The following is a 55,621-nucleotide window of genomic DNA, read 5'->3' as shown; positions in this document are numbered from 1 at the left end:
CGACGGCGTGCGGCCGGTGAGCGACGCATCCGCGCACGCGCACCGCTTCACCGGCCCGCGATCGCACCGCATCGTGCCCGGCGTCGGCCACAACATGCCGCAGGAAGTGCCGCGCGTCTTCGCCGACGCGGTGCTCGAACTCCTTTCCGCATCGAATCCATGACCGACAGCCCCAAGACCCTTTCCGAACACCGCTGCTTTGGCGGCACGCTCCGCTTTCTCGAACACGACGCGCGCACGATCGGGCTGCCGATGCGCTTCTCGGTCTTCCTGCCGCCGCAGGCCGCCAACGGGCCGGTGCCGGCCGTGATGTACCTCGCCGGCCTGACCTGCAACGAGGAGACCTTCATGGTCAAGGCCGGCGCCCAGCGGCTGGCGGCCGAACTCGGCCTGGCCTTGATCGCGCCGGACACCAGCCCGCGCGGACCGGCGGTCGAGGAAATCGAAGGCGCGACCGCCAGTTGGGATTTCGGCGTCGGCGCCGGCTTCTATCTCGACGCCACCGAGGCGCCGTGGTCCCGGCACTGGCGCATGGAAAGCTGGATCGTCGACGAACTGCTGCCGCTGGTGGCACGGCAGCTGCCGATCGACGGCGAACGCATCGGGGTCTTCGGCCATTCGATGGGCGGCCACGGCGCCCTGACCCTGGCCCTGCGCCATCCGGGCCGCTTCCGGTCGCTGTCGGCGCTGGCGCCGATCTGCGCACCAACCCGCTGTCCGTGGGGCGAGAAGGCCTTCGGCGGCTATCTCGGCACGGATCGCGCGCAGTGGCTGGCGCACGACGCCAGCGCATTGATGCAGGCGCAGGCGAAGGCGCCCTATCCGCGCGGGATCCTGATCGACCAGGGGCTGGCCGACAAATTCCTCGCCGACCAGCTGCATCCGCAGCACTTCGAGGCCGCCTGCGCGCAGGCGGGCCAGCCGCTCACCTTGCGCCGGCACGCCGGCTACGACCACGGCTACTACTTCGTCCAGAGCTTCGTGGCCGACCATCTGGAGCACCACGGCAACGTGCTGCAGGGCTGAGCACATGTCGCCGCCACCGCTGCCCGAACGCGAGGACATCGCCCTGCTCGAACCCTTCGAGGGCCTGGGGCTGAAGGACATCCGCGTGGTGGCCAGCGCCGAAGACGCGGCGAGCGCCGCCGCGGCCCTGCGCGCCAGCCGGGTGGTGGGCTTCGACACCGAGTCGAAGCCGACCTTCGCCAAGAACGAGGTCTCGGGCGGGCCGCACGTGATCCAGTTCGCCACCCGCGAGCAGGCCTGGCTGTTCCAGCTGCACCGCAGCGAGTTCCACGACACGCTGGCGACGCTGCTCGGTGACCCAGGCCTGACCAAGGCCGGCTTCGGGTTGTCGAGCGACCTGAGCCTGATCCGCCAGCGCTTCGGCGTCGAGCCGCAAGGCGTGCTCGACCTCGACAGCGAATTCCGCCGCCGCGGCTACCGGCGCTCGGTCGGCGTCAAGACCGCCGTGGCGCTGGTGTTCGAGCGCCGCTTCGTCAAGTCGCGCAAGGCCACGACCTCGAACTGGGCCAACCGGCAGCTGACCGACGCCCAGCTGCGCTACGCGGCCAACGACGCCTACGCCGCGATCCGGGTCTTCGACGCATTGGGCCTGCGCGCCTGATTCAGGGCCCGGCCCACCACGCCCGCACCTGCGCCACCAGTTCCGGCAGCGGCGCGGTGGCGTCGACCGCCAGCACGCCCGGCTCGCCGACCGGGGACTCCAGCGTGGCGAACTGGTTGGCGACCAGGCTGGCCGGGAACATGTGGGCGCCGGCCCGCGCCGCCACCCGGCGCTCGGCCTCCGCCGGCGTCAAGGCCAGGAAGACGAAGCGCAGTCCGGGCGCGGCCGCGCGCAGCCGCTCGCGGTAGTCGCGCTTCAGGGCCGAGCAGGTCAGTACCGCGCCTTCGGGCCGGCGCGCCAGCTCGGCGCCGAGGGTCGCGAGCCAGCCGGCGCGGTCGGCATCCGTGAGCGCGATCCCGGCGCGCATCTTGCTGACGTTCTCGGCCGAGTGGAAGTCGTCGCCTTCGATCAGCGGCAGCCCGGCTTCCAGCGCGAGCGCCGCGCCGAGGCTGGACTTGCCGCAACCGGAGACGCCCATCACGACGGTCGAGGTCTGTTTGGGAACGTAAAGCTTAGGCATTCACTCAATTGTGTGTCCATCTCTACTTATGATGGCGGCCTTCTTCCAGAAGTAACAAGTCGTGTCCATGGTACAGCTCGCCCTGCGTCGTCCGTACACCTTCATCGTGATGGCGATGCTGATCGTGCTGGCCACGCCCTTCGTGCTGCTGCGGATGGCGACCGACATCTTCCCGGAGATCAACATTCCGGTGATCAGCATCATCTGGAACTACGGCGGGCTGCCGGCGCAGGAGATGGGCCAGCGCATCGCCGGCCAGACCGAGCGCAGCCTGACGACGACGGTGAGCGACATCGAGCACATCGAGTCGCAGTCGCTGGCCGGCGTGACCGTGATCAAGGTCTTCTTCCAGCCGACCGCCAACATCGAGACCGCCATCGCGCAGGTCGTGGCCTCGATGCAGACCCAGGTGCGGCAGCTGCCGCCGGGCATCACGCCGCCGCTGGTGATCAAGTACTCGGCCTCCAGCATCCCGGTGATCCAGCTCGCGCTGTCGAGCCCGACCCGGCCGGAAAACGCCCTGTTCGATGCCGCCGTCAACCAGTTGCGGCCCCAGCTCATCACGATTCCGGGCGTGGCCGTGCCCTTCCCCTACGGCGGCAAGAACCGGCTGATCTCGGTCGACCTCGACACCCAGGCGCTGCAGGCGCGCGGCCTGTCGCCGGCCGACGTGGTCAACGCGGTCAATGCGCAGAACCTGATCCTGCCCTCTGGCACGGCCAAGTTCGGCGCCACCGAATACAGCGTGCGCCTGAACGGCTCGCCGGAGGTCCTGGCCGGACTCAACGACCTGCCGGTGCGCACCGCGGCCGGCGCCACCACCTACCTGCGCGACGTCGCCAACGTGCGCGACGGCTTCTCGCCGCAGACCAACGCGGTGCGCCAGGACGGCGTGCGCGGCGTGCTGCTGTCGGTGCTCAAGAACGGCGGCGCCTCGACCCTGGACATCGTCGCCAACCTGCGCGCCCTGCTGCCGGTGGCGGCCCAGGGCATGCCGGCGGACATCAAGGTCACGCCGCTGTTCGACCAGTCGGTTTTCGTCAAGGCCGCGGTGCAGGGCGTGGTCGCCGAGGCCGTGATCGCCGCCGCGCTGACCGCCGCGATGGTGCTGCTGTTCCTCGGCAACTGGCGCAGCACGCTGATCATCGCGCTGACGATCCCGCTTTCGATCCTGGCCTCGATCCTGGCGCTCTACGCGCTCGGACAGACGCTCAACCTGATGACCTTGGGCGGTCTCGCGCTCTCGGTCGGCATCCTGGTCGACCAGGCGATCGTGACGATCGAGAACATCGAGCGCCACCTGCACATGGGCACCGAGCTGAACCAGGCGATCCTGGTCGGTGCCGGCGAGATCGGCCCGGCCGCGTTCGTCTCCACGCTGTGCATCTGCATCGTCTTCGTGCCGATGTTCTTTCTCTCGGGCGTGGCCAAGTTCCTGTTCGTGCCGCTGGCGATGGCCGTGGTGTTCGCGATGCTGGCCTCCTACCTGCTGTCGCGCACGCTGGTGCCCACCCTGGTGATGCTGCTGATGGGCAAGCAGACCCACGGCGCCACCGAAGGCAAGGCCAGCCTGCTGCAGCGCGTCTACCGCAGCTTCGACCGCCGCTTCGAACGGGTGCGGCGCGCCTACACGCTGGTGCTGTCGGCGCTGCTGGCGCGGCGCGGCCGCTTCATCGTGCTGTTCCTGGGCTTCTGCCTGCTGTCCTGCCTGCTGTACCCGGTGCTGGGCCGCGATTTCTTCCCGAGCGTGGATGCCGGCCAGATCCGGCTGCACATGCGCGCACCGACCGGCACCCGCATCGAGGAGACCGCGCGCCTGGCCGACGAGGTCGAGGCGGCGATCCGCGAACTGGTGCCGAAGGACCAGCTCGAGACCATTCTCGACAACCTGGGCGTGCCCAACAGCGGCATCAATCTGTCGTACAGCAACGCCGGCACCATCGGCACGCTGGACGGCGAGATCCTGCTGTCGCTGCGCGACGGCCACCGGCCGACCGAGGAGTTCGTCTCGCTGCTGCGCGCCGAGCTGCCCAAGCGCTTCCCGGGCACCGAGTTCTTTTTCCAGCCGGCCGACATCGTCACCCAGATCCTCAATTTCGGCCTGCCGGCCGCGATCGACGTCCAGTTCAGCGGCAACGACGTCGCCGGCAATGCGGCCCGCGCGGCCGAGCTGGTGAAGGCGATCCGCAAGATCCCGGGCGCGGTCGACGCCCACGTCCACCAGCGGCTCGACGGCCCCGGCCTCAACCTGCAGATGGACCGCAGCCGCCTGCAGCAGTTCGGCCTGACAGCGCAGAACGTCGGCCAGAACGTGCTGATCGCGCTGTCGGGCAGTTCGCAGACCCAGCCGGCGTTCTGGCTCAACCCGCAGAACGGCGTGGTCTACAACATCGCGGTGCAGACGCCGCAGTACGCGGTCGACTCGCTCGACTCGCTGCTCAATCTGCCCATCGGCGGCGGCGGCGCGGCCGGCAGCGCACCGCCGCAACTGCTGGGCAACCTGGTGGAGGCGCAGCAGGGGCGGCAGCCGGCCGTGGTGTCGCGCTACAACATCCAGCCGGTGGTCGATGTCTATGTCAGCGTGCAGGGCGCCGACCTCGCGAGCGTGGCGACCAAGGTGCAGGCGCTGGTCGACGAGCTGCGGCCGCGGCTCGCGCGCGGCAGCCAGGTGGCGGTGCGCGGCCAGGTCCAGACCATGCAGTCGTCGTTCATCGGGCTCGGGGTCGGGCTGGCGATGGCGATCGTGCTGGTCTACCTGCTGATCGTGGTCACCTTCCAGTCCTGGCTCGACGCCGCGATCATCATCACCGCCCTGCCCGCGGCGCTGGCCGGCATCGCCTGGATGCTGTTCATCACCGGCACCACGCTCAGCGTGCCGGCGCTGACCGGGGCCATCATGACCATGGGCGTGGCCACCGCCAACAGCATCCTGCTGGTGGCCTTCGCGCGCGAGCGCCTGGCCGCCGGCATCCCGCCGCTGTCGGCGGCGCTGGAAGCGGGCGCCACCCGGATCCGGCCGGTGCTGATGACCGCGCTGGCGATGATCATCGGCATGATCCCGATGGCACTCGGCCTCGGCGAAGGCGCCGAGCAGAATGCCCCGCTGGGCCGCGCCGTGATCGGCGGCCTGCTGTTCGCGACCGTCTCGACCTTGTTCTTCGTGCCCGCCGTCTATGCCGAGATCCACAGCCGCCGGGCCCACCGCCAGGCCGCTCGCGACGCGGCCGCCGCACCTCATTCGCTCGGGGCCGCGCCCCAGGAGACCTGAATCAATGACCGACCAACGCCATGCGGCCTTGGGCATCCACCCGATCGCCGCCGACGAGGACGGGGGCCACGACAACCTGCCCCGCCGGCGCCAGATCGTGCGCAGCACCCGCATCGCCGTGCTGCTCGTGCTGGCGCTGCTGGCGATCGGCGCCGCGCGCACCGTCTATCTGCGCGTCGCCAACGCCCGCGCCCTGGAGGCCGGCACCGCCGAGCGCGCCACCCAGTACGTGAAGACCGCCCTGCCCCAGACCGCGGGCAGCGGCCAGACGCTGGCGCTGCCCGGCACGCTGCAGGGCTTCACGCAGTCGCCGATCTCGGCCCGCGCCAGCGGCTATCTCAAGCGCTGGACCCGGGACATCGGCAGCCGGGTCGAGAAGGGCGAGCTGCTGGCCGAGATCGAGACGCCCGAGATCGACCAGCAGCTGTCGCAGGCGATCGCGGCCCGCCAGCAGGCGGCCGCTGCGCTCGAGCTCGCGAAAAGCACGGTGGCCCGCTGGGAGGGGCTGCGCAAGAAGGACGTGGTCTCGCAGCAGGACCTCGACGAACGCCGCGGCGCCCTGGCCCAAGCCAGCGCCAACCTGGCGGCGGCCGACGCCAACGTGCAGCGGCTGCGCCAGACCGAGGGATTCAAGCGCGTGCTGGCGCCCTTCGCGGGCGTGATCACGCGGCGCAACGTCGACGTCGGCGACCTGATCGATGCCGGCGCGGGCAACGGCGGCCGGGCGCTGTTCCAGCTCGCCCAGACCGATCCGCTGAGGGTCTACATCAATGTGCCGCAGGCCTACGCCCAGCTCGTGAAGGAAGGCCAGCCGGTCGTCGTCACCCAGACCGAACTGCGCGGCCAGAGCTTCAAGGGCCAGGTGGCGCGGACCTCGGGCGCGATCGATTCGACCACCCGCATGATGCAGGTCGAGGTCGCGCTGCCGAACAAGGAAGGCATCCTGCTGCCGGGCGCCTACGTGCAGGTCTCGCTGCCGCTGACGCCCAGCCGCGCGCTGAGCATTCCCGCCAATGCGCTGCTGTTCCGCGCCGAAGGCACGCGGGTTGCGGTGGTCGACGCCGAGGGCAAGGTGCGGCTGCGCGGTGTCAGCATCGGGCGCAACTACGGTGACACGGTGGAAGTGATCGATGGCATCTCGGGCAGCGACAGGTTGGTGCTGAACCCCTCGGATTCGCTGGCCGAAGGCGACCTGGTCACGGTCGCGAAGGAGCCGGCGTGAGTCTTCGCCGGTTGTCGTCGGTGGCCGCCGCCGTATTGCTCGCCGGCTGCGTCGCCGGGCCCGACTACCGCAAGCCGGAGGTCGAGGTGCCGGTCAGCTGGCAGCTCGAGCAGCCCTGGCGCCAGGCGTCGCCCGGCGATGCCGAGGCCAAGGGCCCGTGGTGGCGGCGCTTCGACGACCCGACGCTCGATGCGCTGCAGGAGAAGGCGCTTGCCAACAGCCCGACGCTCGACCTGGCAAGCGCCCGGCTGGCGCAGGCGCGGGCCACGCTGGCGGGCGCCGAATCGGGCCGCTCGCCGCAGCTGGGCCTGGGTTCGCGCGCCTCGCGGCTCAAGATCTCGGCCAACCGGCCGCTCACCAACTACGCCACCAACAACTATTCGACGGTCCAGAACGACTTCGCGCTGACCCTGGTCGCCAGCTACGAACTCGACCTCGCGGGCCGGGTGCAGCGCACGGTCGAGGGCGCCACCGCCTCGGCCGCGCAATCGGCCGCCGACCTCGAGAACACCCGGCTCCTGCTGACCGCCGACCTGGCCTCGGCCTACTTCAGCCTGCGCGCCACCGACCTGGAGCTCGACGTGGTCGCTCGCTCGATCGAGGTCCAGCGTCGGGCCCTCCAGTTCGTGACCGACCGCCACGAAGGCGGCGCGGTGTCGGGCCTCGACGTGGCGCAGCAGCAGGCGCTGCTGGACAACACGCTGACCCAGGTCGACCTGCTGAAGCGGCTGCGGTCGCAGTTCGAGCATGCGATCGCGACCCTGACCGGCACACCGGCGCCGAACTTCGCGCTGGCACCGGACATCCAGCCGCTGCGGCCGCCGGCGATCCCGCTCGGCGTTCCGTCGGACGCGCTGGAGCGCCGGCCCGATGTCGCCGCCGCCGAGCGCGCGATGGCCGCGGCCAACGCGCAGATCGGCGTCGCCACCGCGGCCTTCTACCCGAGCGTGAACCTGCTGCCCACGGGCGGCGTCGACAGCCGCAGCCTGTCGACCCTGTTCGATGCCCAGAGCGTGCTGTGGTCGATCGGCGTCTCGGCGACCCAGACGATCTTCGACGGCGGCCGCATCCGCGCCAACGTCGACTTCACCAAGGCCGGCTACGACGCCACCGTCGCCAGCTACCGCCGGGTGGTGCTGACCGCGATGCAGGAGGCCGAGGACGGCATCACCGGCCTGGCGTCGCTCGAACGCGCCGCGGCGCAGTCGCAGACGGCGGTGGCCAGCGCGCGCCGGGTGCTCGACATGTCGGCCAGCCGCTACGAGGGCGGCGCCACCACCTTCCTCGACGTCATCACGGCCCAGCAGGCGCTGTTGAACATCGAGCGCCAGGCGGCCCAACTTTCCGGGCAGCGCATGCTGGGCACGGTGTTCCTGGTGAAGGCGCTGGGCGGCGACTGGTGCGGCGTCGAAGCGCGCGGGGCCGGCGGCGGGGGCACCAGCGCTAGAACAGACTGCCCTGCCCCGCTGCGCCAGGTGGTCGGAACGCGCTGAGGTCGAGCCCGATGCGCTGGCGGTTGAAGCCGATGCGGTTCGTCGCCTTCTCGAAGCGCTGGCGGATCAGGTCGGCCCACAGGCCGCTGCCCTTCATGCGGGTCGCGAAGTCGGCGTCGTAGTCCTTGCCGCCGCGCATCTCGCGGATGCGCGCCATGATGCGATCGGCCCGCTGCGGGTAGTGCAGTTCGAGCCACTGCTTGAACAGCGGCGCGACCTCCCAGGGCAGCCGGACCACGGTGTAGAAGGCGCAGCGCGCGCCGGCCTCCCAGGCGGCTTCGAGCACCTGCTCCATGTCCTCGGTGACGAAGGGAATCTGCGGCGCCACGCTGACGCCCACCGGCACGCCGGCGTCGGCCAAGGTGCGCAGGGTGCGCAGCCGGCGGTGCGGCGCGGCGGCCCGCGGCTCGAGCTTTCGCGCCAGTTCGGCGTCGAGCGTGGTGATCGTGACGTAGACCGCGGCCAGCCGGTCGGCCGCCATCGGTGCGATCAGGTCGAGGTCGCGCTCGACTGCGCTGGACTTGGTGACGAGGCCGAAGGGATGGCGGGACTCCTTCAGCACTTCGATCACCGAACGCGTGAGCCGCAGCTCGCGTTCGATCGGCTGGTAGCAATCGGTCGCGGTGCCGATCGCGATCTGGCTCGGCCGGTAGGCCTTGCGGCCCAGTTCGGCGCGCAGCACCTCGGCGACGTTGCGCTTCGCGATCAGCTTGGTCTCGAAGTCCAGGCCGGGCGAGAGGTTGAGGTAGCTGTGGGTGGGCCGGGCGAAGCAATAGATGCAGCCGTGCTCGCAGCCCCGGTAGGGGTTGAGCGAGCGGTCGAACGGAATGTCAGGCGAGTCGTTCTCGCTCAAGACCGATTTCACGTCCTCGAAGCGGACCTCGGTCTGCACCGGCTGGAGGCCCGCGGCTTCGGCCTCGCCCTCTTCCAGCGTGCCCCAGCCGTCGTCGAAGGCGTCGCGCACGTCGCGCTCGAAACGATGCGGCAGGCGCGTCGCGGCGCCGCGGCCCTTGAGGGCGTGGACGGGGATGAAGCTGTCGCCCATGGCGCCTCCGAATACTGTATGAAATTACAGTATTCCATGTTTTGGCGGCAGGCGCAGCAACGAACTGCAACGAGCCGGGCTGCGCTAAGCTGCAAGTCCCACCGATCGTTCCCCATGCCCCGCCGTCCCGAAAACCTCTACCCCCAGTACCACGCCCACCTCTACTTCGGCCCTGAGACGGTCGCCCAGGCGCGCCGGATCGCCGAGCAGGCGGGGCGCGAGTTGCTGGTGGTGGTCGGCCGCGTGCACGAAAAACTCGTCGGCCCGCATCCGCACTGGAGCTGCCAGATCGCCTTCGACGCCGCCGAGTTCGATGAAGTGATTGCCTGGCTGGAGGCCCACCGCGAGGGACTCGACGTCTTCGTGCACGGCCTCACCGGCGACGACTACCAGGACCACACGGCGCATGCGATGTGGCTCGGCAACGAATCCACGCTGGACCTCCGCATGTTCAGCCGCCCGCCCGGCTGACACGCCGGCGACCCCTCAGAACTCCGCATCCAGCTCGTCGATTTCCTCCGGCTCCTGCTTCGCCGCCTTGATCCATTCCTGCATCGCCGGCAGTTCGATGATCCGCTTGCAGTAGCCGGCGCAAACCGTGTCCAGGGTCACGTCGTAGGTCATGAAGCGCGTCACCACGGGCGCATACATCGCGTCGGCGATGCAGGGCTGCTTGCCGAACAGGTACGGGCCGCCGTAGGCTTTCAGGCACTCGCGCCAGATCGCGACCACGCGGTCGATGTCGGCCTGCGCGCGCGACCAGATCTTGAAGTTCGGGAACCTGGCCTTGACGTTCATCGGCAGCGAGCTGCGCATCGCGCTGAAGCCCGAATGCATCTCGCCGCAGATCGCCCGGCAATGGGCTCGGGCCTTGGCATCGGCCGGCAGCAGTCCGGCCTTGGGCTTGATCTCGTTGAGGTATTCGCCGATCGCCAGCGTGTCCCAGACCTTGATGCCGGCATGCTCGAGCGACGGCACCAGCATCGACGACGACAGCAGCAGCATCTCGGCCTTCATCGCCGGGTCGTCGGGCGGAATCACCTTCTCGCTGAAATCCAGGCCCGCGAGCCGGCACATCAACCAGCCGCGCAACGACCACGCGCCGTAGTTCTTGCTGCTGATGGTGAGGACGGGTTTGGCCATGGAGACTCCTGGGCTGCCGGATCGGCTCTTCACCAGTGCAAGCCCTGTGCCAGAACAGTGCACCGCCTCGCCTTGGCCCGCAACTTGCCTGCAGCCCCCCCATGCTGTACCGGGCCTACCAAACTCACACCGACCTGCTCTCGCCGTCCCGGCTCGCAGCCCAGTACTTCGGCAGCAGCGTGTGGAAGTCCCGGCCGGACCGCAGCGCCGCCCGCCGGATCGCCGCGGCGATGGACGTCTACGCCCACCTGCGGCTGACCCACACGCGGCCCGACTACGGCATCAAGAGCGTTTTGTCCGAAGGGGAGGAAACCGCGGTCACCGAAGAGCTCGCGCTGGTCGCGCCCTTCGGCACCCTGCTGCACTTCCGCAAGGACACCAAGGCGGTGCAGCCGAAGGTGCTGCTGGCCGCACCACTGTCGGGCCATTTCGCGACCTTGCTGCGCGAAACGGTGCGCACCCTGCTGCGCGACCACGACGTCTACCTGACCGACTGGCACAACGCCCGCGACGTGCCGCTGTGGAACGGCGGCTTCGGCCTCGACGACTACACGCTGCAGATCGTGAGCTTCCTCGAGGCCATCGGCCCCGGCGCCCACATGATGGCGGTCTGCCAGCCCTGCGTCGCGGCGCTGGCGGCGACCGCGCTGATGGCCGAGGACGACCATCCCGCCGCGCCGCTGAGCCTGACCCTGATGGCCGGCCCGGTCGACTGCCGCATCAATCCGACCATGGTGAACAAGCTGGCGACCGATCGCCCGATCGGCTGGTTCGAGCGCAACCTGATCAGCCGGGTGCCATGGCCGCACGCGGGGATGATGCGGCGCGTGTACCCGGGCTTCCTGCAGCTCAGCGCCTTCATGAGCATGAATCCCGACCGGCACAAGGAACAGTTCAAGAAGCTCTATCACCACCTGGTCGAAGGCGAGCTCGAGCAGGCCGCCACGATCCGGAACTTCTACGACGAATACCTGGCGGTCAACGACCTGCCGGCCGAGTTCTATCTCGAGACGGTCGAGCGGGTGTTCCAGACCTACGACCTGCCGCGCGGCGAGCTCACCGTCGGCGAGCGCAAGGTGGACCCCGCGGCCATCCGCCGGACCGCACTGATGACGGTCGAAGGCGAGCGCGACGACATCTGCGCGGTCGGCCAGACCGTGGCGGCGCAGGACCTGTGCCCCAGCATCCGCCCCTACCTCAAGACCCATCACCTGCAGGCCGGCGTCGGCCACTACGGCGTCTTCAGCGGCAGCAAATGGAACACGCAGATCTATCCGCGGGTGCGGGAGATGATCCACACGGCGCAGGAACTGCACTAGGACACGGTCGTCGCTACCAGGGCCTGCCGCAGGTGCGCGATCAGCGCCTGCGACGCGACGTTGCGCATCGGGCCAGGCAGGTAGACGAGCACGATGCGGCGCTCGATGTCAGGCCGGCTCAGCGGCAGCACCACCAGTTCATCGTCGCGCAGCGAGGACGTGTAGAGCCTCGGCATCAACCCGAGCGCAAGCCCGCCGCGCACCAGGGCGTAGAGCGTCTCCGAATAGCCCACCCGGTAGGGCTCCGAGCCCTGCGCGAACTGGGCCCGGGCCGGATCGCCGAGGGCCGGCATGCTGCCGCTCTCGAACAGCACCAGGCGCTCGCCGCCGATCGCCTCCCAGTCGGCGCCGCCGGCAGCGGCCAGCGGGTGATCGCGCCGCACCACCAGCACCAGCGGATCGCGGAACAGGTCGATGCAGACCAGCCCGCCCGGCGGTTCGGTGATGGCGGCCACCGCGAGGTCGAGCTGGCCGCTGCGCACTTCGGCCAGCAGCGCATTCGACGGCGCGTCGCGCCAGGCGAACTCGACGCCGTGCGGCGCGGCGCCGCCGACGAATGCCGCCACCGCCGCCGCGACCCGGGCGCTCGCCGAAGGGATCACGCCGATGCGCACGAAGGCGCGGCCGCGCCGCACCGTGCTCTCGATGTCGCGCAGCGCGACCTCGAAGGTGTTGACCAGGTAGTCGGTGCGCGCCAGCACCTCGGCGCCGACCGGCGTCAGCGCCAGCCGATGGGTCGAGCGGGTCAGCAGTTCGGCGCCGAGCAGCTTCTCCATCTGCTTGATCGCATTGCTCAGCGCCGGCTGGGTGATCGACAGGCGGCGCGCGGCGCGGCCGAACTGGCCCTCTTCCACCAGCACCGAGAAGCACTGGAGCTGGCGCAAGGTGAGCGCACGCAATGGCAAGGTGGAAGCCATGGACCTCGGTTATGGATTCAGTGAATGAAATTATAGGAATTCAAAATTTTCCTTATTTCAGCGCCCTGCCTAGACTGGGCGGCATGCGCACTGACACGGCCCTCCCCGACCCCCTCGATGCCTTCCTGCGGGCGATCCCGAAGGTCGAACTGCACTGCCACCTGTTCGGGACGGTCCGCCATGACACCTTCGCGGACCTCAACCGCCGCGCCGGTGCGCCGCTGGCCGACGACGAGATCGAGGGCTTCTACACCCGGGGCGAAAAGCCGGTCGGCGTGCTGCGGGTGCTGCGGGCGCTCGATGCCCAGCTGGTGCGCAGCGCCGACGACCTGCACCGGCTCACTTTCGAATACCTGCAGGACGCGGCGGCGCACCAGGTGCGCTACAGCGAATTCTTCTGGAACCCGACCGGCACCGTGCATGCCTCCGGCATCGGCTACCGCCAGGCCCAGGATGCGATCGTCCGCGCGATCCACGATGCCGAGCGGTCGTTCGGCATCGTCGGCCGGCTGATCGCGGCGATCGACCGCGAGGCCAGCCCCGAGGCTGCGGTCGAGATGGTGCAGTGGGTCACCGCCAACCGATGCGACGAAGTGATCGGCATCGGCATCGACTACCGCGAGAACGACCGGCCGCCCGAGCTGTTCGCCGAGGCCTACCGCGACGCCCGGCGCGCCGGCCTCAAGACCACCGCGCACGCCGGCGAGTTCGGCATGCCCTGGACCAACGTGTGCACGGCGCTCGACCTGCTGCAGGTGGACCGCATCGACCATGGCTACACGGTGGTCGACCGGCCGGAATTCGCACGCGAATGCGCCGAGCGCGGCGTGCTGTTCACGGTCGTGCCGACCAACTCCTACTACCTGCGCACGCTGCCGCCGGAGCGCTGGGCGCTCGACCATCCGATCCGCCGCATGCCGGGCCTGGGCCTGCGCATCCACCCGAACACCGACGATCCGACCCTGCACAAGGTCACGCCCACCGGGGCCTGGCGGATGATGGTGCGCGACTTCGGCTTCGGGGTCGACGAGCTGCGCGGCTTCATGCACAACGGCCTGGACGGCGCCTGGATCGACGATGCGCAGCGTCGCCGGTGGCGTGCCGACTGGAGCGCCGAATTCGACCAGCTCCGTGCCAGCCTCTCCCCGGACTCCTTCCTGCCGACCCCATGAAAAAACCCATCGCCAAACCCCTGCTCCTCGCCGCCGCCCTGCTGGGCACCCTGGCCGGCGTGGCCTCGGCCCAGCCGTCGTGGCCCGGTGCCAAGCCGATCACGCTGATCGTCCCCTACTCGGCCGGCGGCAGCGTCGATTTCACGGCCCGCCTGGTCGCGACCAAGCTCGGCGAACGGCTCAAGCAATCGGTGGTGATCGAGAACGTGACCGGCGCCGGCGGCGCCATCGGCGTGGCCAAGGCGGTCAACGCGGCGCCCGACGGCTACACGCTGGTGGCCGGGCCGGACAGCGCGATCGCGATCGGCCGCCTGATCAACCCGGCCGCCTTCAAGTTCGATCCCCTGAAGGACCTGGCGCCGGTCGGCATGCTGAACACGGCGCCGATGGTGCTGGTCGCCCGTCCCGGTTTGCCGGTGAAGGATTTCGCCGATTTCGTGAAGCTCGCCAAGGCCTCGCCCGGCAAGTTCAACTACGCCACCTCGGGCGTCGGCACCGTGCTCCAGCTGGCGATGGAACTGCTGAAGGAGCGCACCGGGATCTTCGTCACCCACGTGCCGTACCGCGGCGGCGCCCAGATCGCAACCGACGTGATCGGCAACCAGGTCGACCTGGCGATGCTGGTCAGCACCAGCGCGATCCCGCACGTGACGGGCAACCGGCTGAAGGCGCTCGGCGTCACCGGCAGCCAGCGGCTGGAGGCCCTGCCCCAAGTGCCGGCCTTCGGCGAGATGCCGGGCCTGAAGGGCTTCGACATGGTGAGCTGGACCGGCATCTTCGCGCCGGCCAACACGCCGGCGCCGATCGTGAGCCGCCTGAACCAGGAGCTCAACGCGGTGCTGAAGGACCCCGAAGTGCGCGCCAAGCTGCAGGAGCAGGGCGCGCTGCCCGGCACCGGCTCGCCGGAGGACCTGGGTCGGTTCGTGAAATCGGAATACGCCCGCAACCAGAAGATCGTGCAGGCGGCCAACATCAAGGAGTGAGCCGCGGGCTCAGGACGACTCGTCCTCCGCCGGCCAGTCGCGGATGTACGCCTTCAGCATCTTGTTCTCGAAGTTCTGGCTGTCGACCACCGCCTTGGCGACGTCGTAGAAGCTGATCACGCCCATCAGCATGCGCTTGTCCATGACCGGCATGTAGCGGGCGTGGCGCTCCAGCATGATGCGGCGGATCTCGTCGAGGTCGGTTTCGAGGGTGCAGGTTACGGGATGGTCGTCCATCGCCTTGCGCACCAGGGTGCCGCCGACCTGGCCGCCGTTGGCGACGATGGCGACGATCACTTCGCGGAAGGTCAGCATGCCGACCAGGTCGCCGTGCTCCATGACCACCAGGGAGCCGATGTCCTTGTCGGCCATGACGTTGACCGCGCTGGCCAGGGGTTCGTCGGGCGTGACCGTGAAGAGCGTGTTGCCCTTGACGCGCAGGATATCGCTGACTTTCATGTAATTTGCTCCTCGCTTGCTCGGCGGCGTGCCGATTTGAATATAGCCCACAATGGCCGCCCGTCCACCGACCCGTGATCGACGCGCCGACGCGCGCGTAACCGGGCATTGCAGAAACGATTCTCGAAAGGCGCTCATGTCCGGCTACTCAGACCCCGGCTTCGACACGCTGGCATTGCATGCCGGCGCCGCACCCGACCCCGCCACCGGCGCGCGGGCGGTGCCGATCCACCTCACGACCTCCTTCGTCTTCGAATCCAGCGACCATGCCGCGGCGCTGTTCAATCTGGAGCGCGCGGGCCATGTCTACTCGCGCATCAGCAACCCGACCAACGCGGTGCTCGAGCAGCGCGTGGCGGCTCTCGAAGGCGGCATCGGGGCGATCGCCACCGCCAGCGGCCAGGCAGCGCTGCACCTGTCGATCGCGACCCTCATGGGCGCCGGCTCGCACATCGTCGCCAGCACCGCGCTGTACGGCGGCTCGCAGAACCTGCTGCACTACACGATGCGCCGCTTCGGCATCGAGACCACCTTCGTCAAGCCCGGCGACCTCGACGGCTGGCGCGCCGCGATCCGGCCCGAGACCAAGCTGCTGTTCGGCGAGACCGTGGGCAACCCGGGGCTCGACGTGCTCGACATCCCGGCCGTCAGCGAGATCGCGCACGCCGCCCGCGTGCCGCTGCTGGTCGACTCCACCCTGACCTCGCCCTACCTGATCAAGCCCTTCGACTGGGGCGCCGACCTGGTCTACCACTCGGCCACCAAGTTCCTGTCCGGTCACGGCACCGTGATCGGCGGCGTGGTGGTCGACGGCGGCAGCTTCGACTGGGAGCGATCGGGCAAGTTCGCCGAGCTCACGCAAGCCTACGACGGCTTCCACAACATGGTCTTCAGCGAGGAGAGCACGGTCGGCGCCTTCCTGCTGCGGGCCCGCCGCGAAGGCCTGCGCGACTTCGGCGCCTCGATGAGCCCGCACACCGCCTGGCTGATCCTGCAGGGGATCGAGACGCTGCCGCTGCGCATGGCGCGCCACATCGACAACACGCAGAAGGTGGTCGAGTTCCTGGCCGCGCATCCGTTCGTGGCGCGGGTGGGCCATCCGCTGCTCGAATTGCATCCCAGCCACGCGCTGGCCAACAAGCTGCTGCGCCACGGCGCCAAGGGCGCGGGCGCGGTGTTCAGCTTCGACCTCAAGGGCAACCGCGAGCAGGGCAAGAAGTTCATCGAGGCGCTCAAGCTCTTCAGCCACCTGGCGAACGTGGGCGACTGCCGCAGCCTGGTGATCCATCCGGCGAGCACCACGCACTTCCGCATGACCGACGAGGCACTGGCCGGCGCCGGGATCTCGCAGGGCACGATTCGCCTGTCGATCGGGCTGGAAGACCCGGCCGACCTGATCGACGACCTCAAGCGCGCCCTGAAGGCGGCGGAAAAGGCGGGTGCGTGATGCAGTTCGACGTCCAAGGCCACGCCACCTACTGCTACACCGGCGGCAAGCCGCTCGACCCCGCCAAGCCGACGGTGGTCTTCATCCATGGCGTGCTCAACGACCACAGCGTCTGGATCCTGCAGAGCCGCTGGTTCGCCAACCACGGCTGGAACGTGCTCGCGGTCGACCTGCCGGGACACTGCAGGAGCGCGGGCCCGCCGCCCGCGAGCGTCGAAGACGCCGCCGCCTTCATCGTCGCGCTGCTCGATGCCGCGGGTGTCGCGAAGGCCGCGCTGGTCGGCCACAGCTTCGGCTCGCTGATCGCACTGGAGACCGCGGCGCGCGCGCCGGAGCGGGTCACGCACCTGGCGCTGGTCGGCACGGCCTACCCGATGACCGTGTCGCCGGCGCTGCTCGATGGCGCGCTCGACGACCCGCAGCGCACGATCGCGATGGTCAGCACCTTCTCGCATTCGATGCTGGCGCCGCCGCTCGGTCCGGGGGTCTGGCTCGCCGGCAGTTCGCGGGCGCTGATGCGCCGCGTGCTCGCGAGCAACACCGACGCCAATGTCTTCCACATCGGCTTCAAGGCCTGCAATGACTACGCCAACGGCGAACAGGCGTTGGCAAAGGTGCGATGCCCGGTGCTGTTCCTGCTCGGCGAGGCCGACCAGATGACGCCGCCGCGGGCCGCCCGCTCGCTGGCGCAGAAGGCGCCGGGCGCCAAGGTCGTCACCGTCAAGGCCGGCCACGCGCTCATGAGCGAGGCACCCGACGCGGTGCTGTTCGCACTGCGCGACTTCCTGGAATGAGCGGCGTCAACGCAACGCGTTGATGTCCGCCATCTCGACCAGCGGATTCGGCGCGCCGCGCTTGGCGACGACCAGCATGGCGCGCCCGACCTGCTCGCTGGTCGTGACCGCGTCGGGCCGCCAGCGGCGCACCAGCCCGAAGACCGGGTTGGCGACCACGTAGGCCCACCGGTACAGCGCCGTCTTCGATCGCACGCCATGCATCGGCTGGATCATGCCGGGGCGGAACATGTAGGCGGCCTTGAAGGGCAGCCGCATCAGCGCGTTCTCGGTCGCGCCCTTGACGCGCGCCCACATGCGGGGGCCGCGCTCGGTGCTGTCGGTGCCGGCGCCCGTCACGTAGACGAAGGTCATCTGCGGGTTGAGCCGCACGAGCCTGCGCGCCACCCCCAGAGTGAGGTCGAAGGTCACGCGCTTGTATTCCTCCTCGCTCATGCCGACCGAGGAGACGCCGAGGCAGAAGAAGCAGGCGTCGAAGCCGGCCAGTTCGGCCTCGACCGCCGCGAGCTGTCCCGGGTCGGGCACGACCAGGTCGCGCAGCTTCGGATGCGTCTCGCCGCTCGGCCGGCGGCCGACGCAGAGCACCGCGGTCACGTCGGCATCGTGCAGGCATTCGCGCAGCACGCCCTGCCCCACCATGCCGGTGGCGCCGAAGAGAAGGATCTTCATCGGCCGCCGACCGAAAACGCCTCGGGCTCGCGCTGGAGCGCGCCGAGCAGGGTCGACACCTCGGGCACCAGGGCCTGGGCCGGCTGGAGTGCGCCCAGCAGCCGCGCCAGCGTTTCGGCATGGGGCAGCAGCGGGCCGAGGAAGCGGGTGCCGGCCTCGCTGGCGATCAGGAGCGTCGGAAAGGTCTCGACGTCGAAGTCGTCCGAGATGTCCGCGTGGTCCTCGATGTCGACCCAGGCGAAACGGAACTGCGGGTGGTCGCGCGCCACCGACTCGAACAGCGGCCGGTACTCGCGACAGGCGCCGCACCATTCGGCGCACAGGCAGACGACCCAGAGGCGATCGTCGGCGGCGGTGGTTGAGAAATCGGTCAAGGCAGTGTCGAAGGAACGAAGGGCTGAGGAGGAGTTCGGCGCCATTATCGATTCGCCAGCAAATCCTGCAGCCGCAGGCTCTCGAGAGGGCCTTGGCACCAGAGGCTGCGCAACGGCGGTGTGTGCGGCATCAGCAGCTCCCGCAGCAGCGGCTCCAGCGGCGTCGCAGGGCCCGCCAGCAGCACGAAGCGGGGATCGTCGTTGTCGCGCTCCTCGGCCAGCGGCGCGATCCAGTCGAGCGCGACCAGCGTTTCGAGCACCGGCGCGAGCTGCAGCGCGTCGACCCTCATGCGTCCCACCAGCTCGGCTGCGCCCAGGCCGCTGGCCGGTGTCGACCTGGCGGCATGCAGGTCCTGGAGCACCTCGACCGCCAGCTGCAGCGGCCAGCCGGCCGCGCCGCCGCGCCGCGCCACCCCGGCCAGCAGGCTGGGCAGGTAGGCCGCGATCACGGCGCCCAGCAGCACGATGACCCAGGCCACGTAGATCCAGACCAGCAGGATCGGCACGGTCGCGAAGGCGCCATAGAGCACCGAGTAGGTCGGCACCAGGCTCATGTAGTAGCCCAGCACGCGCTTGGCGAGCTCGATCGACGTGGCGACGAAAAGGCCGCCCGCCCAGGCGTGCGACCACTTCACGTGGGTGTTCGGCACGTAGCGGTAGAGGGCCGTCATGCCGCCGGCCAGCAGCACGAATTCGAAGGTGTCGAACAGCAGCTTGACGATCGCGCCGCCCACCACCTCGCGCGAGGCCGAGAAGAAGGACGCCGTGGTGCTGAGGCTCAGTGCCAGCACCAGCGGGCCGAGCGTGATCGCGGCCCAGTAGATCAGCACCCGCTGCGCCAGCGGCCGGGGCTTGCGCACCCGCCAGATGTTGTTGAGCGTCTTGTCCATGGTGAGGATCAGCGCCACCGCGGTCACCAGCAGCACCACCAGGCCAGCGACGCCGAGCCCGCTGGCCTTGCTGGCGAACTGGTTCAGGTAGCCCAGCACCTGGCGCGCGATGTTGTCCGGGATCAGGCTGTCGATCAGCCAGCGCTGGACCCGCCCCTGCATCGTGCTGAACATCGGGAAGACGGTGAACAGGGCCGCCGCCACGGTGAAGAACGGCACCATCGCGATGGTGGTGGTGAAGGTCAGGCTGCTCGCGGTCAGGCCGAGCCGGTCCTCGCGGAAACGCTCGCCCAGCACCGCCGCCGTGTTCCCCCAGGGAAAGTGCGAAAGATCCCTCCAGAACTGCCAGCGATTCATGCCCGGTATCATGCCGCATGGGCTCACCCCCGAGGCTTCGCGCACTGCGACACCTCTTTTTTCTCGTGATCAATTCCACCTTGCCCCCCGCCTCCGTTTCCGCCACCCGATGGCTTGCCGTCGGCAGCCTGGTCGGGCTGATCGTGCTCGGGCTCGCCTGGGAGCTGTGGCTGGCCCCCTTGCGGCCGGGCGGTTCGTGGCTGGCGCTCAAGGTGCTGCCGCTGGTGGTGCCGCTGGCCGGCCTGCTGAAGAACCGCATGTACACCTATCGCTGGGTCAGCCTGATGGTCTGGCTCTATTTCACCGAAGGCGTGGTGCGCGCCTGGAGCGACATCAACGGCGTCGGCCAGGTGCTGGCGCTGGTCCAGGTCGTGCTGTGCCTGGCGCTTTTCACGGCCTGTGCCTGGCATGTGCGGCTGCGGCTGCGCAACGCGGCCCAGGCCCGCAAACTCGAAGTCGAAAGGGCGACGCCATGAGCGTTCTGTTGGAGAAGCTGCGCGCGATCGTCGGCGCGGCGAACGTGCTCACCGAAGGCGACCTCGGCGCCTGGGAGCAGGACTGGCGCAAGCGTTCGCGCGGCAAGGCGCTGGCGGTCGTGCGGCCGGGCGACACGCGCCAGGTCGCCGAGGTGGTCCGGGCCTGCGCCGAAGCCGGCACCTCGATCGTGCCGCAAGGCGGCAACACCGGGCTGGCGGTCGGCTCGACGCCCGACGAGAGCGGCACCCAGGTGCTGCTGAGCCTGCAGCGGCTGAACGCGATCCGCGGCATCGACGCCGCCAATCTCACGATGACGGTCGAGGCCGGCTGCGTGCTGCAGACCCTGCAGGAGGCGGCGCGCAACGCCGGCTTCCTGTTCCCGCTGAGCCTGGCGGCCGAAGGCAGCTGCACCATCGGCGGCAACCTGGCGACCAACGCCGGCGGCACGCAGGTGGTGCGCTACGGCAACACCCGCGACCTGTGCCTCGGGCTCGAGGTCGTGACGCCGCAGGGCGGGGTCTGGGAAGGCACCAGCGGCCTGCGCAAGGACAACACGGGCTATGACCTGCGCGACCTGATGATCGGCAGCGAAGGCACGCTCGGCGTCATCACGGCCGCCACCATGAAGCTCTACCCGCTGCCGGCGGCCCAGCTCACGGCATGGGCGGCAGTGCCGTCGCTCGACCACGCGGTCACCCTGCTCGGCCTGGCGCACCAGCGCCTGGGGGCCGGCCTGACCGGTTTCGAGGTGATGGGCAAGTTCGCGCTGAGCCTGGTCGACAAGCACTTCCCGGCCCTGCGCGTGCCTTTCATCGACGACGCGTCCGTTCCATGGTGCGTGCTGCTCGAGAACTCCGACAGCGAATCGGAAGACCATGCCCGCAGCCGCTTCGAGGCCTTGCTCGAAACCGCCTTCGAAGCCGGCTGCGTGACCGACGCGGTGGTCGCCGAGAGCCTCACGCAGGCGCACCAGCTCTGGCACATCCGCGAAAGCATCCCGCTGGCGCAGGCCGAGGAAGGCCTCAACATCAAGCACGACATCTCGATCGCGGTGTCGCGCATCCCGGCCTTCGTGGCCGAGACCGATGCGCTGCTCGCTCGCGAGATCCCGGGCGTGCGACTGGTGAATTTCGGCCACCTGGGCGACGGCAACCTGCACTACAACGTGCAGGCGCCCGAGGGCGGCGACAGCAAGGCCTTCCTGCGCGACCACGAGGACCGGATCAACACCCTGGTCTACGACGCGGTCGAGAAATTCGACGGCTCGTTCTCGGCCGAGCACGGCGTCGGCTCGCTCAAGGTCGACAAGCTCGAGAAGCACAAATCGCCGGTGGCGCTCGAGATGATGCGCGCGATCAAGCGCGGGCTGGACCCGCAGAACATCCTGAATCCGGGGCGGGTGATCCGACTGGCCTGAGGTTCGGATGCGCGTAAACTATGCGCATAGTTCATGCCCGGAGAATGCCACATGCTTCGCTTCGACAAAGCCCCGAAGAAGGCGACCAACCTGTCGCTGAACAGCAAGGTGCTGGAGGTGGCGCGCGAGCTCGGCATGAACCTGTCCCAGACAGTGGACGAGCTGCTCGCAGCAGAGGTCAAGCGCCGCTACTGGGCGAAATGGGCGGAAGAAAACAAGGACGGCATCGCCGCCTACAACACCAGGATCGCGAAGGAAGGATTGCCGCTGGCCAAGTACCGCACTTTTGCGCGCAGCCTTGGCGACGGCAAGAAAGGCTGACATGGCGCGCTTCGACGTCTATTCGAATCCGGATGCGGCCGATCGCGCGGCCATTCCTTTCATGCTCGACGTCCAGAGCGACTATCTCGAAGGTCTGGACACGCGCGTGGTCATCCCGCTCTTCGCCACCGCGCGCTTCAAGACCAGGGTGCGCACGCTGAATGCGGAACTTCGGGTCGCCGGAAAGGAGGTCGTCATGGACACCGCCTCGATCGGCGCCGTTCCCGCGACGGAGCTGCGCCGACCTGTTGCCAATCTTTCCGACCAGCAGCTCGATATTCAGGACGCGCTCGACGCATTGTTCGCAGGCCATTGACGACATGACCCCCCACCCCATCCGCTCCCAATACGAAGACTTCATGCGCCACGTCGACAGCACCGGCGTACAAAAGGGCGACCGCACCGGCACCGGCACCAAGAGCGTGTTCGGCTACCAGATGCGCTTCGACCTCAACGAGGGCTTCCCGCTGGTCACCACCAAGAAGGTGCACCTGCGCTCCATCATCCAGGAACTGCTCTGGTTCCTGACCGGCTCGAGCGACAACAACTGGCTCAAGGAGCGCGGCGTCACGATCTGGGACGAATGGGCCCGCGAGGACGGCGACCTGGGCCCGGTCTACGGCGTGCAATGGCGCAGCTGGCCGACGCCCGACGGCGGCCACATCGACCAGATCCAGCAGGTGATCGACACCCTCAAGAGCAACCCCGACTCGCGCCGCATCATCGTCAGCGCCTGGAACGTGGCCGAGCTCTCGAAGATGGCGCTGATGCCCTGCCACGCCTTCTTCCAGTTCTACGTGGCGCCGCCGCAAGCCCCTGGCGAGCGCGGCAAGCTGAGCTGCCAGCTCTACCAGCGCAGCGCCGACATCTTCCTCGGCGTGCCGTTCAATATCGCCAGCTACGCGCTGCTGACGCACATGGTGGCGCAGCAGTGCGAGCTGGATGTCGGCGATTTCATCTGGACCGGCGGCGACTGCCATATCTACAGCAACCACGCCGAGCAGGTCGCACTGCAGCTGAGCCGTGCACCGCGCGCCTATCCGACGCTGGTCATCCGGCGCAAGCCGGCCTCGATCTTCGACTACCAGTACGAGGATTTCGCGGTCGAGGGCTACGACCCGCATCCCGCGATCAAGGCGCCCGTGGCGGTCTGACAGATGCGCGTCAACCTGCTCCTCGCGCGCGCCGCCAACGGCGCGATCGGACTCGGCGGCACGATGCCCTGGCACCTGCCCGAGGACATGGCCCACTTCAAGCGCCAGACCGCGGGTGCGCCCGTGATCATGGGCCGCAAGACCTGGGACTCGATCCCGCCGCGCTTCCGTCCGCTGGCCGGCCGGCGCAACATCGTCGTCACGCGCAATGCCGACTGGCAGGCCGAAGGCGCCGAGCGGGCCGGAAGCTTGCCGGAAGCCATCGCCCTGTGCGAACACGCCCGCAGCGACGAAGCCTGGGTGATCGGCGGCGCCCAGATCTACGCCGAGGCGGAGCCGCTGGCCCAGCGCGTGGTGCTGACCGAGATCGCGCGCGACTTCGAGGGCGACGCCTGGGCACCCGCCTTCGATTGCGGCTGGCACGAGACCGCGCGCGAATCGCACATCGCGGCCAATGGCCTGCCGTTCAGCTTCGTCACGCTGGAGCGGCGCTGAGCCGAGTTCTCAGCCGCAGGCCTCGATCTTGAATTCGACCCGGCGGTCGAGCGCATCGACGGCGTCGTCGGTGCCGCTGCCGATGATGTTCTCGCGAAAGCCCTTGCCGCTGGTCGTGGTGCGCGGGCCCAGTGCGGTCGAGTCGTTCACCAGCCGCTGTCGGATGTAGGCCGCGCGCTGCAGCGACAGCACCTCGTTGTACGCCACCGGACCGGTGTGGCTGGTGTGGCCGATGATGTCCATGCAGATCCCGGCGTCGGTGCTGGCCTTGGCGATCTGATGCAGCCACATCGGATAGGGGCCGCTGATCCGGCCATCGGACCAGAACACGGTGGTGTTCGGATTGAAGAGGAACTTGACGCCGAGTTGCCGGTTGGCGATGCCGTAGGCGACGATCTTGCCGAACGCCTGCTCGGCCTCGGCCGTGCGGCCCAGCTTGGCCGACGACAGATAGATGCCGTTGAGCACGCGCAGCTGCTCGCCGTCCGACGTCGCGGCCGCGGCGCTGTACTGCGCCAGCGCCTCCGGATAGCGTCCCGCGTTGTAGTGCGCGGTGGCCGCCGTGATCGTCGGCGCCGCCGAGAGCCGCGCCAGGTAGGCCGGGTCGGCACGCTGGCCGGCCGCCGCGGCGGTGGTGCGGACGTAGCCTTCGACCAGCGGGTCCCGCGTCGGCACCGGCGTGTCGCGGTCATAGGGCAGCGGTGTGTGGTCCAGGCCCTCGTCACGCACCAGCGATGACGCGTGCGCGACCACCGTGCCGCTCTTCAGTTCGGTCAGGGCGAGGTCGATCCGCAACGGGCCCTGCGGCTGGCTGGGCGCGATCCGCGTCATGGTGCCGGTGAGCAGGTAGCGGGCCTTGCCGAGGTTTTCGCTGTCGAAGGGCAGGACCTCGATCGCGTCGTACTTGGTGCCCATGCGCTCGATCACGCGGTCCTGCAGCTGCAGCGTCGCGATCGTCTGCTGGCCGCTGGCGGCATCGAGCATCGGATCGAGCACCACGCTGCGCCGGCCGCCGATCCGGTCGAGAAACAGCGGCTGCGTCTGGGTCTGGACGACCAGCGCATCGCTGGCTTGCACCACGGCTTCGGCAAAGGGCAGCGGGGCCCCGGACGCGGTGACCGGCGGCGCCGCGCAGCCGCCGAGGCCCGTCGCCAACCACGCGGCAAGCGACAGGAACACGAAGTGCAGCCAGCCATTCCGTTTCATGGTTCGCAGTCCTTCCTGAGCATTGCGGCCTCGGCCGCCGTGAGGGGACCGAGAGAGGCCCGTTGCAAGGACTCGACGCATTGCGTCCGGCCCGGCCCCGCTTGAGCGGTGGCCAGCGGTGCTTGCGTCTCGCGCGCGCGCTCGCGGGCGGGCTCGCGGGCGGCCTCGCGGGCAGGCTCGGCGCGCGGCCGTTGTTGCGCTGTTCTTCGGGCCGGTTCAGGCGCGATTGGCTCCGAGGCGATCACGCGGGGCAGCGACTCGGTCAGCGCCAGGGCCGTTTCGGGCAGCGCCTGCTCAGGCACCTGCGCCTGCGCGGGCACAGGTTCAGCGACGGGCGCGGGCGCCGCCGGCAGCGACACCATCCGTTGCGGCTCCGGCAGCGGCGGCGGCAGGCCCGGATCGCCGAGCCGGATGGCGGCGGCTGCGCCAACGCCCACCAGCAACCCCAGCGCCAGCCGCGTGACGGCCTGGGTGCGGCTGCGGCGCGGCGCCGGCTCACGGCCCGGGAGCGCGGGCGCCTCGCTGTCGAAGGCGGCCTCGAAGACGAAATCGGGCCGGTCGGTCGCACTCAGCAGGTCGAGGTCCTGGTCCCGGCGATCGTGGGCGCCGCTCAGCCGGTTCCAGAGTTCAGCCGCGCTCGTGCAACCGCCCTGGGGAATCGGCGACAGCGCCGCGTCGACCGCATCCATGAAATGGCCGCTGTAGCGACGCCGCGCCACTTCGGCGAGCGGCCGGACCCGATCGTTCCGGCGCGCCGGGGGCTGGCCGGCAATGGCCGCGTACACCACGCCCGCCAGCGCACGCAGATCGGACAGTGGGGCGTCGAGGTCGTCGCCCACGTCCCGGATGCCGCCGAACGCCGTCAGCACCGGGCCGTCGTCGGTGAGCAGGATGCGGTGCGTCGCGATCCCGCCGTGCACGCACTGCGACGCGTGCAACGTGCCGAGCGCATCGAGCAGGGGACGCAGCCAGCTGCACAGCTGGGCCTCGTCGGGCGGCCCGCCGAGTTCCACCAGCACGCGCGCCAGCGTCGCGCCCTCGTAGTACGGCATCGCCATGTAGGCCGTGCCGTTGCCTTCCCAGAAATGCAGCACCCTGGGCAGCGAGGGGTGATCGAATCGCCCCAGCATCCGGGCCTGGTTGATGAAGCTGCACAGCCCAACCTGGAACGCCGTCACCCGGCCTTTCGACTTCGCGACCACCGCCGCCGACACGGGGTCCCTCGACGCCAGTGCGCCGGGCAGATATTCCCGCACCGCCACGTGCTGCTCGAGCACATGGTCCCAGGCCAGGTAGACGATGCCTTTCTCGTTCTCGCCGATGGTGCCGACGATCTCGTAGTCGAACAACCTGAAGCCTTCGGGCAACGCATGGATGTCGCGCGCCGGCGCCTCGTCGGAAGCCTCCGGGGCGGTCTGCGCGCGTCTCCCCGACGTCGGGCGGTGCCCGGTACGGAGGTCGAGCGCAAGGGCGCTGTTCATGGCGTCGACTCTACGTCGCCCGGCCGTCGTCGACATTCACCGGACGCACTAGCCGAATGGACGCCAGGTCACCTGGCATGCTCCAAAACCCTGATTGATTTATTTATTGATGTTAATACGATGATGCCCTCAAACCGCATTTCAGCCATGTCCAGCGCCCCCACGATCGCCGACATCGCCCGCACCGCCGGCGTCGGCACCGCCACGGTCGACCGGGTGCTCAACCGGCGCGCCGGCGTCAACGCCGAGACCGTGCAGCGCGTGCTGCAGGTGGTCGAGGAACTGGGCGCGCCGCAGCAGCCGGGCCGCCCGCGGCGCGGCGCCAACGCCCGCTTCGCCTATGTGCTGCCGGCGGACGACTCCCCCTTCCTGGAACTGGTCGAAAGACAGATTGCGCAGGCCGCCGGCGACTTCCGGCATGCCCACATCACCGAGGTCACGCACCGCATCGACAGCACCGACCCCGGGCGCTTCGCCGAAGAACTCGCGCAGGTCGGCGACTGCGAGGGCATCGCCCTGCTGGCGCCCGACCTGCCTCCGATCAAGCGCGCCATCAACGAGCTGGTGCGCGCCGGCGTGCACGTGGTGACCTTGTTCTCCGACGTCGCGGGCTCGATGCGCGAGACCTGCATCGGCGCCGACAACCGGGCCGCCGGCCGCACCGCCGGCCTGCTGCTGGCGCGAATGGCCAACGACAGCCGGCGCGACACCTTGCTGCTGTCGTCGCAGGCGACCCGGCTGTCGGCCGAGATCGAGCGGCGCATCGGCTTCGCCCACGTCATCGAGGAGCGATTCCCCCGGCTGCACATGGTGCGCACGCCCGACCTGCCGGCCGACGACGACGGCGCCTGTCGCGCGTTGCTGCAGGCCCTGCGCGACGACATCGACCCGGCGCGCGTCGCCGGCATCTACAACGTCGGCTCGGGCAGCGCCGGCGTGGCGCGCGCACTGGCCGAGGCCGGCCTGGCGGCCCATGTCGGCGTGGCGGCGCACGACTTCACCGACGAGAACGCCTCGCTGCTGAGCGCCAACGCCCTGTCCTACGTCCTGCACCAGGACATCCATTACTGCGTATTGACGGCGGCGCGTGTGCTGCGCGCGCTGTGCGAGAACGTCCGCGGCGCACTCAACGTGGTGCAGCCGCGCATCGAGATCCTGACGGCCGAGAACCTTCACTGAGCGGACGCCCGGTACGTGCCCCTGAACCCAAACCTTTTTTGGAGACAGCTCATGAAATCGATGTCGAAGATGCTCCCGGGCGTGATCGCCCTCGCCGCTGCCACCGTGCTCAGCCTGACCGGCGCCGACGTGCGCGCGCAGGACAAGACCATCACCCTGTGCTGGGCCGCCTGGGACCCGGCCAACGCGCTGGTCGAACTCTCGAAGGACTTCACCACCAAGACCGGCATCAAGATGAAGTTCGAGTTCGTGCCGTGGACCAGCTTCGCCGACCGCATGCTCAACGAGCTCAACTCCAAGGGCAAGCTGTGCGACCTGATCATCGGCGACAGCCAGTGGATCGGCGGCGCCGCCGAACAGGGCCAGTACGTCAAGCTCAACGAGTTCTTCGACAAGGAAGGCATCAAGATGACCGACTTCGCGCCCGCCACCGTGGTGGGCTATGCGGAGTGGCCCAAGAACACGCCCAACTACTGGGCGCTGCCGGCCATGGCCGACGCGGTCGGCTGGACCTACCGCAAGGACTGGTTCGCCAAGCCCGAGCTGCAGGCCGAGTTCAAGAAGAAGTACAACCGCGACCTCGCACCGCCCAAGACCTGGACCGAGTTCAAGGAGGTGGCCGAGTTCTTCCAGGGCCGCATGATCGACGGCAAGAAGGTCTACGGCGCCTACCTCTTCACCGAGCGCGGCTCCGAAGGCATCACGATGGGCGTGACCAACGTGCTCTACCCGATGGGCTTCAAGTACGAAGACCCCAAGAAGCCCTATGCCATGGACGGCTTCGTCAACTCGCCGGATGCGGTGCGCGGCCTCGAGTTCTACAAGGCGCTCTACAAGGGCAGCACCCCGCCCGGCCTCACCAACGCCTACATGACCGAAGGCCTCGACGCCTTCAAGTCGGGCCAGGTGGCGATGATGATGAACTGGTTCGCCTTCTTCCCCGGCCTCTACAAGGACCCGAACGTCGGCGGCGACAAGATCGGCTTCTTCGTCAACCCGTCGGACAAGGCCAAGGGCGTGCAGCTCGGCGGCCAGGGCATCTCGGTGGTGTCGTACTCGCCGAACCGCAACGAGGCGCTGCAGTACATCAAGTGGTTCGCCAACCCCGACGTGCAGAAGAAGTGGCAGGCCATCGGCGGATCGTCGGCCGCCAAGGCGGTGCTCAACGACCCGGCCTACCCGAAGAGCTCGCCCTTCGCCCAGCCCTTCCTCGACTCGATGGACATGGTGGTCGACTTCTGGGCCGAGCCCTCGTACGCGCAATTGCTGTTGTCGATGCAGAAGCGCGTGCATGATTACGTGGTGGCCGACAAGGGCACCGCCAAGGAGGCGCTCGATGCACTGGTGGTCGACTGGAAGAAGGTCTTCAAGGACGACGGCAAGGCGAAGTGACGGCCAGGCCCAGGCGAAACACGGCATGAGCACTCCCGCCGCCCTCGTCGCCCGCGCCGCCCAGGCCACGCCGGCCGAGGTGGCGTCGCGGATGCGCGGTCTCTCCGACCGCGCGATCGCCTGGCTGTTCGTGGCGCCGACGATGCTGCTGCTGCTGGCGATCAACATCTTCCCGCTGATCTGGACCATCAAGCTGTCGTTCACCAACTACCGGGCCAACCGGCCCAACGCGGCGGTGGTCGACGTCGGCATCGACAACTACGTCTCGGTGCTGACCGACCCGGACATCTGGCTGGCGATGCAGGCCACCGCCCACTTCCTGTTCTGGACCATCCTGCTGCAGGTGCTGATCGGCTTCGCACTGGCCTACCTGATCGACCGCAAGTTCCGCGGCCACGGCTTCTGGACCACGATGATCCTGATCCCGATGATGCTGTCGCCCGCGGTGGTCGGCAATTTCTGGGCCTTCCTGTACCAGCCGCAGACGGGCCTGTTCAACTACGCGGTGTCGTTCCTGTCGGGCATCCCGGCCTCGTCGTTCGAGATGATCGGCTCGGTCAAGCTCGCGCCCTGGGCGATCATCATCGTCGACACCTGGATGTGGACGCCCTACGTGATGCTGATCTGCCTGGCCGGCCTGCGCTCGATCCCCGACTACATCTACGAGGCGGCCGAGGTCGACCGGGCCTCGAAGTGGCGCCAGTTCTGGTCGATCACGCTGCCGATGGTGCTGCCCTTCATCATGCTGGCGGTGCTGTTCCGCGGCATCGAGAACTTCAAGATGTTCGACATGGTCAACCTGCTGACCTCGGGCGGCCCGGGCTCGGCGACCGAGCTGGCGTCGATCACGCTCAAGCGCGAGGCCTTCGAGAAATGGCGCACCGGCTATTCGTCGGCGTTCGCGATCATCCTTTTCGTGGCGGTGTTCGGCCTGGCCAACATCTACGTCAAGGCGCTCAACCACGTGAAGAACCGCTGAGGCAACCCATGCGCACCGGCATCAGCACCGCCCACTCCGTCGTCGAGCCGAGCGCGCGCACCCGCTTCGCGGCCGGCGCGGTCGTGGTCGCGTATGCGCTCCTGACGATGATCCCGCTGGTCTGGATCATCCTGACCGGCTTCAAGACGCCGCCCGACTCGATCAGCTACCCGCCGAAGGTGCTGTTCACGCCCTCCCCCCAGGGCTACTGCAACCTGTTCACCACGCGCTCGCGCCAGACGCCCGAATACATCGCCGCGCTGCCGCCCGCGACCGAGATCTGCGACAAGGTGGCACGCGACGACAACATGGTGGTCGCGGGACGGTCGAACTACATCCCGCGCTTCGTCAACTCGCTGATCATCGCCTTCGGCTCGACCGTGCTGTCGGTCGGCATCGGCGTGATGGCCGCCTACGCCTTCTCGCGCTTCAACGTGCCGCTGAAGGACGACATGCTGTTCTTCATTTTGTCGACGCGGATGATGCCGCCGATCGCGGTGGCGATCCCGATCTACCTGATGTACCGCGAGCTCGGCCTGTCGGACACGCGCCTCGGCATGATCCTGCTGTACAGCGCGGTCAACGTGTCGCTCGCGGTGTGGCTGCTCAAGGGTTTCATCGACGAGATTCCGCGCGAGTACGAGGAAGCCGCGATGGTCGACGGCTACACCCGGCTGCAGGCCTTCCGCAAGGTGGTGCTGCCGCAGGCCACCACCGGCATCGTCGCCACCTCGATCTTCTGCCTGATCTTCGCCTGGAACGAATACGCCTTCGCGGTGCTGCTGACCTCGGGCACTGCGCAAACGGCGCCGCCTTTCATTCCGATCATCATCGGCGAGGGCGGACAGGACTGGCCGGCCGTGGCCGCCGGCACCACCTTGTTCCTGATCCCGATCCTGGTCTTCACGGTGTTGCTGCGCAAGCACCTGCTGCGCGGCATCACCTTCGGCGCAGTGCGCAAGTAGGAGCTCCGGCCATGTCGACCCCTTCCCTGCCCGTCCACCGCCGCTGGCCGCGCTGGCTGCGCCGCGGTCCGATGGAGATCGTGGCCTGCGTCGTGATCACGGCCGGGCTCGTGATGATGCTGCAGCCGCTGGCGATGAGCCTGTTCACCTGGTCGTTCCTGACCACCCTGTTCGGCACCGCGCTGTTCATGATCGTGTCCAAGTTTCCCGCCTGAACGCCATGGCCGAGATCCGCGTCCACGAACTGCACAAGGCCTTCACCGACTTCACCGCGGTGAAGAGCTCGAGCTTCGCCGTGCGCAACGGCGAGTTCTTCTGCCTGCTCGGCCCCTCGGGCTGCGGCAAGACCACCACCCTGCGCATGATCGCCGGGCTCGAGCTGCCGACCTCCGGCCAGATCTTCCTCGGCGACGAGGACGTGAGCTTCAAGCGGGCGTCGGCGCGCGACATCGCCTTCGTGTTCCAGATGTTCGCGCTCTACCCGCACATGAACGTGCGCCGGAACATCGCCTTCCCGCTGGTCTCCCAGGGCATGGCGCGCGACGAGATCGGCCGCCAGGTCGAGCAGGCGGCGCGCACGCTGCGCATCACGCACCTGCTCGACAAGCCGGTGTCGCAGCTGTCGAGCGGCGACCGCCAGCGCGTGGCGCTGGGCCGCGCGATCGTGCGCCAGCCGCTGGCCTTCCTGATGGACGAGCCGCTCGGCGCCCTCGACGCCGAGTTCCGCGAAGTGATGTGCCACGAACTGCGCGCCCTGCACGACCGGCTGCAGGCCACCACCGTGTACGTGACGCACGACCAGATGGAGGCGATGGCCATGGCCGACGTCATCGCGATCATGAACGAGGGCGTGATCGAGCAGCTCGGGGCTCCGCTCGAGGTCTACGAGCGGCCCGCCAGCGTCTTCGTGGCCGACTTCATCGGCGCGCCGTCGATGAACTTCCTGCCCTTCGAGGCCGGCCTGGCGAGCGGCGACGATGCGATCCTGATCGGCCCGGCACGGATCGCCGTGCCGCCCCTGCGCGAAGACCTGTCGCCGCGAGCGCTGCTGTGCGGCGTGCGCCCCGAGCACGTGCGCTTCGACGACGCGTCCGGGCTGCGCGCCGAGGTGCTCGCGACCGAATACCTCGGTACCCGCACCGTCGTGACGCTGGCCACCGCGCAAGGCACCACGGTGCGCGCCAAGGTCGACGTCGACATCCCGGTGGCGCGCGGCGACCATGTCGGACTGGCCTTCGATGCCGCGAAGATCTCGCTGTTCGATGCCGCATCGGGCCGGGCGCTGCGCAGCGCGCGCGATGAGACGCCGCTGCGGGCCGGACGGAGGGCGCGCCATGGCTGAGCTTCGACTCTCGGGCGTCGTCAAGCGCTTCGGCGGCGTGACCGCGGTCGACGGCGTCGGCCTCGACATTCCGAGCGGCGAGTTCTTCGTCCTGCTGGGCCCGAGCGGCGCCGGCAAGACGACCACGCTGCGCCTGGTGGCGGGCCTCGAGCGGCCGGACGCCGGCCGCGTCTCGATCGGCGGGCGCGACGTCACGGCGCTCGCGCCGGCGCTGCGCGACGTGGCCTTCGTGTTCCAGCAGTATTCGCTCTATCCGCACCTGAGCGTCTTCGACAACCTGGCGTTCCCGCTGCGCTCGCCGCTGCGTCCCTCGCCGGAAACCGAGGTGCGCCGCAAGGTCGAGGAGGTCGCCCGCATGCTGCGCATCCACGACAAGCTGCAGAACCCCGCGACCCGGCTGTCGGGCGGCCAGATGCAGCGCGTGGCGATCGGCCGCGCCCTGGTGCGCAGCCCCGCGCTCTACCTGATGGACGAACCGCTGTCCTCGCTGGACGCCAAGCTGCGCAACGACCTGCGGCTGGAGCTCAAGCGCATCCAGCAGGATCTGGGCGCCACCATGCTCTACGTGACGCACGACCAGATCGAGGCCATGACCCTGGCCACCCGCATCGGCGTGCTCGACGCCGGCCGGCTGGTACAGGTCGGCACGCCGCAGCAGATCTACGAGAACCCGGGCAGCGCGCACGTCGCCTCGCGGCTCGGCTCGCCGCGCATCAACCTGGTCGCCCGCGGGCTGTTCCCGCAGCTCGACGGGCCCGAGCGCGCGGTGACGGTCGGCATCCGCGCCGAGCACCTGCGGCTGCACCGCCGGCCGGCGGCGAGCGGCCCCGGCCTGGCGCACCGGGGCGCCAGCGTCAGGCGCATCGAGCGCCTGAGCGACCTGCACCTGGTGCATGTCGGCCTCGACGACAGCGGCCAGGAGCTGATCGTCTCGGCGCCCGCCAACGAGAGCTTCGAGCCGAACGACGCGGTGCAGGTCGAACTGCTGCGCCCGCTCTGGTTCGATGCCGAGGGCCAGCGCATCCATGCCTGAACACGGCACATCCACACGGGAGACCCCATGGCCGACATCGACCTGATACGCAACGCGACCCAGACCCTGATCGACCATGTCGACGAACTGACGGCCCTCGACCAGGCGATCGGCGACGGCGACCACGGGCTCAACATGCGCCGCGGCGCGCTCGCCATCCAGGCCCGGCTCGACGAGCTCGCCAGCCAATCGCTCAACGAGGCGCTGCGCACCATGGGCATGGCCTGCATGTCGACCATCGGGGGCTCGTCGGGCCCGGTGTTCGGCACCTTGCTGGTCACCCTCGGCAAGGAACTGCCCGACCCGCCTACCGCCGCCGCGCTGGCCGGCGCACTCGATGCCGGCATCAAGGCGCTGACGCGGCTGGGCAAGGCCGAGGTCGGCCAGAAGACCCTGCTCGACGTGCTCGACCCGGTGCAGAAAGTGCTCGCCGAAGGCGGCGGGCAACTGGCCGGCCGCGTGCGCGACTGCGCCTTCGCGAGCGCCGACGCCACGGCGGCGATGGATGCCATCAAGGGCCGCGCCTCGTTCCTCGGCGAACGCGCGCTGGGCCATGTCGACCCGGGCTCGCGCTCGGTCGCCCTGATCATCGGCGCGATCTGCGACGGCCTGCAATCGCGCGCGCAACCGACCTCCCAATCCGCCTGAAAGCGCACCATGAAAAAGCTCATCAACGACGTCGAGTCCCTGTTGTCCGAATCGCTGGACGGCTTCGCGGCCGCGCACGCCGACATCGTGACGCTCGGCGAGGGCGGCCAGTTCGTCCGCCGGCGCACGCCCAAGCCCGGCAAGGTCGCGCTGATCTCGGGCGGAGGCTCGGGCCACGAGCCGCTGCACACCGGCTTCGTCGGCCACGGCATGCTCGACGCGGCCTGCCCGGGCCAGGTGTTCACTTCGCCGACGCCCGACCAGATGCTGGCGGCGGCGCAGGCGGTGGACACCGGCGCGGGCGTGCTGTTCATCGTCAAGAACTACTCCGGCGACATGATGAACTTCCAGATGGCCGCCGAGATGATCGACTGCGACAACGCCACGGTCATCGTCAACGACGACGTGGCGGTCGAGAACTCGACCTACACGACCGGCCGGCGCGGCGTTGCCGGCACCTTGATCGTCGAGAAGATCGTCGGCGCCGCCGCCGAGCGCGGCGATGACTTGGCGGCGTTGAAGGCGCTCGGCGATTCGGTCAACAAGGCGACGGCCTCGATGGGCGTGGCGCTGACCTCGTGCACCGTGCCGGCCGCCGGCAAGCCGACCTTCCAGATCGGTGCCGACGAGATGGAGATGGGCGTCGGCATCCACGGCGAGCCGGGCCGGCGCCGGGTCCGGCTGGCATCGGCCGACGACATCGCGGCCGAGCTGAGCGGCGCGATCCTCAAGGACCTGTCGCTCAAGCCGGGCCAGGAGGTGCTGCTGCTGGTCAACGGCTTCGGCGGCACGCCTCTGATGGAGCTGTACCTGATGGTGAACGCGGTGCGCAAGATACTGGATGGGCATCGGCTGAAGATCGCTCGCTGCCTCACCGGGTCGTATGTGACTTCGCTGGAGATGGCGGGGTGCTCGGTGACAGTGAGCGCGATGGATGCGGCGACGCTGGCGCTGTGGGATGCGCCGGTGCACACGGCGGCGCTGCGTTGGGGGATGTGAGCGGAATCCAACGAAAAAGAAGCGTCTGACGCCATCGAAAGAAGCATCCATGGAATAAGCAGGGGCCGCAGCAACGGCACTCGGAATTCGCCCCCATCCGGCCGGCAAGCGCCAAATAAAATTTCCGCTTCCCCACGGGGCCGGCCTCGGCCCCCTGTCGGCGCCCACCAGCCGGGCGCCTGACTCTCGGATCAGTGAATGTCCTGCCCATGTTCCCGGCGCCATGCGAGCGCCCTCGAAGGCGCCCTTTGACGCCGTCCTCCCTCCCCCGCCCACCTTCCGCCTCGCCCCGCAGCGCGCTGCAGGTGAGCCTGTCGGTCTGGCGCGCGCTCTTCATGCGCGAGGCGCTGTCGCGCGTGTCGTCGCAGCGTTACGGCTGGGTCTGGTTGCTGCTGCAACCGGTGGTGCACATCGCCTTGTTGATGTTGTTGTTCTCGACGCTGCGCCAACGCACGTTGGCCGGTGCCGATTTCGCGCTGTTCCTCGCGCTCGGTTTGCTCGGCTACCAGCTCTTCACCAACACAGCGCAGCGCAGCGCGTCGGCGCTCGCAGCCAATCGCGGGCTGCTGGCGTACCGCCAGGTGCTGCCGGTCGATACCGTGCTGGTGCGCGCGGTGGTGGAAGGCAGCCTGCAGCTGCTGGTCGGCCTGGTGCTGTTGTCCGGCGCGGCGCTGTTCCGGTTCGACGTGCTGCCACACGATCCTTTGCTGGCGCTGGAGGCCTACCTCCTGCTGTGGCTCTTCGGCTCGGGCCTGGGCCTGGCGCTGTCGGTCGGCTACGCGCTGGTGCCGGAGATCGAGAAGATCATGGGCTTTGTCTTCATGCCGCTCTACTTCGCATCGGGCGTGCTCTTCTCCCCGGCCGCCATGCCGGCGCGCCTTCAGGAATGGCTGCTCTACAACCCGATCGTGCATGGGCTTGAACTGGGGCGGGCCGCGTTCTTCCCGGGCTATCACCTGGTGCAGGGGCTCAGCCCCGGCTACCTGGCATCGTTCGGCCCGGCTTTCTGGCTCCTGGGCCTGGCGCTGCATCGCCGCTTCGCGAAACAGGTGGCCGCGCAATGATCGAACTGCGCGACGTTCACAAGCGCTATCGCACGACGCACGGTGCGGGGCGATGGGTGCTCAAGGGCATTACGCTCGACATTCCCGCGCAGCGCAGCGTCGGACTTCTCGGGGCGAACGGCGAAGGCAAATCGACATTGCTCAGGCTGATCGGCGGCATCGACACGCCGACCAAGGGAAAAGTGGTGCGCCATTGCCGCACCTCCTGGCCGCTGGGCCTGGCCGGCGGCCTGCAAAGCGCATTGACGGGCCGGCAGAACGCCACCTTCGTGTGTCGCATCCACGGCCAGGAAGCCGACATCCCTGAAAAGCTCGCCTTCATCGCGGACTTCGCTGAAATCGGCGCTGCCTTCGACGAACCGATCAAGACCTATTCGAGCGGCATGCAGGCCAGGCTCAAGTTCGCGATGAGCATGGCCTTCGACTTCGAGGTCTACCTCGTGGACGAGCTGACTTCCGTCGGCGACGCGGCCTTTCGCAAGAAGGCCCGCGCCGCATTCAACCAACTGGCCGACCGCAGCAGCGTGATCATGGTCTCGCACGGCGAATCGACGCTGCGGGAATTCTGCGAAAGCGGCATCTGGCTCCGTGACGGCCATGCGCATTGGTTCGACAAGCTCGACGACGCACTGGCCCACTACAAGGAAAGCATCCACACATGACCGACATCCTACCGGTCGCCGTCGGCGCGGCGGCGACAGCGCCCTCCCTCGCAGCCCCCCGCCCCCCGTCCGAACGAGGACGCCTCCACGCCGTCCTGGCCTGGATTCGAAGCCATCCGACGATGAGCGCCGCCGGCCTGCTGATCCTGCTGGCGGCGATCTGCTGGTGCCTGGTGGCCTCGGACCGCTACGTGTCGGAAGCGCGCGTGGTGGTCGACCGCACCGACTTCAGCGTGGGCCAGAACGTCGACCTGAGCAGCCTGATCACCGGCGGCGGCGCTCGCAACCAGGCCGACATGCTGCTGCTGCGCGACCATCTGCGCTCGACCGACATGCTGGCCAGGCTGCAGGCACGGCTCGACCTGCGCGCGCACTACAGCGACCGAAGCCGCGACCCGCTGTCGCGCATGTGGTCGGCCACGGTGCCGCAGGAATTCTTCCTGCGCCACTACCTGAGCCGGGTCAGCATCGAGATGGACGAGGCGGCCGGGGTGCTTCGCATCCGTGCACAGGCCTACGACGAGCGGACCGCGCAGGCGATCGCCAAGGTCCTGCTCGAAGAAGGCGAGGCCTTCATGAACGAGATGGGCCATCGCCTCGCGCGCGAGCAAGTGGGGTTTCTGGAGAAGCAGGTCGCCGAGAGTGGTGAGCGCGCGCTGAAGGCGCGCACCGCCCTGCTGAACTTCCAGAACAAGACCGGCCTGATCTCTCCGCAGGCCAAGGCCGAAAGCCTGGTCGCCATCACGGCCCGGCTGGAAGGCCAGCTCTCGGAACTGAAGGCGCGGCGTGCGGCGATGATCGGCTATCTCAGCCCGCAGGCGCCTGACGTCGCGCAGATCGACCTTCAGGTCGGCGCCTTGGAGCGACAGCTCGCCGAAGAGCAGAAACGCCTCGCCGCGCCGCAGGGCAGCACGCTGAACAGCCGGGTCGAGGAGTATCAGAGGCTCGAGATGGAGGCGAACTTTGCGCAGGATGTGTACCGCACATCTTTGGTGGGGCTGGAGAAAGGGCGACTCGAAGCGGGCCGCACGCTCAAGAAGCTGTCGGTGCTGCAGAGTGCGACGCTGCCGGAGTATCCGGAGCAGCCGGAGAGGCTTTACAACTTGCTGGTGTTTGCGTTGGTCGTGCTGACCCTGGGTGGTATTGCGCAGTTGTTGTTGGCGATTGTGCGCGACCACAAGGACTGAGCGCCGCGGCCCGGGCGGCGCGACGCATCACCCTCGCCAGTTCCGCAGGAGCACCTTCAGCTTGCGCCACTGTCGGCGCAGATGGCCGACCTGCATGTGGCCACCCTTGGCTTCCAGTCGGGCGCGTGTCTCGACGATGCGATGCAGCACCGCCTCGCATGTTGTGTAGCCCTTGAGTTCCCAGTCCCAATACAGCGGGTAGTGAAGCAGAGCGCCGGCCACCAGTTCGTCGATGCTCAACGTGCGCTCGCGGCGTGGCATCGGCAGCCGGTCTTCCGTCAAGCCCCAGCCCGCGTAGAACGGCCGGCCGTACACGACCACCTGCTTGCCGCGCAACAGGGCGTCGAAGCCCGTCAGCGAGGTCATCGTGTGGACCGCGTCGCATGCCTCGATGCAACTCACCACTGACACCTCCGTCTCCACGTGATCGGCGAAACGCCGGGCAGCCGTCAACGCCACGGCGCCCACGCGATTGCGGGCCAACACATCGGGATGCGGCTTGTAGACGATGAAGCCCTCAGGATGCGCCACGCGGGCGGCCTCCAGCAATGCGAGGTTGGTGTCGACGTCTTCGCAGCCGAAACGAATGGAAGCGTCGTCCTCGACCTGCCCGGGCACCAGCACCACCGTCCGCCCCGCCGCTTGGCTCGCCCAGGTCGCGGAGCGGCGCGGCTCGGTGTTGTATTTGGTGATGCCGTGCGCCACGATCACTTGCGTCACAGCGCGGGCTCGGGCACGGTCTTCGACCGTGAAGCGCCGCGTGTTGAGCAGGTGCTCGAGCCCGGACGCACGAAGGGGATCGAAGTAGATCCCACGATCGTCGAGCACCAGCGAGAGCGGCGGGACCAGATCGGCGCCGAGACCTACCGAGCGCACGAAGCCGTCTTCCATGCGCAGCAGGCGCGCCCCGCTCCTTGCCGCAAGGGCCTCGACACCTGGCGGTGCAGTGCGGCCCCAATGCACCAAGTAGTCGTCTGGCCCAGGCGTGAGCCGATCCGCAGTTCCGGCGTCGCGAACGAAATGCACGCGATCAGAATGCAGTGACAGCATCGGGCGTACGTTGGCCGCCTTCCAGCGACGGAAACCCACGCACAGCATGCGACCAGGACCGCCTGTTGCGTCGAAGCGAGAGGCCATGGAACGCTGACGCGCCAGCCAATCGATCACGTCGAAGATCGTTCCCCGCTCACCGGTGGTCGGGTCCAGATAGCGCGAGTAGTGGAAATAACCCGCGGCAAAGAGCTCGTCGACGGTACGCGTACGGCTGCGACGCGGACATCGTTGCCGATCGTCTGTCGCACCCCAACCTGCATACCAAGGCATGCCGAACACGGTCACTGGCTTGCCAACTAGCAGCGCTTCGAAGCCCATGGTCGAGGTGACGACGTACACGCGGTCCATGCGTTCAATGAGGCTGAGGGGACTGATGCCCTGCCGTAGAACCACCGTGCGAGCGTCGTCCTGCACTGCAGTCAGGTAGCCGCGCTTGCGGCCGGAACTGACTTCGGGATGGGTCTTGATATAGATCGTCGCGTCGGGATTCTCGGCCCGCGCGGCATCGAGCATGGTGGTGAACGTCACCGCGTCGGCAGCGCCCAGCTTGACGCTCAAGTCGCCGAACGTCTGATCCACAAGCAGCACCCGTTGCACGTCGCCAACGCGCAGCACCGACTCGTCCAGATCCGCTGCCTCGTTGTACTTGCTCAGACGCAGGCGGAGCAGTCGCTCTCGAGCCATCTCGACGTCTGCGCCGATACCTGCCAGCAAGTCCTCACGCGAATTGAGCAGCGTTTCAAGCCCACTCGGCCGAGTACCGTCGTAGTGAATGCCCTGATTGTCCGCGACCAACGACAGCAACGGGAACCGGTCCCCTGTTCCGAACGAGCGAAGAAACCCGTCTTCAAGACGCCATAGTTCCAGACCATGACGCCTCGCGTAGGCCTCAGCGCAGCGGACATTGGCCTTACGTCCCCATCCAGCTACGGCGCTCACGCGCCGACCCACGGACAGACGGCTGACCTTGCAGATCTCTTCACCCAATAGGGCGCTCAATTGGGGATGGCGCAGAACTCCAGCAGAAAACGTCCCGATCATCTAGGCCTCGAGGCAGCGCCATGGCAGGAAGATCGCCCCCGGACCGCTCTCCACGGCAATGAGAGTCACCTTCGTGCGGGCCCACTGTCCAGATCGTAGATCTGCAAGACACCGGCCACCTTGCCGTCATCGTCTTTCACGACGAGCGAATTGATCTTGGCTTCGCGCATTCGCTCTTCAGCGACGGAGAAGCGCTCGCCGACATCCACGGTCATCGGCCGCGCAGTCATGATCTGGCTGGCGACAAGCGCCAAGGGATTCTCGGATTGATCGAAGGCGCGTCGAATGTCGCCGTCCGTCACCAGGCCCAGCAAGTTCGCGCCCTCCATCACGAGCGCCAACCCCAAGCGACCGCTGGTGATGGTCTGCACGACATCGCGCAATGTCGAAGTGGCCTGGCAGATCGGCAGGTTGCCGCTGTGCATGACATCACCGACGCGCGTCAGCAACCGGCGACCCAGGCTGCCGCCGGGATGGAAACGAGCGAAGTCCTCAGGCTGGAATCCCTTCAACGTCGACAACGCGACCGCCAGTGCGTCGCCCATGACCAGCGTGGCGGTGGTCGAACTGGTGGGCGCAAGATTGTTGCTGCACGCTTCCTTCTGCACCGAGACATTGAGGACCGCGTCGGCGTGTCGAGCCAAGGTCGAATCCAGGCCGCCGGTCATCGCGATGACGCGGATCTGCTGATGCTCCATGAAGGGCAGCAGCCGGATCAACTCCTCCGTCTCGCCGCTGTTCGAGATCATCAACGCGACATCGATCGCTCGAAGCATGCCCAGATCGCCGTGGAAGGCTTCACCTGGATGAACGAAAAAAGACGCAGTGCCCGTGGAGGCCATCGTCGCAGCGATCTTCCTGCCGATGATGCCCGACTTGCCCATGCCGAGCACGACCACGCGGCCACGCGCTTCCTGGATGATGGCCACCGCATTGGCGAAGCTGTCGTCCAGCCGATTCGACATGCTTTCCAAGGCCTGGATCTCCATCGAGACCACGTTCCTTGCTACATCTACTGCAATCATTCTTTCCTCGTATTCAACTCAAGGGTCTTCTTTCTCGACCCTACTGCGCCATCGAATCGCTGACTGACGCATACCCAACTGCAGTCGCCAGCACGTGATGCTTGTCTTGGGCCTGGAGAATCTCGTCGGCGACTGCGCGGAAGGCACCTTGTCCACCTGCAAGCGACAAAGTCCGCGATGCTGCCTCTTGCACATACAGCGGGGCATCGGCCACCGCGAATGAGATGCCGCACACGGCAAACGCCGGCAAATCAATGCTGTCGTCGCCGATGCAAGCCGTCTGCTCGGCCACTGCCCCTGCCTGCTTCATCAGCGCAAGACAGGCCTCGGCCTTGTCCTTCACTCCGAACATCGCGAACGAGACGCCCAGATCGCTGACGCGCCTGCGAAGGGCGTTGGAGTCCCGGCCCGAGAGGACCGCCACCTTGACGCCGCAGGATTCCAGCATGCGCATTCCCAAGCCATCGCGGACGTGGAAGCGTTTGAAGGATTCACCCGACGCGTCGTAGTAGATGCCGCCATCTGTCAGCACGCCATCCACGTCGGTGATCACAAGTCGAACGCCTGCGAGCGAGTTCGGGCATGTGCTCGCCGGTTTGCACGCCCCGCTGCCAGCCATCAAAGCGCGGACTTCTTCGAGACCTTCCGGCGTATCCACACCCGGCCCCGTCGGCTCGACTTGAAAGGCGCGAATGCGCAATCCCGCGGCCAGCAGTCGCAGTTGCTCCAACTTCTCGGCTTGCTCGAGCATCGGCGGTGACAACTTGGAATAGGCTGCCAGCACTTCTCGCCGATAGGCGTAGACGCCCACGTGTTTGAAGTGTTCGTAGTCGGCGCTGCTGTCGTCGCGTACGTAGGGGATCGGTGCGCGGCTGAAATACAAGGCATCGCCGTTGTCTGCCAGCACCACCTTGACTTGATTGGGGTCCTTTGCTTCTTCCGCCAGCATACGGTGGCACAACGTGCCAACCACTACGGACGTGTCGCGCCACATGCCGCGGGCAAGCGCATGAAGGTCCGCTGGACGAACCAATGGCTCATCACCTTGCAGATTGATGTAGAGATCCGCTTCCACCGAGGCCATGACTTCGACGAGCCTGTCCGTACCTGAAGCATGGTAAGGAGAGGTCATGACACTGCGTCCTCCGAATGCCGCGACAGCATCGACGATGCGTTGGTCATCCGTTGCAACCACGACCGCATCGACATCAGGCACCTCCAGCGCACGTTCGTAGACGTGCTGAACCATCGGTTTTCCCAGGATGTCGACCAGCGGCTTTCCCGGCAGCCGAGTCGAACCGTAGCGCGCCGGGATCACGATCGCCAAGCGCCCCTTCGCCTGCTCATGCGCGGCCATCGTGCTCATGAAATGTGCAGCTTCGGAAACGACTTGACCAAATCGTCGAGCGATTTGATTTGAGACAGGAAGGGTTCCAGCAGATCGAGCGGCAATGCGCTCGGTCCATCGCATTTCGCGGCACTTGGATCCGGATGCGCTTCCAAGAACAACCCCGCCAGGCCGACAGCCATCCCGGCACGGGCCAGATCGACGACCTGCTCGCGCCGCCCACCTGAGGCCGCGCCCATCGCGTCCCGTTGCTGAAGCGAGTGAGTGACGTCGAAGATGATCGGCAGGTCGCTGCAAGTCTTCTTCATGACGCCGAAGCCCAACATGTCGACGACGAGGTTGTCATAGCCGAAGCAGGTTCCGCGGTCGCACAGAATCAATCGATCATTGCCGGCCTCCCTGAACTTCTCCACGATATTCAGAACCTGTGTAGGGCTGAGGAACTGAGGCTTCTTGATATTGATGAAGCGGCCAGTCTTGGCCAAGGCAACTACCAAATCGGTCTGTCTAGCCAAGAATGCAGGAAGCTGAAGAATATCAACTACTTCTGCTGCTACGGAAGCCTGCCAGGGTTCGTGAACATCTGTGATGATTGGTATTCCAAACTCTCCTTTGACGGCCTCAAGAATCCGAAGTCCCGCTTCGATGCCCGGCCCTCGGTACGAGTGAATAGAAGAACGATTCGCCTTGTCAAAACTTGCCTTGAAAATGTAAGGAATTTCAAGCTTTTTCGTTACACGAACATATTCCTCGCACACCTTCATCGAAATTTCAGCCGACTCCAATACATTCATCCCGCCAAATAGAACAAACGGAGACTCATTACCAATGGAAATCGAATTCAAGGAAATCATTTAAGCACCAAAATACATAGCAAATTGAGCGAAATCTTCAGAAATCATGCACATCAATGCACAAGATCACACGAATTTTTTCTTTCGGAATGGATTTCTTCAATTTTTCCAAGTGCTGCCTCTATGTTCGAGAACTCAATTTCAGCCAATTTATCAAAAGGCAATTCCCACCATTTGCTGCCCAGGAGGCGCTCCACGATCTCCCGCTCAAATCGTTGGCCTATCTTGCGCGCGGGAACACCACCAACGACATCGTACGGAGCAACATCGCGCGTGACTACGGCGCCTGCGCCAATTACAGCACCGGTACCTATCGTGACCCCCGACATAATGAGGGCTGCAGCCCCGATCCAGACGTCATGACCCACACTGGTCGGTTCGTGGAACCGCCACTTCGCGGTCTGAAGTTGCGCGTAGCCCTCTACGCCTGCGAAGAGGCCCGGAGAGAACTGGAAGGGATGCGTGCTTAAAAAATTCGTCGGATGGCTCGCAAGTCCTATCTGCACGCTGCGGCCGATCGAGCAAAAACGCCCAAGACTGACATGAGGAAAAACAACTGCTCCGACATTGATATATGTGAGAAGCCCGATCTCAACGGGCTTATGGATGACTACTTCATCTCCGATATCAATTGCACCCTCAAATATCAACCCAGGATTGACTTGGGCGCTAGCCGCAATACGACCACCCTTAGCCGCACATCGATGCCTTAATTCATCGAGCTTAATCTGCACAGGACTCTTTGTTTTGACCATCACGCCTTTTCAAACACTTTATCTTAGAAAAATTGAAGCCTCTCTAGAACAATTTTCCCAGCGCTTTCAAAACAGGAGAGCCAGAATCGCGAAAAAACGCACGAGGCGTCCTGCGCAATTTCTGCAGCTTTCGCTGAGCAATCGAGCCATTGGAACTAGACGTAGCCACTGGAGTCGGCGCAGCAGGAGCGGACAAACCGGGCTTTGACGCAACTTTGGGGGCCGTTTTCGGCTGAGCAGTCTTGCTGCTCTGGCTTTTTGAGGCGTTGACGGGTATTGGACCTAGTATTTCGGCGACCCGTTCGATGCCCTGCGCTGGTGCTTCTGGAATGAACCACTGCAGTAGCGCCTTCATCATGAAAGACTCATAATCTGCGAATTCCGCCACAGATAGACAGGCACTTCGACGGGAGTTTACGATAGCCGCGATTTCGTCGACGCCTGCGACGTCATACGTGAATCCTTTTTTTCCGTAGAAGGCTTCGCCCGCCTGTATCGGCTTGATGCCCGCAAGTGCCGCTTCAAGCAGGCTTTGCGTGTTGAGTCCAATGGCGAAGTCAGCTTCCAGAAAAAGATCATCGATCGGATAGTCTTCGACAAATTTGATGCGCTCTTCCATCGAGCCGAACTCGCTAACCAGAGCGTCGTATGTTACTCGACCATTGAGATTGGCCTTCTTTTGCTCCCAGGGATGGGCTTTAAAGATTATTGTTGCGTCGGTTTGGTCCAAGAGCGTCGCTATGCATTTCCTATAGAAGGCGAGGCTGTGAACACCGGTGGACCCAGTGTTGAGCAACGAAAAATCGTTGAGGACTTGCCCCAATATGACCACCACTTTTTTGCTCGGTGGAAAAATTCTCTGCTGGCTACCAGTTTGCTGCTGGACGTTTTTGTTTTTTCTTTCGGCCAGCAATTTTTGCATTACCAATCTTCGCCCCCGGCGGGCCGGTCCGGATTCAGGTATTTTCAACATTGCATAACGGCCTGGCGTCTTGAGCAGCGACTGATTTGGCAATGGACTATGCCGAGGCTCCAAATAGTAATCTCTGCCTGTAAAAAAGCTCTCACAGATATAAAGCACCCCCTGCCGGCGCTGCATAATTTCGGCGAAAGCTCGGGCATAGATCAGACATCCCGAAAACACCAGTGCGACATTCACGGGCGGAGTCTCCAGAAGGATCTTCCTCCATCTTTCACACCAAAATCTAGCAGCGGCGAGGTTTTCAAACAGCGCGTCACGATCAGTTTCGTATATGCGATCAAACAACGCTCGCTCATTGGAGCCATAACTGTCATACGCCATCCACGTCGGACTGGCTACCAGCCGGGACATCAATTCCAGCCGCGCAATTGAAAACAGGCGCACCCCGCCGAGCCTTAAGTCGAATAATTCTTGAGGGCCAAGGTCGTCGAGTCCTTCACCGCATGACATAACATCCGGCTGTTCTGCGTAGTAGCCAAACGCGGTCAGCAGCCCAACAGGATGATCAATTTCAATGGACTGATATCCCGAAGCATCGAAATATCCAATCAAACTGGCGAAATTGCGCTTCGTAATGTGAATACGATCGGCCATCAAAACGCGCTTGCTCATTTAAAAGTCTCCAACTGTCGCCCGAATAACTGAACGATAAACGTCAACCGTGCGCTGAACGTGCTGCTGCCAAGTAATGGCGCGAGAGGCGGCACACATCGCACCGCGACGTAACGTATGCAGTCGTTTCGCGTCACCCACCCATTCAAGAATCCGCGCGGCATCATTGGCCGGATTCATCGTCAGATGCAATCCATTTTCTTCGTCAGAAATTAGATCGTAGGCCATGCCAACAGGATTGCACAGCACGGGCACACCTGCTGCCACAGCCTCCGGTATATTGGCCGGACCGCCTTCGTGCCATGAGGCCATAAGCAGCACGTCGATGTAGCCGTAAACGCCCGCAACCGCACGGTAGGGGATAGATTCATACGCTGTGACCTTGTATCCATATCGCTCAAGAATCGCGGCGTCATAGGTACGACCTCGACCGATCAAGACGAGCTCGAAAAACCTCGGGTCAAGGTGCTGAAGCAATTCGTAGATATAACCTTCGCCTTTGACTTTGCGCGGGTAGCGCCGCGAAAGAACCCCAATCACAATTCGGCCATTTTCCCCACTTCCCGTTCCAGTGTTGTACGCAACATCGCTCATGCCGCCGCGACAGGCAATGAAACGGTCGTTATGACCATGAGGAATAACTATTGTGTTTGTGATACCGACCCTTGCCAAGAATCTTTGTTGCAGCGTATTGAGGCAGATGATATTGTCGGCCTCTCGATATCGATCAAGAAAATTATTCACGTCAAGAGATGGGTCGTCATCCTCTAGGTCATGGTGGACCGTTGCAACACACGGCCGCACAAGATTTTTCTCAAGATTCGGCCGATGGTAGTGACGCAGAATCGCACCGCTCAGGGGCTGGACCGACGCGACATTTTCAACCGCTGAAGGAAGGTATGTAGAAAAATATCCAATAATGTCCGAGAATATTCCGCTCTCAACGGTATTCGACATGACGTGATTTATGGTGATCATCTAAAAAAACCAATAAGAAATTCAATCAGAGACGGAAAGCTGACGCAAGACCTCAACAGCGGCCAGTGGTTTAATTTGCTAAAAATCAGTTCATTTGCGACTGTCACGATATTCTTCGCACATTTGCTCAACGAGTGCCATGCAAACCGGTGTCAATGGCAACCTCTTAAATCAAAGCCCAACCACCACCCGCGCACTCACCGCAATCTGATAAACAATCTGGAACATCTCCTTCCAGAACTGCCTCTTCTTGTCATCCACCTTCGGCAGCACCATCACCTGGTCACCGGGCCGAACAGGCAGGCTGCTGCCCGTTTCCGTCTGGTCAAAACTGCCATCGCGGCGTGCGATCACCAGACGCGTGACATCAGCGCTCTGCGTATAGCCACCAGCACGGTCGATGTAGTCCTTGAGCGTCAGCGTGTTCTGATAGACCACGGCATTCGGGAACAGCACCTCGCCGCTCACCAGCACCAGTCCGTCGCGGGTCGGGACGCGCAACACGTCGCCGTTCTCCAGCAGCAGGTCGTCGCGCTCCTTCGCCTGAGAAATGACGACTTGGCCCAGGGGCTCGATCTTCTTGGCGCGATCGATCCATTGCAGCGTCAATTCGGCCTCGGTCTTGCGCAGCAGCGCCTCCCCCTCGGACCCACTGCGCGCAGTCAGCAACGCGCTCTCCAGGCTGTGCAGCGACGTCGCCAGCATCTCCTTCTGACGCTGCTTCACGCTCTGGCGGAACAGCTGCACGCTCTGGCCTTCCGAGCGCTCGTTCAACTCGACCTGCTGCATCAAGGTGCCCAGGCGCGTGCCGTAAGGCAGGACGTATTCCTGTGCGCTCATGTGCTCGCCTTCGACGCGCACGCTGATCGTCCCGGGCTTCTTGTCGGCCGTGAATTCGAGCTCGTCGCCGCCCTGCAGCCGGACGTCGCGCGCCTGGTCGAGCGGAAAGTACTCAGTGTTGCGCGTGGTGCCGGTGTTGCGAACCACGCGCACGTGGGTTGCCTGCGGGTTGGGCTTGGCCATGTGCGCCAGGTCGTCCACGGTCGGCTTCACGGCATTGGCGAATTCGAAGCGCTTGGCGCTTTCCACCAATCCCGTCACCTTCACCATGCTCTGGCGCGGTCCGACAAAAATGACGTCGCCGGTCCCCAACTGGTTCAGCGGCATGCTGCCGCTCAAGAGAAAGTCGTACAGGTTGACCGTCGCCCGCACCTGCGCCCCGCGCTTGACCTGAACGTTCAAGAAGGAACCACGCTCGGGATCGATGCCGCCGGCCTGATCGAGGAAATGCAGCAGGCTGTCCATGCTGGTGCCGCTGTACAGGCCCGGGCGATACACATAACCGCCGACGAACACGCGCACCGGCTGCGCCGCCGCCAGGCTCGCATAGCTGTTGACGTTGGCGCGGAACACGCGCCGCACCGCGGCCGCCACCACCCCCTGCAACTCCTGGTTGCGAACACCGCGCACGCTGACCGGGCCCACGTGCGGCAGGAAGACGTTGCCCTGGGGATCCACCGTGAGCGGCGCGTCGAACTCGAACGCACCCCACAGCCGCACCTGCAGGCTGTCGCCGCTGGCAATGAGGTAGTCGGGGTTGAACTGGGTCGCGCCCGCATTGGCAAAAGCGCCGGTGAAGAGCTGGGCACCGAACACGTCGCTCTGCAGGTTGGCGCGGTAGTCCAAGCCTTGCGGCGCGGTGGGTACCACCTGGGGGATCGGGGCCGACGGGCCGCCCAACCCCGTGGCCGGCGGGGCCTGGCGCAAGGGGGCGAGCGCGCCCTGCCCGCTCGCCGGGTCAGCGGCATTCCGGATGGCCGCGTCATAGGGCGACGCGTTGGCATCCAGGCCCTGAGCCGAAGCCACACCCAGGGACGAGCACGAAATCGCCACAGCCGAAGCCAGACAACAGAACTTGCGCAGGAGAGTCATGAAACTGGGGATCCGCGGATGTCGCCGGGATTCATCGTCGAAAGAAGGCGAGCGACTCCGGCAACGGATGCGAGTGCACCGGAAACCGCTCAAACAAAATGAAAGTGGACGGATGCCGCGCGCTGACCTGATTCGAATGAACGGGTCGCCGAGCAGCCGCTGGATGTCGCGGGATCGCACCCCCCGCGTCAATGCTCAGTGAAGCTGCGATGGACGACTGATGATGGCTTGCGCCATTGGCCAGCAACCTTGGCAGTGGCAGACCGGAAAGAGGTTGGCGTTCATGCAAATTCCGGCGCTTTTGTTCTCACTCATAAGGGGCTAAATTATGTTTATTCATGAGCACCCGTATATCGGCCGTGCGCCATTGGCGAGCGCGCAATGTCTTCAATTAGCACGGAAATTTCCCACTTTCTTCGCTTGAAAATGTAGGCCCCCGCCGAAAGGCACATGAGAATATTCTCAGAAGGCCCTGGGGTGCCAGGCGCTCAAAGCGCGCGATCGGCGATCGCCGGCGATCCGCGTGCCCAGGGTCGCAGCAGCCGCCAACCAGGCGGGTATAGTCATCCGACCCCCCGACACGAACCCCATAGATTCAACGACTTGCAATGAAGCTGGCAACCTGGAACGTCAACTCCCTCACCGCCCGCCTGCAGCACGTCCTCGACTGGCTGGCCGCCAATCCGGTCGATGTCCTGTGCCTGCAGGAACTCAAGATGAGCGACGACAAGTTTCCGCTTGAGGTGCTCAAGGACGCTGGCTACGATTCGGCCGTGTTCGGCCAGAAAACCTACAACGGGGTCGCGATCCTGAGCCGCGCGCCGGTTCGCGACGTCCTGAAGAACATCGGCGGTTTCGCCGACGATCATTCACGCGTCATCAGCGGCACGCTCGACACGCCGGCCGGCGCGCTGCGCATCGTCAATGGCTACTTCGTCAACGGCCAGGCGCCCGACAGCGAGAAGTTCGTCTACAAGATGAAGTGGCTCGACGGCCTGCACGACTGGCTGCGCCAGGAACTGGTGGCCCATCCGAACCTGGTCCTGCTCGGCGATTTCAACGTCGCCCCCGAAGACCGCGACAGCTACGACCCGGTCGGCCTCGCCGGGACGATCCACCACACGCCCCAGGAGCGCGCGCATTTCAACGCGCTGCTGCAACTCGGCCTGGCGGACAGCTTCCGGCTCTTCGAGCAGCCGCCCAAGAGCTACTCCTGGTGGGACTACCGCATGCTCGGCTACCAGAAGAACCGCGGACTGCGCATCGACCATGTCCTGGTCAGCCAGCCGCTGGTGCCACGCGTCAAGAGCTGCGTGATCGATCGCGTGCCGCGCAAATGGGAAAAGCCCAGCGACCACGCGCCGGTGATCATGGAGCTGGCCCCATGAAGAACCCGCTTGCGCTCACCACGCTCGCGCTGCTGCTCGGACTTTCGGGCTGCAGCGTGTTGAAGCCGGAAGCGACGACAGCCGCCGCGCCGGCCGCAGCGCCCGATACCGCAGCATCCTCGACCGAGGCCTCCCCCTCGCGACTGATCACGGCCCAGACACCGGCCGTGAAGGCCTACCGCAAGGTCGGCGCGGCGGCCATCTACAAGAAGTACCCGCAGCGCATCTACAAGGGCAAGATTCCGCCGCTGGTCTATGCCGTGGTGGTGACCGAGACCGACGTCGATGCCGACGGCCGAGTCAAAGGCGTTTACTTCTCCCGCACGCCCAGCCACGCGCCCGAGGTGAGCGGCATGATCGCCGAGCTGATCAAGGGCGCGTCGCCGTTGCCCAGCCCGGGCAAGATCGGCGCTCACACCTATGTCGACACCTGGCTGTGGGACAAGAGCGGCCAGTTCCAGCTAGACACGCTGACCCTGGGCCAGCGCAATCGCTAGCAACGGCTCACCCCCAAAGCGCCTGCGGCGCCTCCCCCTCCGGGGGCGATACCTGCGGCCCGGCAAAGCCGGCTCCGCGGTATCCCTGGCATTGGCTGCATCCGCATCAACGCCCTGAGGCGAAGCTCGGCTGCATTCTTACTCGAGCCCCAATTCCTGGATCTTGCGGGTGATGGTGTTGCGGCCGATGCCGAGCTTCTGGGCCGCCTCGATGCGGCGGCCCCTCGTGCTGGCCAGCGCCGTCAGGATCAGCCGCGACTCGAAGCGGCGCGACAGCGCATCCCAGACATCGGTTCGGCCCGCCGCCAGCATGCTCTGGGCTTCGAGTTCGAGGCCGCTCTCCCACGCCGGCGAAGCCGCTGCCGCCGCCGGCACACCCGCGGCGGCAGGCGCCGCAACGGCCGTCGACGCGGGCATCCCCAGCGGCTCGCGCTCGGCCACCACCGGCGCGGCCACCGCATGCGGCTCCGCGGCCGGGGCGATCGCCATCACTTCGGGCGGCAGGTCCTTGGCCTCGATCAGCTGTGCCGGCGCCATCACGGTCAGCCAGTGGCAGATGTTCTCGAGCTGGCGAACGTTGCCCGGAAAACCGAAGGTCGCCAGCTGCGCCAGCGCCGCATCGGAGATGCGCTTCGGCTCGACGCCGAGCTGCTTGGCGCTCTGCTGCAGGAAATGCCGCGTCAGCGCCGGCACGTCCTCGCCGCGCTCGCGCAGCGCCGGCAGCCGCAGCCGGATCACGTTGAGCCGGTGGAACAGGTCTTCGCGGAAGCCGCCGAGCTTCACGCGCTGTTCGAGGTCCTGGTGGGTCGCCGCGATCACCCGCACGTTGGCCTTGACCGAGTTGTGGCCGCCGACGCGATAGAAATGCCCATCGCTCAGGACGCGCAGCAGGCGCGTCTGCAGGTCGAAGGGCATGTCGCCGATCTCGTCGAGAAACAGCGTGCCGCCTTCGGCCTGTTCGAAACGGCCGCGGCGCATGGTCTGGGCGCCGGTGAAGGCGCCGCGCTCGTGGCCGAACAGCTCGCTCTCGAGCAGGTCCTTCGGGATCGCGGCCGTGTTGATGGCGACGAACGGGCCGCTCGCGCGCGGCGAATGCTTGTGCAGCGCCCGCGCCACCAGTTCCTTGCCCGAGCCCGATTCGCCGGTGATCAACACCGTGACATTGCTTTGCGACAGCCGGCCGATGGCACGGAACACGTCCTGCATCGCCGGCGCCTGCCCGAGCATCTCGGGCGCGGCCGCCATGCGCTCCTCGGCCACTTCCTCGCGCTGGCTTTCGTCGACCGCGCGGCGGATCAGTTCGACCGCGCGCGGCAGATCGAAAGGCTTCGGCAGGTATTCGAAGGCGCCGCCCTGGAAGGCCGAGACGGCGCTATCGAGGTCGGAGAAGGCCGTCATGATGATCACCGGCAGGCCAGGATGCTTGGCCTTGATCTTGTCGAGCAGGTCGAGCCCCGAGCCACCGGGCATGCGGATGTCGCTGACCAGGACCTGCGGGCCCTGGGTCTCGTCGTCGGCCGCCGCGTCGAGGGCGGCTAGAACCTCGCGCGGATTGGTGAAGCTACGGGTCGGCAGGTCTTCGCGCAGCAGCGCTTTTTCCAGCACGAAGCGGATTGATTGATCATCATCCACTATCCAGATCGGCTTCATGCAGCTCCTTGTTGCTTGGCTGCTAGGGCAGCGGTATCAGTATCTTGAAATCGGTCCGTCCCGGGACGCTGTCGCACTCGATCACGCCGTGATGCTGTTGCACAAAAGTTTGCGCAAGCGTCAATCCCAAGCCTGTCCCGCCATCCCTGCCCGACACCAGCGGGTAAAAAATGCGGTCCTTGATCGCGTCCGGCACGCCCGGTCCGTTGTCGATGACATGCAATTCCAGTGCCAGTCGATACCACTGCTTATTGAAGATAACCTGACGCGCGATGCGGGTCTTGAAAGTGATCTGCGCATCGCCCGCGGCACGCCGCTCGGCCAGGGCCTGGGCGGCGTTGTGGACAATGTTGAGCGTGGCCTGGATCAGCTGCTCGCGATCGCCGCGAAACTCGGGAATCGAGACGTCGAAGTCGCGCTCGATGTGGAGGTCGCGCGGAAACTCCGCCAGGATCACCGAACGCACCCGCTCGCAGACCTCGTGGATGTTGACGTCGCCCACCACGTGCGGCCGCCGGTGCGGCGCCAGCAGCCGGTCGACCAGCGTCTGCAGCCGGTCGGCCTCGTGGATGATGACCTGGGTGTACTCGATCAGGTCGCGCGACTCGACCTCCATCTGCAGCAGTTGCGCGGCGCCGCGAATGCCGCCGAGCGGATTCTTGATCTCGTGCGCGAGATTGCGGATCAGCTCCTTGTTGGCCTGCGCCTGGTCGAGCAGCCGCTCCTCGCGGTCCTGCCGCGCCTGCTGCTCGAGCGGCGACATCTCGATGATCAGCTCGCCCGCCTTGTCGCTCTGGGCCAGTGTGACCAGCACCGGCATCAGCTCATGGTTGACGCGGCGCAGCAAGGCCTCGTAGCGCAGCGTCGCGAAGTCGTTGCTGCGGGCGCCGTCGATGGCGGTGCGCAGCACCTGAGGCTCCTGGAAGCAGGCCCCGAACTGCGAGCCCTCGAGCGTGCGGCGCGAGGTGCCGAGCGCGTCCTCGAGGCCCGCGTTCGCGAACAGCACCGAGCCGTCGACCCGCACCACCGCGATCAGCGTCGACAGCAGGTCGAAGGCCTGGAAGCGCTTGCCCGGTCCAGCCGATTTACCAAAGGCCATCCGCTCAGCGATTGACCGCGGGCAGGCGGCCGATCTCGCGTTGAAGGCCGGCGATGTCGCTCTCGTTGCGGGCGATCTCGGCCTTCATCTCGGCCACGCGGTCGAGATACTTCTGGTAGTTCTTGCTTTCGCTGCCCTGCTTCTCGGGCTCGCCGTTGTTGTAGTCCCTGAGCAGCTGGGTTTGCCGCTCCTGGGCCTTGCGCAGTTCGGCCTCCAGCACCGAGCGGGCCTCGCCGTCGCGCGCACGCTGGTCGGCGCCTTCGACCCGCGGGCTGCCGGCCGGCGCGCGCACCGCGGTCCCGCCGGCGGCCGGCGCGGCCGAGGCGACCGGCCGGGTGCCCTGAACGATGGTCAGGTTGCCGCCTTCCATGATCTTGCAGCCGCGCTGCTGGGCGACGGTCGCGTTGTTGGTGTATTCGTTGCCGCAGCGCCAGACGCGCTCTTGCTGCGCCTGGGCCTGCAAAGGCACGCCGGCCGCCGCCACGGTGGTCAGCAGGAGAACGGAGAGAGTCTTCATGGTCTTGGGTGTAGTGCGCCGCAAGTCGGCATTTTCATGCAATTCGAAACAGATCCGACCCGGATGTTCCCGCCCAAACAAAAAGGACGGCCGCAGCCGTCCTTTTTTAACGCTCCGGCGCAAGCCCGAGCTGATCACGAATCACAAAGAATAATACATGTCGAACTCGACCGGATGCGTCGCCATGCGGAAGCGCGTCACTTCCTGCATCTTGAGGTCGATGTAGGCATCGATGTACGAATCGGTGAACACGCCGCCCTTGGTCAGGAAGGCACGGTCCTTGTCGAGGTACTCGAGCGCCTGGTCGAGGCTGTGGCAGACGGTCGGGATCAGCGCGTCTTCTTCCGGCGGCAGGTGGTACAGGTCCTTGCTGGCGGCTTCGCCCGGATGGATCTTGTTCTCGACGCCGTCGAGGCCGGCCATCAGCAGCGCCGCGAAGCCCAGGTACGGGTTCATCAGCGGGTCCGGGAAGCGGGCTTCGACGCGGCGGCCCTTCGGGTTCGCCACGAACGGGATGCGGATCGAGGCCGAGCGGTTCTTGGCCGAATAGGCCAGCTTGACCGGGGCTTCGAAGCCGGGCACCAGGCGCTTGTAGCTGTTGGTGCCGGGGTTCGTGATGGCGTTCAGCGCGCGGGCGTGCTTGATGATGCCGCCGATGTAGTGCAGCGCGAAGTCGCTCAGGCCGGCGTAGCCGTCGCCTGCGAACAGGTTCTTGCCGTCCTTCCAGACCGACTGGTGCACGTGCATGCCCGAGCCGTTGTCGCCGACGATCGGCTTCGGCATGAAGGTGGCGGTCTTGCCGTAGGCGTGGGCCACGTTGTGGATCACGTACTTCTGCAGCTGGACCCAGTCGGCGCGCTGGATCAGCGTGCTGAACTTGGTGCCGAGCTCCATCTGGCCGGCGTTGGCCACTTCATGGTGATGCACTTCGACCGGGATGCCCAGCGATTCGAGCACCAGGCACATCTCGGAGCGCATGTCCTGGAAGCTGTCGACCGGGGGCACCGGGAAGTAGCCGCCCTTGACCGCGGGACGGTGGCCGGTGTTGCCGTGCTCGAATTCCTTGCCGGTGTTCCAGGCGGCTTCTTCGGACTCGATCTTCACGAAGCAGCCGGACATGTCGTTCGACCAGCGCACGCCGTCGAAGACGAAGAATTCGGGTTCCGGTCCGAAGAAGGCGGTGTCGCCGAGGCCCGAGGCCTTCATGTAGGCTTCGGCGCGCTTGGCCAGCGAGCGCGGGTCGCGTTCGTAGGGCTTGCCATCCGACGGGTCGACCACGTCGCAGGTCAGGATCATCGTCGTTTCTTCGAAGAACGGATCGATGTTGGCCGTGTTCGGATCGGGCATGAGCTGCATGTCCGACGCTTCGATGCCCTTCCAACCGGCGATCGAGGAGCCATCGAATGCGTGGCCCGAAGTGAACTTGTCTTCATCGAACGCGGAAACGGGCACGGTCACGTGCTGCTCTTTGCCGCGGGTGTCGGTGAAGCGGAAATCGACGAACTTGACCTCGTTTTCCTTCACGAGTTTGAGTACGTCGGCGACGGTCTTGGCCATCAGGTTCTCCTTGGTATGGACAGGGGGTTGGAAGTACGGGAATTCAGGATGCAGTTTCTATGCCATTGTCACAGGGGCCGGGAGCGCCTCGGTGCCCCGGGGAACCCCCAAAACAAGGCAAGTTGTAACCAATATGGTGCGTCGTTTGTCAACGCACCATTTCGGGGCCAAGCCGTGCATCAAAGCCGTGCAGACCGGCCAGCAGCTGGCTGTAGGCGGCTTCGACCCGGCTCGCATCGCCCTTGACGCCGAGCTCGATGTGGCGTCCGTGCTGCGGGTGGTCGACGCTCGGCAGGCTGAACACCTTGATGCCGGGATGGTCGCGCTCGACCGCCTGCATGAGCGGCGTCAGGGTCGCCTCCATGGCGCCGTAGACGATCACCGATTTTTCGCCGGCGCGGCCGCGCGCGAACAGGCCGGCGTAGCGGCCGTCGAGCACCGATTCGATCATCGGCCAGGCCATCACCGGGAAGCCGGGCACGAAGTGGACGTCGCCGACGCTGAAGCCGGGGATCTTGTTGTAGGTGTTCGGAATGATCTTGGCGCCGAGCGGGAACACGCCCATGTTCAGGCGGTGGACGTTGTCCGGGCGGTCGGGCTCGTAGACCGTGCCCTGCTCGCGCGCCGTGTCCT

At 66.5% G+C, this 55,621-nt stretch carries 55 protein-coding genes (2 of these 55 only partly in view); 32 read left to right on the top strand and 23 right to left on the bottom strand.

The genetic code is table 11. From position 1 onward, the window contains the following. The 3 genes in view from QTI17_RS22310 to QTI17_RS22300 are tightly spaced (at most 4 nt apart) and all read left to right on the top strand, a layout consistent with a single transcriptional unit that may run on beyond the window. Window positions 1–163, top strand: the final stretch of a protein-coding gene (locus QTI17_RS22310) for an alpha/beta fold hydrolase (RefSeq protein WP_286535680.1). Its footprint begins 749 nt before the window's first position; the window shows 163 of its 912 coding nt (coding positions 750–912); its start codon lies beyond the left edge, outside the window; its stop codon occupies window positions 161–163. Further along, entirely contained in the window at window positions 160–1,026 is an 867-nt protein-coding gene (fghA, locus tag QTI17_RS22305) for an S-formylglutathione hydrolase (protein WP_286535679.1), read from the top strand. The genes QTI17_RS22310 and fghA overlap by 4 nt, the downstream gene beginning before the upstream one ends. Window positions 1,027–1,030: 4 nt before the next feature. Next, window positions 1,031–1,627, top strand: coding sequence for a 3'-5' exonuclease (locus QTI17_RS22300; RefSeq protein ID WP_286535678.1), 597 nt, complete (start codon window positions 1,031–1,033; stop codon window positions 1,625–1,627). A gap of 1 nt (window position 1,628) precedes the next feature. Here the strand turns inward: QTI17_RS22300 and QTI17_RS22295 are convergent, their stop codons facing one another. Then, on the bottom strand, window positions 1,629–2,147 hold the full coding sequence (locus QTI17_RS22295) for a gluconokinase (RefSeq protein WP_286535676.1): 519 nt from the start codon (window positions 2,145–2,147) through the stop codon (window positions 1,629–1,631). 61 nt (window positions 2,148–2,208) lie between these two features. On the opposite strand from QTI17_RS22295, the gene QTI17_RS22290 reads away from it, so the two are divergent. From QTI17_RS22290 to QTI17_RS22280, 3 genes are read left to right on the top strand one after another with little or no spacing between them, the layout of a single operon-like run. Further along, window positions 2,209–5,415 (top strand): efflux RND transporter permease subunit, encoded by a 3,207-nt coding sequence (locus tag QTI17_RS22290; protein WP_286535675.1) that lies wholly within the window; start codon window positions 2,209–2,211, stop codon window positions 5,413–5,415. 4 nt (window positions 5,416–5,419) lie between these two features. Then, the gene (locus QTI17_RS22285) at window positions 5,420–6,637 is read left to right on the top strand and encodes an efflux RND transporter periplasmic adaptor subunit (protein ID WP_286535674.1); all 1,218 of its coding nucleotides are present in this window, start codon (window positions 5,420–5,422) and stop codon (window positions 6,635–6,637) included. Next, window positions 6,634–8,130 (top strand): efflux transporter outer membrane subunit, encoded by a 1,497-nt coding sequence (locus QTI17_RS22280; protein WP_286535672.1) that lies wholly within the window; start codon window positions 6,634–6,636, stop codon window positions 8,128–8,130. Before QTI17_RS22285 ends, QTI17_RS22280 begins: the two co-directional genes overlap by 4 nt. On the opposite strand, the gene QTI17_RS22275 is transcribed toward QTI17_RS22280, so the two are convergent. Continuing rightward, on the bottom strand, window positions 8,081–9,175 hold the full coding sequence (locus QTI17_RS22275) for a PA0069 family radical SAM protein (RefSeq protein WP_286535670.1): 1,095 nt from the start codon (window positions 9,173–9,175) through the stop codon (window positions 8,081–8,083). The two genes, QTI17_RS22280 and QTI17_RS22275, sit on opposite strands and share 50 nt — an antisense overlap. Before the next feature lie 114 nt (window positions 9,176–9,289). Between QTI17_RS22275 and QTI17_RS22270 the strand changes: the two genes are divergently transcribed. Continuing rightward, complete coding sequence (locus QTI17_RS22270; RefSeq protein ID WP_286535669.1) at window positions 9,290–9,646, top strand: DOPA 4,5-dioxygenase family protein; 357 nt, start codon at window positions 9,290–9,292, stop codon at window positions 9,644–9,646. Window positions 9,647–9,661: 15 nt separating this feature from the next. Here QTI17_RS22270 and QTI17_RS22265 read toward each other — a convergent pair whose 3' ends face one another. Then, entirely contained in the window at window positions 9,662–10,318 is a 657-nt protein-coding gene (locus QTI17_RS22265; RefSeq protein WP_286535668.1) for a glutathione S-transferase, read from the bottom strand. Between the two features lie 101 nt (window positions 10,319–10,419). On the opposite strand from QTI17_RS22265, the gene QTI17_RS22260 reads away from it, so the two are divergent. Continuing rightward, complete coding sequence (locus QTI17_RS22260) at window positions 10,420–11,637, top strand: polyhydroxyalkanoate depolymerase (RefSeq protein ID WP_286535666.1); 1,218 nt, start codon at window positions 10,420–10,422, stop codon at window positions 11,635–11,637. On the opposite strand, the gene QTI17_RS22255 is transcribed toward QTI17_RS22260, so the two are convergent. Further along, complete coding sequence (locus QTI17_RS22255) at window positions 11,634–12,554, bottom strand: LysR family transcriptional regulator (protein WP_286535664.1); 921 nt, start codon at window positions 12,552–12,554, stop codon at window positions 11,634–11,636. The genes QTI17_RS22260 and QTI17_RS22255 overlap by 4 nt on opposite strands. Before the next feature lie 83 nt (window positions 12,555–12,637). Between QTI17_RS22255 and QTI17_RS22250 the strand changes: the two genes are divergently transcribed. Continuing rightward, the gene (locus QTI17_RS22250; RefSeq protein ID WP_286535663.1) at window positions 12,638–13,726 is read left to right on the top strand and encodes an adenosine deaminase family protein; all 1,089 of its coding nucleotides are present in this window, start codon (window positions 12,638–12,640) and stop codon (window positions 13,724–13,726) included. After that, the gene (locus QTI17_RS22245; RefSeq protein ID WP_286526228.1) at window positions 13,723–14,709 is read left to right on the top strand and encodes a Bug family tripartite tricarboxylate transporter substrate binding protein; all 987 of its coding nucleotides are present in this window, start codon (window positions 13,723–13,725) and stop codon (window positions 14,707–14,709) included. The genes QTI17_RS22250 and QTI17_RS22245 overlap by 4 nt, the downstream gene beginning before the upstream one ends. Window positions 14,710–14,718: 9 nt before the next feature. Here the strand turns inward: QTI17_RS22245 and QTI17_RS22240 are convergent, their stop codons facing one another. Further along, the gene (locus QTI17_RS22240; protein WP_286535662.1) at window positions 14,719–15,168 is read right to left on the bottom strand and encodes a CBS domain-containing protein; all 450 of its coding nucleotides are present in this window, start codon (window positions 15,166–15,168) and stop codon (window positions 14,719–14,721) included. A 136-nt stretch (window positions 15,169–15,304) separates the two neighbouring features. On the opposite strand from QTI17_RS22240, the gene QTI17_RS22235 reads away from it, so the two are divergent. Together QTI17_RS22235 and QTI17_RS22230 are read left to right on the top strand one after the other, a co-directional pair. Beyond that, a complete protein-coding gene (locus tag QTI17_RS22235) occupies window positions 15,305–16,615 on the top strand; it encodes an O-acetylhomoserine aminocarboxypropyltransferase (protein WP_286535659.1) in 1,311 nt (436 codons plus the stop codon). Continuing rightward, a complete protein-coding gene (locus QTI17_RS22230; protein ID WP_286535656.1) occupies window positions 16,615–17,409 on the top strand; it encodes an alpha/beta fold hydrolase in 795 nt (264 codons plus the stop codon). The genes QTI17_RS22235 and QTI17_RS22230 overlap by 1 nt, the downstream gene beginning before the upstream one ends. A gap of 6 nt (window positions 17,410–17,415) precedes the next feature. Here the strand turns inward: QTI17_RS22230 and QTI17_RS22225 are convergent, their stop codons facing one another. From QTI17_RS22225 to QTI17_RS22215, 3 genes are read right to left on the bottom strand one after another with little or no spacing between them, the layout of a single operon-like run. Then, entirely contained in the window at window positions 17,416–18,078 is a 663-nt protein-coding gene (locus tag QTI17_RS22225) for an NAD-dependent epimerase/dehydratase family protein (RefSeq protein WP_286535653.1), read from the bottom strand. Then, a complete protein-coding gene (locus tag QTI17_RS22220) occupies window positions 18,075–18,452 on the bottom strand; it encodes a thioredoxin family protein (protein ID WP_286535651.1) in 378 nt (125 codons plus the stop codon). Before QTI17_RS22220 ends, QTI17_RS22225 begins: the two co-directional genes overlap by 4 nt. Before the next feature lie 44 nt (window positions 18,453–18,496). Further along, entirely contained in the window at window positions 18,497–19,711 is a 1,215-nt protein-coding gene (locus QTI17_RS22215; protein WP_286535715.1) for a YihY family inner membrane protein, read from the bottom strand. A gap of 53 nt (window positions 19,712–19,764) precedes the next feature. On the opposite strand from QTI17_RS22215, the gene QTI17_RS22210 reads away from it, so the two are divergent. The 6 genes from QTI17_RS22210 to QTI17_RS22185 are packed head-to-tail and all read left to right on the top strand — an operon-like array spanning window position 19,765 to window position 23,563. After that, complete coding sequence (locus tag QTI17_RS22210; protein ID WP_503011092.1) at window positions 19,765–20,175, top strand: DUF2069 domain-containing protein; 411 nt, start codon at window positions 19,765–19,767, stop codon at window positions 20,173–20,175. Then, window positions 20,172–21,593 (top strand): FAD-binding oxidoreductase, encoded by a 1,422-nt coding sequence (locus QTI17_RS22205; protein WP_286535647.1) that lies wholly within the window; start codon window positions 20,172–20,174, stop codon window positions 21,591–21,593. Before QTI17_RS22210 ends, QTI17_RS22205 begins: the two co-directional genes overlap by 4 nt. A 51-nt stretch (window positions 21,594–21,644) precedes the next feature. After that, complete coding sequence (locus QTI17_RS22200; protein WP_286535646.1) at window positions 21,645–21,914, top strand: type II toxin-antitoxin system CcdA family antitoxin; 270 nt, start codon at window positions 21,645–21,647, stop codon at window positions 21,912–21,914. A 1-nt stretch (window position 21,915) separates the two neighbouring features. Further along, window positions 21,916–22,230 carry a CcdB family protein gene (locus QTI17_RS22195; protein ID WP_286535644.1) on the top strand — a complete coding sequence of 105 codons (315 nt, stop codon included), beginning with the start codon at window positions 21,916–21,918 and terminating at the stop codon, window positions 22,228–22,230. A gap of 4 nt (window positions 22,231–22,234) precedes the next feature. Further along, window positions 22,235–23,068, top strand: coding sequence for a thymidylate synthase (locus QTI17_RS22190; RefSeq protein WP_286526250.1), 834 nt, complete (start codon window positions 22,235–22,237; stop codon window positions 23,066–23,068). Between the two features lie 3 nt (window positions 23,069–23,071). Continuing rightward, complete coding sequence (locus QTI17_RS22185) at window positions 23,072–23,563, top strand: dihydrofolate reductase (protein WP_286535643.1); 492 nt, start codon at window positions 23,072–23,074, stop codon at window positions 23,561–23,563. A gap of 9 nt (window positions 23,564–23,572) precedes the next feature. On the opposite strand, the gene QTI17_RS22180 is transcribed toward QTI17_RS22185, so the two are convergent. After that, a complete protein-coding gene (locus QTI17_RS22180; protein WP_286535641.1) occupies window positions 23,573–24,769 on the bottom strand; it encodes an OmpA family protein in 1,197 nt (398 codons plus the stop codon). Beyond that, window positions 24,766–26,250, bottom strand: coding sequence for a serine/threonine protein kinase (locus QTI17_RS22175; protein ID WP_286535640.1), 1,485 nt, complete (start codon window positions 26,248–26,250; stop codon window positions 24,766–24,768). The genes QTI17_RS22180 and QTI17_RS22175 overlap by 4 nt, the downstream gene beginning before the upstream one ends. Before the next feature lie 147 nt (window positions 26,251–26,397). On the opposite strand from QTI17_RS22175, the gene QTI17_RS22170 reads away from it, so the two are divergent. The 12 genes from QTI17_RS22170 (at window position 26,398) to QTI17_RS22115 (ending at window position 37,700) form a co-directional block, all read left to right on the top strand. Next, the gene (locus QTI17_RS22170; RefSeq protein WP_286535639.1) at window positions 26,398–27,429 is read left to right on the top strand and encodes a LacI family DNA-binding transcriptional regulator; all 1,032 of its coding nucleotides are present in this window, start codon (window positions 26,398–26,400) and stop codon (window positions 27,427–27,429) included. Between the two features lie 60 nt (window positions 27,430–27,489). Further along, entirely contained in the window at window positions 27,490–28,821 is a 1,332-nt protein-coding gene (locus tag QTI17_RS22165; protein ID WP_478139409.1) for an ABC transporter substrate-binding protein, read from the top strand. 25 nt (window positions 28,822–28,846) lie between these two features. Continuing rightward, window positions 28,847–29,800: a carbohydrate ABC transporter permease gene (locus QTI17_RS22160; protein ID WP_286535636.1), complete on the top strand. Its 954-nt coding sequence runs from the start codon at window positions 28,847–28,849 to the stop codon at window positions 29,798–29,800. 8 nt (window positions 29,801–29,808) lie between these two features. Then, window positions 29,809–30,765 (top strand): carbohydrate ABC transporter permease, encoded by a 957-nt coding sequence (locus QTI17_RS22155; RefSeq protein ID WP_286535635.1) that lies wholly within the window; start codon window positions 29,809–29,811, stop codon window positions 30,763–30,765. A gap of 11 nt (window positions 30,766–30,776) precedes the next feature. After that, window positions 30,777–30,980 carry a hypothetical protein gene (locus tag QTI17_RS22150; protein WP_286535633.1) on the top strand — a complete coding sequence of 68 codons (204 nt, stop codon included), beginning with the start codon at window positions 30,777–30,779 and terminating at the stop codon, window positions 30,978–30,980. Between the two features lie 5 nt (window positions 30,981–30,985). Beyond that, a complete protein-coding gene (locus tag QTI17_RS22145) occupies window positions 30,986–32,107 on the top strand; it encodes an ABC transporter ATP-binding protein (protein ID WP_286535632.1) in 1,122 nt (373 codons plus the stop codon). After that, on the top strand, window positions 32,100–33,140 hold the full coding sequence (locus QTI17_RS22140; RefSeq protein WP_286535631.1) for an ABC transporter ATP-binding protein: 1,041 nt from the start codon (window positions 32,100–32,102) through the stop codon (window positions 33,138–33,140). The genes QTI17_RS22145 and QTI17_RS22140 overlap by 8 nt, the downstream gene beginning before the upstream one ends. 27 nt (window positions 33,141–33,167) lie before the next feature. Then, a complete protein-coding gene (gene dhaL / locus QTI17_RS22135; protein ID WP_286535629.1) occupies window positions 33,168–33,788 on the top strand; it encodes a dihydroxyacetone kinase subunit DhaL in 621 nt (206 codons plus the stop codon). A 9-nt stretch (window positions 33,789–33,797) separates the two neighbouring features. Beyond that, window positions 33,798–34,787, top strand: coding sequence for a dihydroxyacetone kinase subunit DhaK (gene dhaK, locus QTI17_RS22130; protein WP_286535628.1), 990 nt, complete (start codon window positions 33,798–33,800; stop codon window positions 34,785–34,787). 248 nt (window positions 34,788–35,035) lie between these two features. After that, entirely contained in the window at window positions 35,036–35,851 is an 816-nt protein-coding gene (locus QTI17_RS22125) for an ABC transporter permease (protein WP_286535627.1), read from the top strand. After that, window positions 35,848–36,513, top strand: coding sequence for an ABC transporter ATP-binding protein (locus tag QTI17_RS22120; protein WP_286535625.1), 666 nt, complete (start codon window positions 35,848–35,850; stop codon window positions 36,511–36,513). Before QTI17_RS22125 ends, QTI17_RS22120 begins: the two co-directional genes overlap by 4 nt. Before the next feature lie 122 nt (window positions 36,514–36,635). Beyond that, window positions 36,636–37,700 (top strand): KpsE/RkpR family capsule polysaccharide export protein, encoded by a 1,065-nt coding sequence (locus tag QTI17_RS22115; protein ID WP_286535624.1) that lies wholly within the window; start codon window positions 36,636–36,638, stop codon window positions 37,698–37,700. A gap of 27 nt (window positions 37,701–37,727) precedes the next feature. Here the strand turns inward: QTI17_RS22115 and QTI17_RS22110 are convergent, their stop codons facing one another. The 8 genes from QTI17_RS22110 to QTI17_RS22075 all read right to left on the bottom strand — a co-directional run bounded on the left by QTI17_RS22110 (window position 37,728) and on the right by QTI17_RS22075 (window position 48,280). Beyond that, on the bottom strand, window positions 37,728–39,794 hold the full coding sequence (locus QTI17_RS22110; RefSeq protein WP_286535623.1) for a capsule polysaccharide biogenesis protein: 2,067 nt from the start codon (window positions 39,792–39,794) through the stop codon (window positions 37,728–37,730). Window positions 39,795–39,859: 65 nt separating this feature from the next. Next, a complete protein-coding gene (locus QTI17_RS22105) occupies window positions 39,860–40,783 on the bottom strand; it encodes a KpsF/GutQ family sugar-phosphate isomerase (RefSeq protein ID WP_286535622.1) in 924 nt (307 codons plus the stop codon). A 76-nt stretch (window positions 40,784–40,859) separates the two neighbouring features. After that, window positions 40,860–42,185 carry a 3-deoxy-manno-octulosonate cytidylyltransferase gene (gene kdsB / locus QTI17_RS22100; RefSeq protein WP_286535621.1) on the bottom strand — a complete coding sequence of 442 codons (1,326 nt, stop codon included), beginning with the start codon at window positions 42,183–42,185 and terminating at the stop codon, window positions 40,860–40,862. Continuing rightward, complete coding sequence (gene kdsA, locus QTI17_RS22095) at window positions 42,182–43,012, bottom strand: 3-deoxy-8-phosphooctulonate synthase (protein WP_503011091.1); 831 nt, start codon at window positions 43,010–43,012, stop codon at window positions 42,182–42,184. The genes kdsB and kdsA overlap by 4 nt, the downstream gene beginning before the upstream one ends. 62 nt (window positions 43,013–43,074) lie before the next feature. Beyond that, complete coding sequence (locus tag QTI17_RS22090) at window positions 43,075–43,776, bottom strand: CatB-related O-acetyltransferase (RefSeq protein WP_286535618.1); 702 nt, start codon at window positions 43,774–43,776, stop codon at window positions 43,075–43,077. 43 nt (window positions 43,777–43,819) lie between these two features. Next, window positions 43,820–45,370 (bottom strand): capsular polysaccharide export protein, LipB/KpsS family, encoded by a 1,551-nt coding sequence (locus QTI17_RS22085; RefSeq protein WP_286535616.1) that lies wholly within the window; start codon window positions 45,368–45,370, stop codon window positions 43,820–43,822. Beyond that, complete coding sequence (locus QTI17_RS22080) at window positions 45,371–46,327, bottom strand: glycosyltransferase family 4 protein (protein ID WP_286535614.1); 957 nt, start codon at window positions 46,325–46,327, stop codon at window positions 45,371–45,373. It lies immediately after the preceding gene. 192 nt (window positions 46,328–46,519) lie between these two features. Then, window positions 46,520–48,280 (bottom strand): polysaccharide biosynthesis/export family protein, encoded by a 1,761-nt coding sequence (locus tag QTI17_RS22075; RefSeq protein ID WP_286535612.1) that lies wholly within the window; start codon window positions 48,278–48,280, stop codon window positions 46,520–46,522. 608 nt (window positions 48,281–48,888) lie between these two features. Between QTI17_RS22075 and xth the strand changes: the two genes are divergently transcribed. Further along, window positions 48,889–49,668 carry an exodeoxyribonuclease III gene (gene xth, locus QTI17_RS22070; RefSeq protein ID WP_286535610.1) on the top strand — a complete coding sequence of 260 codons (780 nt, stop codon included), beginning with the start codon at window positions 48,889–48,891 and terminating at the stop codon, window positions 49,666–49,668. Continuing rightward, window positions 49,665–50,165: a hypothetical protein gene (locus tag QTI17_RS22065; protein ID WP_286535609.1), complete on the top strand. Its 501-nt coding sequence runs from the start codon at window positions 49,665–49,667 to the stop codon at window positions 50,163–50,165. The genes xth and QTI17_RS22065 overlap by 4 nt, the downstream gene beginning before the upstream one ends. A gap of 138 nt (window positions 50,166–50,303) precedes the next feature. Here QTI17_RS22065 and ntrC read toward each other — a convergent pair whose 3' ends face one another. The 5 genes from ntrC to QTI17_RS22040 all read right to left on the bottom strand — a co-directional run. Further along, window positions 50,304–51,815: a nitrogen regulation protein NR(I) gene (gene ntrC, locus QTI17_RS22060; RefSeq protein WP_286535606.1), complete on the bottom strand. Its 1,512-nt coding sequence runs from the start codon at window positions 51,813–51,815 to the stop codon at window positions 50,304–50,306. A 22-nt stretch (window positions 51,816–51,837) separates the two neighbouring features. Further along, window positions 51,838–52,914, bottom strand: coding sequence for a nitrogen regulation protein NR(II) (glnL, locus tag QTI17_RS22055; RefSeq protein ID WP_286535605.1), 1,077 nt, complete (start codon window positions 52,912–52,914; stop codon window positions 51,838–51,840). Window positions 52,915–52,918: 4 nt separating this feature from the next. After that, complete coding sequence (locus tag QTI17_RS22050; protein WP_286535604.1) at window positions 52,919–53,431, bottom strand: hypothetical protein; 513 nt, start codon at window positions 53,429–53,431, stop codon at window positions 52,919–52,921. 141 nt (window positions 53,432–53,572) lie between these two features. Beyond that, entirely contained in the window at window positions 53,573–54,988 is a 1,416-nt protein-coding gene (gene glnA, locus QTI17_RS22045) for a type I glutamate--ammonia ligase (RefSeq protein WP_286526283.1), read from the bottom strand. 148 nt (window positions 54,989–55,136) lie between these two features. Further along, on the bottom strand, window positions 55,137–55,621 hold the 3' portion of the coding sequence (locus QTI17_RS22040; protein WP_286535602.1) for a competence/damage-inducible protein A. Its footprint extends 316 nt past the window's final position; only the last 485 of its 801 coding nucleotides appear in the window; its start codon lies beyond the right edge, outside the window — the gene reads right to left on this strand; its stop codon occupies window positions 55,137–55,139.

It is taken from the genome of Variovorax sp. J31P179 (genome assembly GCF_030316985.1).
Lineage (GTDB): Bacteria > Pseudomonadota > Gammaproteobacteria > Burkholderiales > Burkholderiaceae_C > Variovorax > Variovorax ginsengisoli_B.
Note: the sequence above shows the minus strand (reverse complement) of the source record. Positions and strands in the feature narration are given on the sequence as shown.

What these genes read in the sequence shown, in the direction of transcription:
- QTI17_RS22080 (WP_286535614.1), bottom strand. Translation starts at nt 46,327, where the DNA reads ATGTCGAATACCGTTGAGAGCGGAATATTCTCGGACATTATTGGATAT.
- QTI17_RS22175 (WP_286535640.1), bottom strand. Translation starts at nt 26,250, where the DNA reads ATGAACAGCGCCCTTGCGCTCGACCTCCGTACCGGGCACCGCCCGACG.
- QTI17_RS22195 (WP_286535644.1), top strand. Translation starts at nt 21,916, where the DNA reads ATGGCGCGCTTCGACGTCTATTCGAATCCGGATGCGGCCGATCGCGCG.
- glnL (WP_286535605.1), bottom strand. Translation starts at nt 52,914, where the DNA reads ATGGCCTTTGGTAAATCGGCTGGACCGGGCAAGCGCTTCCAGGCCTTC.
- QTI17_RS22155 (WP_286535635.1), top strand. Translation starts at nt 29,809, where the DNA reads ATGCGCACCGGCATCAGCACCGCCCACTCCGTCGTCGAGCCGAGCGCG.
- dhaL (WP_286535629.1), top strand. Translation starts at nt 33,168, where the DNA reads ATGGCCGACATCGACCTGATACGCAACGCGACCCAGACCCTGATCGAC.
- QTI17_RS22295 (WP_286535676.1), bottom strand. Translation starts at nt 2,147, where the DNA reads ATGCCTAAGCTTTACGTTCCCAAACAGACCTCGACCGTCGTGATGGGC.
- glnA (WP_286526283.1), bottom strand. Translation starts at nt 54,988, where the DNA reads ATGGCCAAGACCGTCGCCGACGTACTCAAACTCGTGAAGGAAAACGAG.
- QTI17_RS22245 (WP_286526228.1), top strand. Translation starts at nt 13,723, where the DNA reads ATGAAAAAACCCATCGCCAAACCCCTGCTCCTCGCCGCCGCCCTGCTG.
- QTI17_RS22065 (WP_286535609.1), top strand. Translation starts at nt 49,665, where the DNA reads ATGAAGAACCCGCTTGCGCTCACCACGCTCGCGCTGCTGCTCGGACTT.
- QTI17_RS22075 (WP_286535612.1), bottom strand. Translation starts at nt 48,280, where the DNA reads ATGACTCTCCTGCGCAAGTTCTGTTGTCTGGCTTCGGCTGTGGCGATT.
- kdsB (WP_286535621.1), bottom strand. Translation starts at nt 42,185, where the DNA reads ATGAGCACGATGGCCGCGCATGAGCAGGCGAAGGGGCGCTTGGCGATC.
- QTI17_RS22140 (WP_286535631.1), top strand. Translation starts at nt 32,100, where the DNA reads ATGGCTGAGCTTCGACTCTCGGGCGTCGTCAAGCGCTTCGGCGGCGTG.
- QTI17_RS22150 (WP_286535633.1), top strand. Translation starts at nt 30,777, where the DNA reads ATGTCGACCCCTTCCCTGCCCGTCCACCGCCGCTGGCCGCGCTGGCTG.
- ntrC (WP_286535606.1), bottom strand. Translation starts at nt 51,815, where the DNA reads ATGAAGCCGATCTGGATAGTGGATGATGATCAATCAATCCGCTTCGTG.
- QTI17_RS22285 (WP_286535674.1), top strand. Translation starts at nt 5,420, where the DNA reads ATGACCGACCAACGCCATGCGGCCTTGGGCATCCACCCGATCGCCGCC.
- QTI17_RS22250 (WP_286535663.1), top strand. Translation starts at nt 12,638, where the DNA reads ATGCGCACTGACACGGCCCTCCCCGACCCCCTCGATGCCTTCCTGCGG.
- QTI17_RS22190 (WP_286526250.1), top strand. Translation starts at nt 22,235, where the DNA reads ATGACCCCCCACCCCATCCGCTCCCAATACGAAGACTTCATGCGCCAC.
- QTI17_RS22050 (WP_286535604.1), bottom strand. Translation starts at nt 53,431, where the DNA reads ATGAAGACTCTCTCCGTTCTCCTGCTGACCACCGTGGCGGCGGCCGGC.
- QTI17_RS22120 (WP_286535625.1), top strand. Translation starts at nt 35,848, where the DNA reads ATGATCGAACTGCGCGACGTTCACAAGCGCTATCGCACGACGCACGGT.
- dhaK (WP_286535628.1), top strand. Translation starts at nt 33,798, where the DNA reads ATGAAAAAGCTCATCAACGACGTCGAGTCCCTGTTGTCCGAATCGCTG.
- QTI17_RS22090 (WP_286535618.1), bottom strand. Translation starts at nt 43,776, where the DNA reads ATGGTCAAAACAAAGAGTCCTGTGCAGATTAAGCTCGATGAATTAAGG.
- QTI17_RS22185 (WP_286535643.1), top strand. Translation starts at nt 23,072, where the DNA reads ATGCGCGTCAACCTGCTCCTCGCGCGCGCCGCCAACGGCGCGATCGGA.
- QTI17_RS22085 (WP_286535616.1), bottom strand. Translation starts at nt 45,370, where the DNA reads ATGAGCAAGCGCGTTTTGATGGCCGATCGTATTCACATTACGAAGCGC.
- QTI17_RS22110 (WP_286535623.1), bottom strand. Translation starts at nt 39,794, where the DNA reads ATGATCGGGACGTTTTCTGCTGGAGTTCTGCGCCATCCCCAATTGAGC.
- QTI17_RS22205 (WP_286535647.1), top strand. Translation starts at nt 20,172, where the DNA reads ATGAGCGTTCTGTTGGAGAAGCTGCGCGCGATCGTCGGCGCGGCGAAC.
- QTI17_RS22270 (WP_286535669.1), top strand. Translation starts at nt 9,290, where the DNA reads ATGCCCCGCCGTCCCGAAAACCTCTACCCCCAGTACCACGCCCACCTC.
- QTI17_RS22240 (WP_286535662.1), bottom strand. Translation starts at nt 15,168, where the DNA reads ATGAAAGTCAGCGATATCCTGCGCGTCAAGGGCAACACGCTCTTCACG.
- QTI17_RS22160 (WP_286535636.1), top strand. Translation starts at nt 28,847, where the DNA reads ATGAGCACTCCCGCCGCCCTCGTCGCCCGCGCCGCCCAGGCCACGCCG.
- QTI17_RS22170 (WP_286535639.1), top strand. Translation starts at nt 26,398, where the DNA reads ATGTCCAGCGCCCCCACGATCGCCGACATCGCCCGCACCGCCGGCGTC.
- QTI17_RS22225 (WP_286535653.1), bottom strand. Translation starts at nt 18,078, where the DNA reads ATGAAGATCCTTCTCTTCGGCGCCACCGGCATGGTGGGGCAGGGCGTG.
- QTI17_RS22275 (WP_286535670.1), bottom strand. Translation starts at nt 9,175, where the DNA reads ATGGGCGACAGCTTCATCCCCGTCCACGCCCTCAAGGGCCGCGGCGCC.
- QTI17_RS22255 (WP_286535664.1), bottom strand. Translation starts at nt 12,554, where the DNA reads ATGGCTTCCACCTTGCCATTGCGTGCGCTCACCTTGCGCCAGCTCCAG.
- QTI17_RS22260 (WP_286535666.1), top strand. Translation starts at nt 10,420, where the DNA reads ATGCTGTACCGGGCCTACCAAACTCACACCGACCTGCTCTCGCCGTCC.
- QTI17_RS22180 (WP_286535641.1), bottom strand. Translation starts at nt 24,769, where the DNA reads ATGAAACGGAATGGCTGGCTGCACTTCGTGTTCCTGTCGCTTGCCGCG.
- QTI17_RS22105 (WP_286535622.1), bottom strand. Translation starts at nt 40,783, where the DNA reads ATGGAGATCCAGGCCTTGGAAAGCATGTCGAATCGGCTGGACGACAGC.
- QTI17_RS22230 (WP_286535656.1), top strand. Translation starts at nt 16,615, where the DNA reads ATGCAGTTCGACGTCCAAGGCCACGCCACCTACTGCTACACCGGCGGC.
- QTI17_RS22200 (WP_286535646.1), top strand. Translation starts at nt 21,645, where the DNA reads ATGCTTCGCTTCGACAAAGCCCCGAAGAAGGCGACCAACCTGTCGCTG.
- QTI17_RS22265 (WP_286535668.1), bottom strand. Translation starts at nt 10,318, where the DNA reads ATGGCCAAACCCGTCCTCACCATCAGCAGCAAGAACTACGGCGCGTGG.
- fghA (WP_286535679.1), top strand. Translation starts at nt 160, where the DNA reads ATGACCGACAGCCCCAAGACCCTTTCCGAACACCGCTGCTTTGGCGGC.
- xth (WP_286535610.1), top strand. Translation starts at nt 48,889, where the DNA reads ATGAAGCTGGCAACCTGGAACGTCAACTCCCTCACCGCCCGCCTGCAG.
- QTI17_RS22300 (WP_286535678.1), top strand. Translation starts at nt 1,031, where the DNA reads ATGTCGCCGCCACCGCTGCCCGAACGCGAGGACATCGCCCTGCTCGAA.
- QTI17_RS22235 (WP_286535659.1), top strand. Translation starts at nt 15,305, where the DNA reads ATGTCCGGCTACTCAGACCCCGGCTTCGACACGCTGGCATTGCATGCC.
- QTI17_RS22165 (WP_478139409.1), top strand. Translation starts at nt 27,490, where the DNA reads ATGTCGAAGATGCTCCCGGGCGTGATCGCCCTCGCCGCTGCCACCGTG.
- QTI17_RS22145 (WP_286535632.1), top strand. Translation starts at nt 30,986, where the DNA reads ATGGCCGAGATCCGCGTCCACGAACTGCACAAGGCCTTCACCGACTTC.
- QTI17_RS22215 (WP_286535715.1), bottom strand. Translation starts at nt 19,711, where the DNA reads ATGATACCGGGCATGAATCGCTGGCAGTTCTGGAGGGATCTTTCGCAC.
- QTI17_RS22115 (WP_286535624.1), top strand. Translation starts at nt 36,636, where the DNA reads ATGAGCGCCGCCGGCCTGCTGATCCTGCTGGCGGCGATCTGCTGGTGC.